The sequence below is a fragment of the Hornefia butyriciproducens genome, from assembly GCF_009695915.1.
In the GTDB taxonomy this organism is placed as follows: domain Bacteria; phylum Bacillota; class Clostridia; order Peptostreptococcales; family Anaerovoracaceae; genus Aminicella; species Aminicella butyriciproducens.
Window position 1 is genome coordinate 1 of record NZ_VUMZ01000007.1, and the last position, 54,368, is coordinate 54,368.

The 54,368-nt window shown below is 52.0% G+C and carries 69 protein-coding genes and 1 riboswitch (1 of these 70 running past the window's edge); of the genes, 3 read left to right on the top strand and 66 right to left on the bottom strand.

The annotated features are described in order from the left end of the window. Positions 1-38: 38 nt before the first annotated feature. The 29 genes from FYJ64_RS11800 to FYJ64_RS07935 form a co-directional block, all read right to left on the bottom strand. The gene (locus FYJ64_RS11800) at positions 39-284 is read right to left on the bottom strand and encodes a hypothetical protein (protein ID WP_407928784.1); all 246 of its coding nucleotides are present in this window, start codon (positions 282-284) and stop codon (positions 39-41) included. 557 nt (positions 285-841) lie between these two features. Further along, on the bottom strand, positions 842-1,684 hold the full coding sequence (locus FYJ64_RS07805) for a nucleotidyl transferase AbiEii/AbiGii toxin family protein (RefSeq protein ID WP_154574619.1): 843 nt from the start codon (positions 1,682-1,684) through the stop codon (positions 842-844). Then, positions 1,681-2,268 (bottom strand): type IV toxin-antitoxin system AbiEi family antitoxin domain-containing protein, encoded by a 588-nt coding sequence (locus tag FYJ64_RS07810; protein ID WP_154574620.1) that lies wholly within the window; start codon positions 2,266-2,268, stop codon positions 1,681-1,683. Before FYJ64_RS07810 ends, FYJ64_RS07805 begins: the two co-directional genes overlap by 4 nt. Before the next feature lie 151 nt (positions 2,269-2,419). Next, positions 2,420-3,325, bottom strand: coding sequence for an ArdC-like ssDNA-binding domain-containing protein (locus FYJ64_RS07815; RefSeq protein WP_154574621.1), 906 nt, complete (start codon positions 3,323-3,325; stop codon positions 2,420-2,422). Further along, on the bottom strand, positions 3,318-4,256 hold the full coding sequence (locus FYJ64_RS07820; protein ID WP_154574622.1) for a DUF3991 and TOPRIM domain-containing protein: 939 nt from the start codon (positions 4,254-4,256) through the stop codon (positions 3,318-3,320). The genes FYJ64_RS07815 and FYJ64_RS07820 overlap by 8 nt, the downstream gene beginning before the upstream one ends. Positions 4,257-4,295: 39 nt before the next feature. Further along, positions 4,296-4,796, bottom strand: a complete 501-nt coding sequence (locus tag FYJ64_RS07825; RefSeq protein WP_075712647.1) for a JAB domain-containing protein — start codon at positions 4,794-4,796, stop codon at positions 4,296-4,298. An 80-nt stretch (positions 4,797-4,876) separates the two neighbouring features. Continuing rightward, positions 4,877-5,188, bottom strand: a complete 312-nt coding sequence (locus FYJ64_RS07835) for a hypothetical protein (RefSeq protein WP_154574624.1) — start codon at positions 5,186-5,188, stop codon at positions 4,877-4,879. Continuing rightward, positions 5,139-5,309, bottom strand: coding sequence for a hypothetical protein (locus FYJ64_RS11360; RefSeq protein ID WP_154574779.1), 171 nt, complete (start codon positions 5,307-5,309; stop codon positions 5,139-5,141). Before FYJ64_RS11360 ends, FYJ64_RS07835 begins: the two co-directional genes overlap by 50 nt. Further along, positions 5,306-5,659, bottom strand: a complete 354-nt coding sequence (locus FYJ64_RS07840; protein ID WP_143404546.1) for a hypothetical protein — start codon at positions 5,657-5,659, stop codon at positions 5,306-5,308. The genes FYJ64_RS11360 and FYJ64_RS07840 overlap by 4 nt, the downstream gene beginning before the upstream one ends. 76 nt (positions 5,660-5,735) lie before the next feature. After that, complete coding sequence (locus FYJ64_RS07845) at positions 5,736-7,016, bottom strand: VaFE repeat-containing surface-anchored protein (RefSeq protein ID WP_206045594.1); 1,281 nt, start codon at positions 7,014-7,016, stop codon at positions 5,736-5,738. An 84-nt stretch (positions 7,017-7,100) separates the two neighbouring features. After that, positions 7,101-8,606 carry a prealbumin-like fold domain-containing protein gene (locus tag FYJ64_RS07850; RefSeq protein WP_154574626.1) on the bottom strand — a complete coding sequence of 502 codons (1,506 nt, stop codon included), beginning with the start codon at positions 8,604-8,606 and terminating at the stop codon, positions 7,101-7,103. A 251-nt stretch (positions 8,607-8,857) separates the two neighbouring features. Further along, the gene (locus tag FYJ64_RS07855) at positions 8,858-9,796 is read right to left on the bottom strand and encodes a ParB/RepB/Spo0J family partition protein (protein WP_328596998.1); all 939 of its coding nucleotides are present in this window, start codon (positions 9,794-9,796) and stop codon (positions 8,858-8,860) included. Then, positions 9,750-10,574 carry a ParA family protein gene (locus tag FYJ64_RS07860; RefSeq protein WP_154574627.1) on the bottom strand — a complete coding sequence of 275 codons (825 nt, stop codon included), beginning with the start codon at positions 10,572-10,574 and terminating at the stop codon, positions 9,750-9,752. The genes FYJ64_RS07855 and FYJ64_RS07860 overlap by 47 nt, the downstream gene beginning before the upstream one ends. Positions 10,575-10,584: 10 nt before the next feature. Further along, complete coding sequence (locus FYJ64_RS07865) at positions 10,585-11,016, bottom strand: hypothetical protein (protein WP_154574628.1); 432 nt, start codon at positions 11,014-11,016, stop codon at positions 10,585-10,587. A gap of 92 nt (positions 11,017-11,108) precedes the next feature. Continuing rightward, entirely contained in the window at positions 11,109-11,252 is a 144-nt protein-coding gene (locus FYJ64_RS11365; RefSeq protein WP_168851741.1) for a hypothetical protein, read from the bottom strand. Positions 11,253-11,572: 320 nt separating this feature from the next. After that, positions 11,573-13,114, bottom strand: a complete 1,542-nt coding sequence (gene guaA / locus FYJ64_RS07870) for a glutamine-hydrolyzing GMP synthase (RefSeq protein ID WP_154574629.1) — start codon at positions 13,112-13,114, stop codon at positions 11,573-11,575. A 117-nt stretch (positions 13,115-13,231) separates the two neighbouring features. Continuing rightward, positions 13,232-14,740 (bottom strand): IMP dehydrogenase, encoded by a 1,509-nt coding sequence (locus FYJ64_RS07875; RefSeq protein WP_154574630.1) that lies wholly within the window; start codon positions 14,738-14,740, stop codon positions 13,232-13,234. A 108-nt stretch (positions 14,741-14,848) separates the two neighbouring features. Continuing rightward, on the bottom strand, positions 14,849-16,195 hold the full coding sequence (locus tag FYJ64_RS07880) for a D-alanyl-D-alanine carboxypeptidase family protein (RefSeq protein ID WP_206045595.1): 1,347 nt from the start codon (positions 16,193-16,195) through the stop codon (positions 14,849-14,851). Positions 16,196-16,525: 330 nt separating this feature from the next. Further along, positions 16,526-18,166 (bottom strand): chaperonin GroEL, encoded by a 1,641-nt coding sequence (groL, locus tag FYJ64_RS07885; protein ID WP_154574632.1) that lies wholly within the window; start codon positions 18,164-18,166, stop codon positions 16,526-16,528. A gap of 19 nt (positions 18,167-18,185) precedes the next feature. Next, positions 18,186-18,464, bottom strand: a complete 279-nt coding sequence (locus tag FYJ64_RS07890) for a co-chaperone GroES (protein ID WP_075712658.1) — start codon at positions 18,462-18,464, stop codon at positions 18,186-18,188. A gap of 137 nt (positions 18,465-18,601) precedes the next feature. After that, positions 18,602-19,525 carry a DNA-3-methyladenine glycosylase family protein gene (locus tag FYJ64_RS07895; protein WP_154574633.1) on the bottom strand — a complete coding sequence of 308 codons (924 nt, stop codon included), beginning with the start codon at positions 19,523-19,525 and terminating at the stop codon, positions 18,602-18,604. 180 nt (positions 19,526-19,705) lie between these two features. Further along, positions 19,706-20,719, bottom strand: a complete 1,014-nt coding sequence (locus FYJ64_RS07900) for an AIR synthase family protein (RefSeq protein WP_154574634.1) — start codon at positions 20,717-20,719, stop codon at positions 19,706-19,708. Continuing rightward, positions 20,712-22,685, bottom strand: coding sequence for an NAD-dependent DNA ligase LigA (gene ligA / locus FYJ64_RS07905; RefSeq protein WP_154574635.1), 1,974 nt, complete (start codon positions 22,683-22,685; stop codon positions 20,712-20,714). Before ligA ends, FYJ64_RS07900 begins: the two co-directional genes overlap by 8 nt. A 15-nt stretch (positions 22,686-22,700) precedes the next feature. Beyond that, positions 22,701-24,908 carry an ATP-dependent helicase gene (locus tag FYJ64_RS07910; RefSeq protein WP_154574636.1) on the bottom strand — a complete coding sequence of 736 codons (2,208 nt, stop codon included), beginning with the start codon at positions 24,906-24,908 and terminating at the stop codon, positions 22,701-22,703. Positions 24,909-25,186: 278 nt separating this feature from the next. Further along, the gene (locus tag FYJ64_RS07915) at positions 25,187-26,056 is read right to left on the bottom strand and encodes a DUF4430 domain-containing protein (RefSeq protein WP_206045596.1); all 870 of its coding nucleotides are present in this window, start codon (positions 26,054-26,056) and stop codon (positions 25,187-25,189) included. Between the two features lie 214 nt (positions 26,057-26,270). Beyond that, positions 26,271-26,449, bottom strand: a riboswitch (cobalamin riboswitch). A gap of 49 nt (positions 26,450-26,498) precedes the next feature. Further along, complete coding sequence (locus FYJ64_RS07920; protein ID WP_206045597.1) at positions 26,499-27,266, bottom strand: sugar phosphate isomerase/epimerase family protein; 768 nt, start codon at positions 27,264-27,266, stop codon at positions 26,499-26,501. A 4-nt stretch (positions 27,267-27,270) separates the two neighbouring features. Further along, positions 27,271-28,236, bottom strand: coding sequence for an ECF transporter S component (locus FYJ64_RS07925; protein WP_154574639.1), 966 nt, complete (start codon positions 28,234-28,236; stop codon positions 27,271-27,273). Then, the gene (locus FYJ64_RS07930) at positions 28,215-29,882 is read right to left on the bottom strand and encodes an ATP-binding cassette domain-containing protein (protein ID WP_154574640.1); all 1,668 of its coding nucleotides are present in this window, start codon (positions 29,880-29,882) and stop codon (positions 28,215-28,217) included. The genes FYJ64_RS07925 and FYJ64_RS07930 overlap by 22 nt, the downstream gene beginning before the upstream one ends. Continuing rightward, entirely contained in the window at positions 29,855-30,760 is a 906-nt protein-coding gene (locus FYJ64_RS07935; RefSeq protein WP_154574641.1) for an energy-coupling factor transporter transmembrane component T, read from the bottom strand. The genes FYJ64_RS07930 and FYJ64_RS07935 overlap by 28 nt, the downstream gene beginning before the upstream one ends. Before the next feature lie 218 nt (positions 30,761-30,978). Between FYJ64_RS07935 and FYJ64_RS07940 the strand changes: the two genes are divergently transcribed. Then, on the top strand, positions 30,979-31,308 hold the full coding sequence (locus FYJ64_RS07940) for a cysteine-rich small domain-containing protein (RefSeq protein WP_154574642.1): 330 nt from the start codon (positions 30,979-30,981) through the stop codon (positions 31,306-31,308). A 139-nt stretch (positions 31,309-31,447) separates the two neighbouring features. Here the strand turns inward: FYJ64_RS07940 and rplQ are convergent, their stop codons facing one another. The 34 genes from rplQ to FYJ64_RS08110 all read right to left on the bottom strand — a co-directional run bounded on the left by rplQ (position 31,448) and on the right by FYJ64_RS08110 (position 49,568). Continuing rightward, positions 31,448-31,789 carry a 50S ribosomal protein L17 gene (gene rplQ, locus FYJ64_RS07945; protein ID WP_075712668.1) on the bottom strand — a complete coding sequence of 114 codons (342 nt, stop codon included), beginning with the start codon at positions 31,787-31,789 and terminating at the stop codon, positions 31,448-31,450. Between the two features lie 21 nt (positions 31,790-31,810). Then, positions 31,811-32,755: a DNA-directed RNA polymerase subunit alpha gene (locus FYJ64_RS07950; protein WP_154574643.1), complete on the bottom strand. Its 945-nt coding sequence runs from the start codon at positions 32,753-32,755 to the stop codon at positions 31,811-31,813. Between the two features lie 49 nt (positions 32,756-32,804). Continuing rightward, entirely contained in the window at positions 32,805-33,425 is a 621-nt protein-coding gene (gene rpsD, locus FYJ64_RS07955; RefSeq protein ID WP_075712670.1) for a 30S ribosomal protein S4, read from the bottom strand. A gap of 23 nt (positions 33,426-33,448) precedes the next feature. Then, positions 33,449-33,847, bottom strand: coding sequence for a 30S ribosomal protein S11 (gene rpsK, locus FYJ64_RS07960; protein ID WP_075712671.1), 399 nt, complete (start codon positions 33,845-33,847; stop codon positions 33,449-33,451). Between the two features lies 1 nt (position 33,848). Continuing rightward, positions 33,849-34,229, bottom strand: coding sequence for a 30S ribosomal protein S13 (gene rpsM, locus FYJ64_RS07965; RefSeq protein WP_075712672.1), 381 nt, complete (start codon positions 34,227-34,229; stop codon positions 33,849-33,851). A 157-nt stretch (positions 34,230-34,386) separates the two neighbouring features. Then, complete coding sequence (gene rpmJ, locus FYJ64_RS07970; RefSeq protein ID WP_075712673.1) at positions 34,387-34,500, bottom strand: 50S ribosomal protein L36; 114 nt, start codon at positions 34,498-34,500, stop codon at positions 34,387-34,389. Positions 34,501-34,557: 57 nt separating this feature from the next. Next, positions 34,558-34,782: a translation initiation factor IF-1 gene (gene infA / locus FYJ64_RS07975; RefSeq protein WP_075712674.1), complete on the bottom strand. Its 225-nt coding sequence runs from the start codon at positions 34,780-34,782 to the stop codon at positions 34,558-34,560. Between the two features lie 15 nt (positions 34,783-34,797). Next, the gene (gene map, locus FYJ64_RS07980) at positions 34,798-35,544 is read right to left on the bottom strand and encodes a type I methionyl aminopeptidase (protein WP_154574644.1); all 747 of its coding nucleotides are present in this window, start codon (positions 35,542-35,544) and stop codon (positions 34,798-34,800) included. Between the two features lie 7 nt (positions 35,545-35,551). Further along, positions 35,552-36,199 (bottom strand): adenylate kinase, encoded by a 648-nt coding sequence (locus tag FYJ64_RS07985; RefSeq protein WP_206045607.1) that lies wholly within the window; start codon positions 36,197-36,199, stop codon positions 35,552-35,554. 81 nt (positions 36,200-36,280) lie between these two features. After that, positions 36,281-37,558 carry a preprotein translocase subunit SecY gene (gene secY / locus FYJ64_RS07990; RefSeq protein WP_154574742.1) on the bottom strand — a complete coding sequence of 426 codons (1,278 nt, stop codon included), beginning with the start codon at positions 37,556-37,558 and terminating at the stop codon, positions 36,281-36,283. A gap of 7 nt (positions 37,559-37,565) precedes the next feature. After that, positions 37,566-38,006, bottom strand: coding sequence for a 50S ribosomal protein L15 (gene rplO / locus FYJ64_RS07995; protein WP_154574646.1), 441 nt, complete (start codon positions 38,004-38,006; stop codon positions 37,566-37,568). Positions 38,007-38,023: 17 nt separating this feature from the next. After that, positions 38,024-38,206 carry a 50S ribosomal protein L30 gene (rpmD, locus tag FYJ64_RS08000; protein ID WP_154574647.1) on the bottom strand — a complete coding sequence of 61 codons (183 nt, stop codon included), beginning with the start codon at positions 38,204-38,206 and terminating at the stop codon, positions 38,024-38,026. Between the two features lie 13 nt (positions 38,207-38,219). Next, entirely contained in the window at positions 38,220-38,723 is a 504-nt protein-coding gene (gene rpsE / locus FYJ64_RS08005) for a 30S ribosomal protein S5 (RefSeq protein WP_154574648.1), read from the bottom strand. Positions 38,724-38,736: 13 nt separating this feature from the next. Then, complete coding sequence (gene rplR, locus FYJ64_RS08010) at positions 38,737-39,102, bottom strand: 50S ribosomal protein L18 (protein ID WP_154574649.1); 366 nt, start codon at positions 39,100-39,102, stop codon at positions 38,737-38,739. Positions 39,103-39,118: 16 nt separating this feature from the next. Beyond that, positions 39,119-39,664 (bottom strand): 50S ribosomal protein L6, encoded by a 546-nt coding sequence (gene rplF / locus FYJ64_RS08015; RefSeq protein WP_154574650.1) that lies wholly within the window; start codon positions 39,662-39,664, stop codon positions 39,119-39,121. Positions 39,665-39,676: 12 nt separating this feature from the next. Next, positions 39,677-40,075, bottom strand: a complete 399-nt coding sequence (gene rpsH / locus FYJ64_RS08020) for a 30S ribosomal protein S8 (RefSeq protein ID WP_154574651.1) — start codon at positions 40,073-40,075, stop codon at positions 39,677-39,679. Positions 40,076-40,145: 70 nt separating this feature from the next. Next, positions 40,146-40,331 (bottom strand): type Z 30S ribosomal protein S14, encoded by a 186-nt coding sequence (locus FYJ64_RS08025; RefSeq protein ID WP_075712682.1) that lies wholly within the window; start codon positions 40,329-40,331, stop codon positions 40,146-40,148. 9 nt (positions 40,332-40,340) lie between these two features. Continuing rightward, positions 40,341-40,889 carry a 50S ribosomal protein L5 gene (gene rplE / locus FYJ64_RS08030; protein WP_154574652.1) on the bottom strand — a complete coding sequence of 183 codons (549 nt, stop codon included), beginning with the start codon at positions 40,887-40,889 and terminating at the stop codon, positions 40,341-40,343. 17 nt (positions 40,890-40,906) lie between these two features. Continuing rightward, the gene (gene rplX, locus FYJ64_RS08035) at positions 40,907-41,212 is read right to left on the bottom strand and encodes a 50S ribosomal protein L24 (RefSeq protein WP_075712684.1); all 306 of its coding nucleotides are present in this window, start codon (positions 41,210-41,212) and stop codon (positions 40,907-40,909) included. Between the two features lie 12 nt (positions 41,213-41,224). Next, positions 41,225-41,599 (bottom strand): 50S ribosomal protein L14, encoded by a 375-nt coding sequence (gene rplN / locus FYJ64_RS08040; RefSeq protein WP_075712685.1) that lies wholly within the window; start codon positions 41,597-41,599, stop codon positions 41,225-41,227. A 14-nt stretch (positions 41,600-41,613) separates the two neighbouring features. Beyond that, positions 41,614-41,874 carry a 30S ribosomal protein S17 gene (gene rpsQ / locus FYJ64_RS08045; protein WP_075712686.1) on the bottom strand — a complete coding sequence of 87 codons (261 nt, stop codon included), beginning with the start codon at positions 41,872-41,874 and terminating at the stop codon, positions 41,614-41,616. An 18-nt stretch (positions 41,875-41,892) separates the two neighbouring features. Beyond that, complete coding sequence (gene rpmC, locus FYJ64_RS08050) at positions 41,893-42,096, bottom strand: 50S ribosomal protein L29 (RefSeq protein ID WP_154574653.1); 204 nt, start codon at positions 42,094-42,096, stop codon at positions 41,893-41,895. Beyond that, the gene (gene rplP / locus FYJ64_RS08055; protein ID WP_075712688.1) at positions 42,096-42,524 is read right to left on the bottom strand and encodes a 50S ribosomal protein L16; all 429 of its coding nucleotides are present in this window, start codon (positions 42,522-42,524) and stop codon (positions 42,096-42,098) included. The genes rpmC and rplP overlap by 1 nt, the downstream gene beginning before the upstream one ends. A 26-nt stretch (positions 42,525-42,550) precedes the next feature. After that, positions 42,551-43,414, bottom strand: coding sequence for a 30S ribosomal protein S3 (gene rpsC, locus FYJ64_RS08060; protein ID WP_154574654.1), 864 nt, complete (start codon positions 43,412-43,414; stop codon positions 42,551-42,553). Between the two features lie 13 nt (positions 43,415-43,427). Beyond that, a complete protein-coding gene (gene rplV / locus FYJ64_RS08065; protein WP_154574655.1) occupies positions 43,428-43,766 on the bottom strand; it encodes a 50S ribosomal protein L22 in 339 nt (112 codons plus the stop codon). 16 nt (positions 43,767-43,782) lie between these two features. Further along, positions 43,783-44,058: a 30S ribosomal protein S19 gene (gene rpsS / locus FYJ64_RS08070; protein ID WP_154574656.1), complete on the bottom strand. Its 276-nt coding sequence runs from the start codon at positions 44,056-44,058 to the stop codon at positions 43,783-43,785. A 15-nt stretch (positions 44,059-44,073) separates the two neighbouring features. After that, on the bottom strand, positions 44,074-44,907 hold the full coding sequence (gene rplB / locus FYJ64_RS08075; protein ID WP_154574657.1) for a 50S ribosomal protein L2: 834 nt from the start codon (positions 44,905-44,907) through the stop codon (positions 44,074-44,076). An 18-nt stretch (positions 44,908-44,925) separates the two neighbouring features. Then, positions 44,926-45,216, bottom strand: coding sequence for a 50S ribosomal protein L23 (gene rplW / locus FYJ64_RS08080; protein WP_154574658.1), 291 nt, complete (start codon positions 45,214-45,216; stop codon positions 44,926-44,928). After that, positions 45,216-45,839, bottom strand: a complete 624-nt coding sequence (gene rplD, locus FYJ64_RS08085) for a 50S ribosomal protein L4 (protein ID WP_154574659.1) — start codon at positions 45,837-45,839, stop codon at positions 45,216-45,218. The genes rplW and rplD overlap by 1 nt, the downstream gene beginning before the upstream one ends. A gap of 29 nt (positions 45,840-45,868) precedes the next feature. Beyond that, positions 45,869-46,504 carry a 50S ribosomal protein L3 gene (gene rplC, locus FYJ64_RS08090; RefSeq protein ID WP_154574660.1) on the bottom strand — a complete coding sequence of 212 codons (636 nt, stop codon included), beginning with the start codon at positions 46,502-46,504 and terminating at the stop codon, positions 45,869-45,871. 60 nt (positions 46,505-46,564) lie between these two features. Beyond that, positions 46,565-46,876, bottom strand: a complete 312-nt coding sequence (gene rpsJ / locus FYJ64_RS08095; RefSeq protein ID WP_067532850.1) for a 30S ribosomal protein S10 — start codon at positions 46,874-46,876, stop codon at positions 46,565-46,567. A gap of 601 nt (positions 46,877-47,477) precedes the next feature. Beyond that, entirely contained in the window at positions 47,478-47,939 is a 462-nt protein-coding gene (smpB, locus tag FYJ64_RS08100) for an SsrA-binding protein SmpB (RefSeq protein ID WP_154574661.1), read from the bottom strand. 67 nt (positions 47,940-48,006) lie between these two features. Beyond that, on the bottom strand, positions 48,007-48,567 hold the full coding sequence (gene lepB, locus FYJ64_RS08105) for a signal peptidase I (RefSeq protein ID WP_328596999.1): 561 nt from the start codon (positions 48,565-48,567) through the stop codon (positions 48,007-48,009). 35 nt (positions 48,568-48,602) lie between these two features. Beyond that, positions 48,603-49,568, bottom strand: a complete 966-nt coding sequence (locus FYJ64_RS08110; RefSeq protein WP_154574662.1) for an RluA family pseudouridine synthase — start codon at positions 49,566-49,568, stop codon at positions 48,603-48,605. Positions 49,569-49,708: 140 nt separating this feature from the next. On the opposite strand from FYJ64_RS08110, the gene FYJ64_RS08115 reads away from it, so the two are divergent. Further along, positions 49,709-50,173: a hypothetical protein gene (locus FYJ64_RS08115; protein WP_154574663.1), complete on the top strand. Its 465-nt coding sequence runs from the start codon at positions 49,709-49,711 to the stop codon at positions 50,171-50,173. 18 nt (positions 50,174-50,191) lie between these two features. Beyond that, the gene (gene fba / locus FYJ64_RS08120) at positions 50,192-51,121 is read left to right on the top strand and encodes a class II fructose-1,6-bisphosphate aldolase (RefSeq protein WP_075712700.1); all 930 of its coding nucleotides are present in this window, start codon (positions 50,192-50,194) and stop codon (positions 51,119-51,121) included. Positions 51,122-51,261: 140 nt separating this feature from the next. Here the strand turns inward: fba and FYJ64_RS08125 are convergent, their stop codons facing one another. From FYJ64_RS08125 to FYJ64_RS08135, 3 genes are all read right to left on the bottom strand, one after another. After that, positions 51,262-52,740 carry a 4-hydroxyphenylacetate 3-hydroxylase family protein gene (locus FYJ64_RS08125; RefSeq protein WP_154574664.1) on the bottom strand — a complete coding sequence of 493 codons (1,479 nt, stop codon included), beginning with the start codon at positions 52,738-52,740 and terminating at the stop codon, positions 51,262-51,264. Positions 52,741-52,872: 132 nt separating this feature from the next. Continuing rightward, positions 52,873-53,694, bottom strand: a complete 822-nt coding sequence (locus FYJ64_RS08130; RefSeq protein WP_075712702.1) for a cyclase family protein — start codon at positions 53,692-53,694, stop codon at positions 52,873-52,875. A 224-nt stretch (positions 53,695-53,918) separates the two neighbouring features. Beyond that, positions 53,919-54,368: the 3' portion of a beta-keto acid cleavage family enzyme gene (locus tag FYJ64_RS08135; RefSeq protein WP_154574665.1), read on the bottom strand. The gene runs 396 nt beyond the window's last position; the window shows 450 of its 846 coding nt (coding positions 397-846); its start codon lies beyond the right edge, outside the window; its stop codon occupies positions 53,919-53,921.

Sequence of the window (54,368 nt, forward strand, 5' to 3'; positions counted from 1 at the left end):
CAATGAACCCGTATTGGCTAATTGAATTTTACAGCATTTCAGGCCTGATTCCTATACCTGATTTTATGAAACCAGCCTCTGCCGGTCGTTTTTCTCTTAAATGTGGAAGTTACCTTTTCATTCAAGCACCTCGTCCGCAACTGTTCCCTAATGTTTTCGCCGTTTTCCGAAAGGTAGTCGCCAAGTTCCTCTACGGCCATACCGTCCACGCCTGCCGCACCTTTGTTTCTTACGACTTGCAGATATGCCGCATTGAGATTATCTCTGCTTAGTATCTGCTCCATGAGACTACTTGTGTCCATGCGTTGTTTCCTTTCTGCCCCTTTTGCCTTTGCCGCCTTTGAAGTTATCGACAGGCGTATGCTCCGGCTACGAAGTGGAACGTACTTCAACTGATTGATTGTTCAGCCCTTCGCTCCATTCCCATTACAGGAACTTCTCCACTACTATGGCTTCTGCTGAGGGTCTGCCCCCCAGGGTACTTCTCACAGTTCGTTGTTACTACGGCTAATGAGACCGCCTGTAAGACCTCCCCAGTTAAGGTGCGCACTCTTTCCCTCCATGTACCTGCCGCATTTACCCGTACTTCCAGCAACTTTTGGACCTCAGTGCCTTTTGCCACCTTATCCGTATTTCCGAGCCTTGTATGCGGTTCCTGTCCGTCAGGTCAGAGGTTTGCTTACAGCTTCTTTCAGATTCCGTCTCACGGCGGACACCCTTGCTGTTCGGCTATGTGCTTCGTCGTTGCCTACGCCCACTCGGGACTTTCACCCGTTAGAGAACGCCCATGCTGGGCATACAAAACGGAGACATTCAAGTCTCCGTTGCAGACATCTGCGCATCAATGATCTACAGATAAATTGATATATCCTCTCAAACTTTCGATCATTTGATCAAAAGAAAGTTCACCGACATAAGCATTTCGCTTGCAATACAGCTCCCAGCGTTTACGAAATCCGGCATTCGATTGAATATCGTTCAAATCGCTGAGTATACTATTTGCATCAAGTTCTGTATTCCGATACGCAAAAGTTGTATTCACTGCTTCCCGCAGTTTGTTTTTATCAAGGTTCTCAGATTTCAAGTTAAACAGAAGGTAAAGATCGTAAAAATCCTTGCTGCGGCTATTATCCGTCTTTCTTGAAACAACCGTCTCGAGTTTCTCTGCAATAATAGTCTCAAGGTTATATGACATTACTTTTACAGTTTTGTCATCTTCAAATACAGAACAGTATGGATATTCGATCGCATCTGGCGTTATCGGATCTCCAGTCGCAACATCTATGCTGAAGGGCTGACGTATATTCTCAATTTGACCCTCCATCAAAATCTTATATCCGGGATATTGATCTTCAATTTTAATGTTGTCAATCGATTTTAAAATATATCGCAGTCCATCCACACTATCGGAAGCGGCCAGTTCTGAAAAAATCTTTTTAATTTCACTTTCACTCAATGGATGATTTCTCAAAGACATATCCATATCCATCGTTGTTCGTGTTTGTATCCCAAGTACCGATGAAAGAAGGAATCCCCCTTTCAAAATCAAATCTGTCCTGTATTTGCTTGCTGCAATGCGTTCTAAAAAATGTTCGAAGAAATACAGCAGTAATAACGTGTTGATTGATACACCTGATTCTTTTGACCTCTTCCTGATCAGAGCCATCATTTTATCTTTGTTCATATTACCTCCAGGATGTCATCCACTTTCTTTTCAATCTTCATCACGCCGGCATAAACACGGAGTTTCTTATAGTCTCTGTCAGGATCGCTGGCATAGGCCTTCATGGCATGAGAGAATATCTCCACATCAACGTTTTTCCTTCCTGCAATCAGGTCGCAGATGGTCCGTTCCTTGTCATAAACCCTGACCGCATTCCCGAAGACAGTTGGTTTCTCCACAATACCCATCGAATAAATTTCTTTTTTTACAAAATGAAATACGGTTCCGTCGGAAATATGCGAGCTGTTATACCCTTTATAGACGGTAACCTCTTTCTGATAGGGCACACGATCTGTCATGCCATGAAGATACAGTGCGCTTTGAAACGAATAGATACATCTGCTGTTTGTAATTTGAAAGAAATAGTACTCATCATAATCACCGGAAGCATCACAATAAATTCCTCTTGCAACTCTCTGAATGCGTCCTTTTTTGACCATTTCCGAGAGATACCAGGAGGGGATCCCCTGATCCCTTACCATAGAGGATGTGACAATTCCGTTATTCGCCTTTGCTATTGAATTAATCTTATCGTAAGCCGTCATAGTTTCTTCCTTTCATGCTTACATTATTGCATATTGTTAGCACAAAAGCAAGAATCATATCCATTTGACAACGATTCATCTGGGTCCCGTCACTATATGGAATTGAATACTACTGTTAATAACCTGTGCCTTCACAATACAGGAAGAACTGTCATCGCTCGTTCTCGATCTCCTTTTCGCTCTTCTCACGCTGTTTTTCCATTGCCTGATCGATGGATGTGATCATCTCATCAGCAGTCTTTCTGATCCGTTCCAGCGAATTTTTCAGTTCCTTTGTGTCTTTTCCGGAGGACCATCCGGCCACATATCCGAAGGTGTAGTCTGCGGTATCCAGACCGAAGTGGTTGCAGACAGTGTAGGCGATACTCTCCGCCTCAACTTCCTTAGTACTGCGGTCCGGCAGCTTTTCCTCATCCATATTCTCTTTGGAATGAAGTCTCTGGTGACTGATTTCATGGATCATGGTTTTGATAGTCTGGACCTGACTCATGCCGGAGCGTATAGCAATTCGCTTTGCCCCATCATCGTAATAACCGTTGGCGCCTCCCTGGATGTTCTCGGAACAGATGGGAACCGGACAGATATCCTTCAGCGCATTGAACAGCTTGTGATAGTTTTTCACATCTCCGGTCAGTTCATTGACGCCGATCATTGGAAGTTCTCTGCCTTCTGTCTGCTCATAGGCGAACACGCTGACCACCCGGAAACCGGTGATCTCGATGATCTCTTTATCCCCATCGTCTGCAGTATCTTTTTCCACCTTGTACCTGCAGGGAGCCAGAATGCGGATTCCTTTTTCTCCTTTGCGGACCTGCCGGTCGAACTCCTTCTGCCATGTCCGGTAGCCTGCAACCAGAGAGGCGGAAGGGTACTGCATGGCAATCAGAAGACAGTTATTCAGAGAATAGTGATGAAATTTGCTCATGCATTTCAGCATTTCCCGGTACTTGTCGCTTTCAAATACTTCCTTCACGCCTTCCTCCAGCCGGTCGGTGATCTCCCGGATCTGCTCCTGCCGGCTCTTGCGGTCAGGTCCCCGTTTCTTCTTTTCATCCAAATCTCGTTTCTCCTTTCTGCTGAAGGGTTCTCAGAAACATCAGCTCCTCGTTGTAATCCTTTCCGTGAACAGGAGGCTCATCCCGGATGTGGTACCGTCCGTTCAGCCTGCCGATGATTGAAGCAGCCGCACTTCCTCCGGCGGGATCATCATCCAGGCGGAGAATGATTTCTTCGGTTCCCGAATGGTGATCCAGATAATTTTCAAGTGCTGCCGGAAGCTTCACGGTCTTTGCTCCTCCATATACGCCGCCCAGAGAGAGCAGTGAGTCACTGTTCCATCTTTCTCCGTTCAGCTTTCGGATCGTGGCATAGGACAGAAGATCAATGGCGCCTTCAAAGACATGAACGCGCTCTCCCGTGCCTTCGATCCTGAAGGAAAAGTGCTTGTCGGAGCCTGCAGCCTCGCCCATGATCCGGTCTTTTCCGGTTCCCCGGAAGAAGGCGTATCTCGCTATTTTGTTCTCATCCAAACCAAGAAAGACTGCACTGTGTGAAGGTAACGACTCATAAAGCAGCCCTCCGGCGATGCACTCTTCGACAATTTCCCGGTCGATGCCCCGGCCGGTAAGATAGCGAAGAACCACATGATCTTCCGGCGCCTTCTCCGGCAGCAGCAACCGCTTTGCTTTTCCGTTCTTCGGGACAAAAGAAAAAGGAGGCTGTTTCGCCTCCGTGCCCAGTATCATTCCTACCGCTTCTGTGAAGGGTACATCCTTTACTTTGATCAGATAGTCCAGCGCCGATACACCACCGAAACCTCTGGACCACCACATCCATTTACCGTTGGATATCTTCAAACTGTCATGCTCTCTGGTGCAGTATTCGCCGCCCGAAATATGGATCAGATTCCCCGGATCATTCTGTCTGAGATAGGTCAGAAGATCCATCTCCCGGGCGAGTTCGATCTCTTTTGCCGTGAAGCCGGCCATGTTCATCACCTCCCGAAACTGAAAAACGCAGGTTTTGTTCTATCGTTCCCACTCGCTTGTATAGTCGTCTCTTGACCGCATTCCATCGAGAAGTCCCTTCCGGAGAAAACTGGCCTGTTCTCCGGTTTCCGCGGCGATGATGATATGATCCAGCATCTTGATGCCCATGAGTTCGCCGCATCTGACCATCCGCTCGGTAACGGCAATATCCGCCGGACTCGGTTCACAGTTTCCGGATGGGTGATTGTGAATACAGATGAAGGATGCCGCATTGGACAAAATGATGGCCTTGAACGCCTCTCTCGGATTGATCATGGCTGCATCCAGGGTGCCTACGCTGCAGATATGAAGGTTGATGGGCTTGCCGTTCGTCTTCAGATTCAGGATCGCAAATACCTCCCGGTCATAGTTTTTCAGCTCGCCTGCCACCACTTCCATTACAGCTTCCGGGGACGTGACTTCTTTGGTGGAATAGAGAGAAGGCTCTTTCACCAGCCGGACATTCACGACTTTGATCTCATTTTCATTCTTCTTCGGCAAGGATCATCACCTCCTCTATCCGGATGCTGATTAAGGTTCCGTCTTCCAGATCATTCACCAGCTTTCTGAGTTCTTCCATCTTACTGATTACTGCGGTATCCGCCGTATTCGTATCTTTCATTGTTTTCACTGCGGTCATCCTCCTTTTCTTCAAGGTTACTGCTATTGGTCTTTGGGGGTTTCGGTTTCGCATCGTCCATTGCGTTGCAAAGGTAGGCGATGACCTTCCGGTCCCGAATCGCCTCCTGCAGCTCCAGGATCACGCCGATCTCTCCGCTCAGTCCGTGATCATAGGCGATTTTCATATCGATGGATGTGATCTTCTTTTCCGTGTCAAATCCCTCATCCGTCAGTTTGTTCAGTGTCTTCAGCTTGCTTTTGTCTGCTGTCATTTTCGTCCTCCTTCCGTTTCCCATAGATGATCTCCATCATGCAGTATCCGCAGAAGGGTGCTTCCTTTCTGCGGTATCGGCAGTTCTCCGGGCACTGCCTGCGCCCCTTCAGCCCGTTCATGCGTAACTCCCCGGGCTCATCAGCTCCATGCCGTATTCGGTAAACTGATACCATCTGGTCCGGTCGAACCGGCTCTCGTTTCTTTCCGAAGCACGAAGAATCCGGCATTCGGTCAGTTCTTTCATGGCATCCCGGATCATGTGCCGGCTCAGAAACGGGTAGACCGTCTGGATCATCTTCTGGGGCATCTTTCTCCAGTAATCGTCGGCCGTGCCGTTCTCGTACTCCATGATCTCCCAGAGATACTGAGCGATCAGCGCTGGCCGGATCCCGCATATCATGGCGATGTTTCGGTTAAACCGGCATTCGTTTTCCTTTCGGATCTCACCATTGATCCCGTTTGTAATCATTTTCTTTTCCTCCTGACCGAACCAGAAAAAGAGCGGCATCTCTGCCGCCCTTTTGGCTCATTGGCTATTTCATGCTCTATTTCTTCAGATCGTCCTGGTCCTCCGGAAACTTATGCATTTGTCTTTTCTTATACGCGATTCCTGCTGCGGTGGTACCCGCTGCCAGCATCAGAGCGATATATCCCAGAAGTTTTGTCCTGTCTCCGGTCTTCGGCGGAGCAGGAGTCTCCGGCGGAGTATCCGGCTTCTTCGGGAAATGAACGGTCTGGTCCTTGTCGGAAAGATCTGCATGAGAGGCAACCTTGACTCCTTCATAGAAGAGATCCTCGAATACGACGGTGGTCTTTCCTTTCAGAGAAGATGCATCGAAAGTGAAGCTCATTTCCACCGTTCCGTCGGCCTTGTGTGCCGTAAACTTTTTCTCGGAAGTGACCTTCTTTCCCTTCACCATCACCGGTTTTCCGGTCTCCTTGTCCATCAAAACGCCCTTTACCGTGTATTCTTTTCCCGGAATCAGATTGCGGTAGTTTACCTTGTCCACAATGGTGGTTTCCTTGTGCGTTTCCCCGACTTCGTCCTTTGTCTTCCGGTCCTCCGCATGGGTCTTTACCTCCGGGAAGTGGATGGTCTGGCCTTCATCATGAATGTCTGCGTGAGATGCAATGTTCACATCGTTCTCATAGAGATCCTCGAACACCACCGTTGAGGTTCCGGCAAGGCCCGCACCGCTGAAGACAAACTCCACATCCACGGTTCCGTCCTTCTTCTCCGGCACGAATTTCTGCTGGGAAATCACCGGCTTTCCGTTCACCAGAAGCTCCTTTCCGGTCTTCTGGTCCATGAGCTTTCCTTTCAGAACATATTCCTTTCCGGGAACCAGATTGGTGTAGGAGACGGTGTCCATGAGTTTCACGTCCTTCTCTGCAGCAGAAAGATTCATGCCGGTATTCTCTGCTTTCGCCTTGGTTCCGATGGTGATCAGATCATCTGTGATGGTCTCCAGGTCCACGGTTCCTGTGCGGGTTTTCTCATCCACGGTGAAGCTGAACTTCTGCAGAACATATCCTTTGTTGTTCTCGCAGCGCATCTCTTCGATGGTGTAGGTGTCATAAGGCAGAGCTCCTGCGCCGGCGATCATGGAAGCTTTGCTCCCGAACTGTCCTGTGCCGAAGAACACGCCGCATCGGATCTGCTCCGCTCTCTTTTTCAGAGCCTCGGTAGAGATCTGTTTCTCGTTCAGAAGATCATCGAACGGATTCTGTCTGCGGGCATTGTCTTTCCCTTCTTCCTCGTCCAGATCACCAGCGGCTCTTCGGTCCTTCGTGGAGAAGAATCCGTTTTTGTCCGTGACCACCACATGGGTCTCGCCGTTTGATGCGGCGGTGATTTTGAACGGGACAAAGGCAAATCTTCTGGAATCGCCGTCACCGATCTTGGTTCCCTAGGCGTCGCTGCGGTAGACATAGTTGTCAAAGGTCAGTGCCATTTCGTTCTGTCCGTCGTCGCAGGAAACGGTTTTTCCGTCTTCCCGGATCTTGAACAGATGCTCGCTCTTGTCCGTCCTCTGATAGGTCTTGTTGGTCTTCGTCTCGCGGATGGTGTAGGTTCCGTATGGAAGATCATCCGGAAGGGTCTCTGCCGTGTAGGCCTTTTTTGCTTCATTCCAGTGAACGGTGATCTTCCCCATATCCTCACCGGACTTTACACGCTTGACTTTTCCGGAATCAATCAGATCCTTCTTTGAGGAAATGGCCTTCCAGTCCACTTTGTTTTCTGGACTTCCGATATCACTGCGGACCAGCACATCGTGACCGGATACGTTTTTGATGGTCATCTCGATCCCGTTCAGATCAGCACCGCCGAGTGCCTCTGATTTCTTCAGCTCCTTGTCCCGCTTTACGATCTGAACGCCGCCACGCTGAATTTCTTCCTTCACCGGATCCGAAGTGATGTCGATGATTTCTCCGTCTTTTCGGATGCTGATGGCTCTGGACCATTTCTCATTCAGAAGATATCCGGAAGGCGCTTTGGTCTCTTTCACCAGATAATCGCCGTAGGGCAGGGCGTCGGCAGAAGACTTCGCAAGGCCGTTCTTGTCCGTCCTGATTGTAACGGCCGCTTCTCCCTGGTTGATTTTCTTCTCTCCGAGGAAAACGGCATGACCGCTTTTGTTAAATGCGGTGAATTCCGCGCCTTCCAGCGATGCATCTCCCTGTGCGTACGGTTCATCCAGATCATTATCGATCTTCTGCAGGCGGAATCCGCCCCGGATATCCTCCAGATATCCCGCCACCATGTCCTGCACGCCGCTCATGGTGCTGATGAACACCTTGAAATTTCCCGGGATGGCCCCATCTTTTTCCGAATCCGCATTCCAGAGTCCGTCACCCAGCCTCTTCGCCTTTATCCAGATATCCCCAAGGCCGGAAGCCTTCGTTCCTCCCCAGGTCGCCATATCGGAGGGTCTTCCTTCGTAAACATATGCCATGGCCAGATGAGCGATGGCCCAGTCTTTGGTGAAATTTCCGGTGTAGTATGCGCCTTTGATGTTGCTGATATTCTTCTCGTATCCTGGGTAGGACGGGGAGTAGAACACGATGTTTCTGAGGGCATTCCATTTTCCTTTGTCGTCGGAATCGGTGATCACTTTGTCTACCGTGACCTTTCCGGTGGGCGGCGATGCCTTGGCCGGCTGGACGCAGTAGGTATATCTGCTTCCCAGCCCGTCTCCCAGGTCGCATTTTCTGGAATTGCTGTAGCCTCCGTCACCGGAGCCGTAGGTGATCCTGCCACCGTCAGTGACCGTATAGCTGCTTCCCACCTTGCCGGTGAATGCGCTGGCCGTTTCCGTCATCGCAGGAAGGGCGGATCCCAGTACCATCATGGATGCAAAGGCGATGGTGAGCAGCTGCTTGAATTTCTGCTTGAGCTCTGTTTTTCTGTTCAAAGCATTTCTCCTTTCCGTTTCATGGCAATCGCAGAAAAATTCACCAAATCGCAGATTCGGGAATTTCTTGCGGCTAACCTTCATCGGCGCTGAAGCGCCGTGATAGGGCAAGCAAAAACGCCTGTGCTTTCACACAGACGTCTCAGCTTGCCTCTCTTCTTTTGAGTAATTTTTCTTCTTCGGGTAGTAACTGGTAGTAAATAAAGGGAGGGTTACAGGGAGGGAAAATTGGGAGTGCGTACTCCCGCATTTTACCGCTCCTGATCCCTTGCTTTTCGCTGGAGGAAGCGGTTGTAGTGCTCCATAGCTGCCGCAACAAAATCCTCCCGTTTGGACAGCGGCAGGTCCCTTGGAAAAAGTTTTGCGATCCGGTCTCCCCGGAAGACGATGCGCTCCTTCTGGTTGGGCTTTTCCTCCAGCATTATTGCCTCGATGGATTCCGGTGTCAGTTTGCTTTCCGTAGCCATTTTTCTCATCCTGATCGCTTGAGAATGGGTAGGAGTGCACTGCTCCATATCGATGCAGTTGAAGATATCTTCCTGAATATCTTTCGGGATATATGACAGTTCAACTGCCGGGCGGAGGGCTATGTTCCCTTCATCCACCATTTCCAGAAGCTCCGGAATCAGTTCGGTGAGGCGGATATATCGATAAATCTGTGCCTGGCTGTCACCAACGTCTTTGGACAACTTCAGACCGGATCTTAACTTTTTATCCAGTGGAGAAAAAGTTAAGTCACTACGTTTTCCCTGCCTATTCATCGCCTCCAGCCTCATCTTGTAAGCGAATGCTTTCTCACTTGGAAGAATCGTTGTTCTCTGAAAGTTGGATTCCACCATGAATACTGTGGCTTCATCCCGGTCCATTTCTACGACGTCGCATCGGAGAGTAGGGAGTCCGGCCAGCTCGCAGGCTCTTTTTCTCCGGTGTCCTGACAGCAGCTCATACCGCCCGTCTTCCTTTTTCCGTACCGTAGCGGGAGTAATGATCCCGTTGATTCGAACGCTTTCCACAAGATTCATCATATCTTCATCATCCCGGACCTTGAAGGGATGATCCGGGAAGGGATCGATCTCTGTCAGCGGAATTTCGTAGATCCGCTTGAGTTTAGCGTCCTCCCGTTCTTCTTGAGAGGAAAACAGTTCATCGAGTGAGGGAAACTGTATCTCTTCTCTTTTCTCTTTCGCCACAGCGGATCACCTCCTTCGTCAATGCTTCATAAGCTTTCGCCACCTTTCCGTTTCCGTCATAGTCAAAGATACTCTGCCCGGATTTTGCCGCTTCTGCTGCCTTCACCGCCACCGGGATCTGGGTATCGAAGATCCGGATTGCCATTCCGTAATGGGTCCGGATGCTGCTGATCACATCTCTTGCCAGGTTGGTCCGGTTGTCCACCAGCGTCATGACAATGCCGCCGATCTTCAGGTCCGGATTGGTGTGTGTCTTGACCCGGTCGATGCTCTTCATCAGCTGCGTCATTCCTTTGGCAGGAAGATACTGGGCCTGCACCGGGATGATCACTTTATCCGCAGCGGTCAGCGCATTGATGGTGATCATGCCTAATGACGGCATGCAATCGATCAGAATATATTCGTAGTTTTTCTTTACCGATTGGAGAAGGTTATCCAGCACCTTTTCTCTGCTCATGGCGTTGACCAGACTGACTTCCATAGAAGAAAGATCCAGATTGGACGGGATCAGATCCACGCCTTCCTCGTGATGAAGGATCGTATCTTCCACGATGGGTTTGCAGTCTTTTGTGACCAGATACATGAGCCTGCCCAGGGATTTCTCCAGTTCATCCCCGTTCCATCCCAGAGACTGGGTAAGGTCACCCTGTGGATCCGAGTCGACGAGCAGCACCTTCTTTCCGGCTCTGGCAAGACCCACCCCCAGATTCAGCGCCGTGGTGGTTTTTCCTACGCCGCCTTTCTGATTGCAGATCGCAATGGTTTCGCATTTTGCCATTCCTAACCTCCTAACTCAGCAGCTTCTGGTCCTTGCTGGGAAACATGTCACGAAGCCAGCCTTCCACGCAGTACCAGTCAACATATCCGTCATCAAAGAATGAATCTGCAAATGCTTCGCAGGCATCAGGAACTTCACTGATGCAGTAATCCAGTGCCTCCATTTCCGCTGCAGCGGATTCCATCCCATTCTGGCGGAAGATCCTGCCGAGAAGTGCGATCATAGCGTCCGGTTCATCCGAACAGGCCTCTGTTTCCAGTTTGCGTACGATCTCCAGGATCACTTCCTCATCCATTTCTTCGGTCATCTCAGCAAAATGCTCTGCAGCTCTCCTGGCCAGTGCATCCACTAACGGACAGCCTGCACAGCTTTCTGTTTCACGGGCTCCGGTTTCTCCCAGCCCCATCGCAATAATTTTCATTGTTTCCTTTGTTGTAGTCATCTCTTATCCTTTCTCCGAAAGTCGGATAGAAAAATAACCCCGCACCGGATTGTGCAGGGTCATGTATTCAGCTTTCGGCTGAAAGGATAAACTTAATCGTCAAGAAATTTTACAAGAAGATCGTCGATGGCATCGGTGTAGCGGTTCTCCTGTATCAGCTTGTTTTTCATTTCGATCAGGCAAAGGACGATGATCCTGCGCTCATCGTAGCTCAGCTTATATTTGTTTCCGAACATCTTTCTGCCCTCCTTTTTCATTATCATAGGGGAGAATCGTTCATTCGGCAATTATGCGAATGAGGCAGTAATGTGAAATGATACCGCCGGTCAGACTGTCGTGAGGCCCTGCGAGCAGCAGGATTTTTTCTGCATGTACGTTTGCCGCAGCAGGCGCTCCGTGATATAAAAAAAGTGATGAACACATTGGTTTTTCAATGTATCCACCACTTTGGCCAATCTATGAAATTATAGTATCAAATCAGTATCACGCGTTTTTTTCCAGTCGCTGTCCCGGTTGAAATTTCAATGGAAGCAGGAATATGGCAAACCGCTTGCGCCTACTCCATCTCGATCGTCCCCGGGGGCTTGCTCGTCAGGTCGTAGAATACGCGGTTGACGTGATCGACTTCATTGACGATGCGGTTCATGCATTTCTGGAGGACTTCCCAGGGAATCTGTGCGGCCTCGGCGGTCATGAAATCGGAGGTGGTGACGCCGCGGAGGGCGATGGCGTAATCATAGGTCCGGAAATCGCCCATGACTCCGACGGACCGCATGTTGGTCAGAGCGGCGAAGTACTGGCTGACCTGCCGGTCCAGCCCGGCCGCCGCGATTTCTTCCCGGTAGATCGCATCCGCGTCCTGCACGATCTTAACCTTTTCGGCTGTAACCTCGCCGATGATGCGGATTCCCAGTCCGGGTCCCGGGAAAGGCTGACGGAACACCAGCTCCTCCGGAATCCCCAGCTCCAGCCCGGCCTGCCGCACCTCGTCCTTGAAGAGCATCCGCAGGGGCTCAATGATTTCTTTGAAATCCACGTGGTCCGGAAGTCCGCCGACATTGTGGTGAGACTTGATGACTGCGGATTTTCCGAGTCCGCTCTCGATCACATCCGGATAGATCGTGCCCTGTACCAGGTAATCCACAGCGCCGATTTTGCGCGCTTCCTCTTCAAAGACCCGGATGAACTCTTCGCCGATGATCTTCCGTTTCTGCTCCGGCTCCGTCACGCCGGCCAGGGCTTTGTAGAAGCGTTCACGGGCGTCGACATGCACAAAATTAAGGTCGTAGGGTCCCTCCGGGCCGAACACGCGGTCGACGGAAGCGCCCTCGTCCTTGCGGAGCAGTCCGTGATCCACAAAGACACAGGTCAGCTGTTTTCCGATAGCCTTAGACATCATGACCGCCGCCACAGAGGAATCCACGCCGCCTGACAGCGCGCACAGAGCCCGTCCGCTGCCGACCTTTTCGCGAATCTCATTGATCGTCCGTTCCACGAAATCGTCCATGCGCCAGTCGCCGCTGCAGCCGCAGGCGTCCAGAACAAATGCGGAAAGGACCTTCATGCCCTCTGCAGAATGCGTGACCTCAGGATGAAACTGCGTCGCATACAGCTTGCGTGAATCATCCTCCATCGCCGCCACAGGACAGACCGGCGTAGACGCCGTTATACGGAAGCCTTCCGGCGGTTCCGCGATATAATCCGTGTGGCTCATCCAGGCTACTGTCCGCGATGATACATCACCGAACAAACGGCCGCTCTGATCGATGTCCACATCAGTCTTTCCGTATTCACTTACCGGTGCAGTGGCCACCTTTCCGCCCAAGCTCCAGGCCATGAGCTGCGCTCCGTAACAGATTCCCAGAATCGGCACACCCGCCTCAAACAGGGCTTTGTCGTAGTGCGGCGAACTCATGTCGTAAACACTGTTCGGACCGCCCGTCAGAATGATTCCGCGGGGATTCTTTGCCAGCAGCTCCGAAAGCGGCGTCGTGTAGGAATGCACCTCGCAGTATACATTACATTCACGCACGCGTCTTGCGATCAGCTGATTGTACTGTCCGCCGAAATCCAGTACGATAACCAGTTCCTTTTCCATAAATAAGATACTCCTTCTATACTTGTGCTGTTTGCCGCGCGGGCTTATGAACAAGTGAACTCCGCGGCCGTATCGGCTGCGAAGTTCAGTTATGCGGGCGATGCCCGTCCGTTTACTTTATCGGTTTCCGCCCTGTGAGGTGTCTCTCAGAATCACATCGTGCGCGCCGCCTTCGACAATCGAGGTTGCGGACACCAGTGTGATCTTGGCGTTCTCCTGCAGGTCTCGTATGCTGGTGGCCCCCACGTTGCACATGGTGGACTTCACTTTTGTCATAGAGAGATTGACATTATCATGCAGGGAGCCGGCGTAGGGAACATAGGAATCCACGCCCTCCTCGAACTTCATGCGGGGATCGCCTCCCAGATCGTAGCGCTGCCAGTTGCGGGCACGGTTGGAGCCTTCGCCCCAGTACTCTTTGACGTAGCTTCCGTTGACGTTCAGCTTGCTGGTGGGTGACTCGTCGAAACGGGCGAAATACCGGCCCATCATCAGGAAGTCTGCACCCATGGCCAGAGCCAGCGTCATATGGTAGTCATAGACGATGCCCCCGTCCGAGCAGAGGGGGATATAGACGCCGGTCCTCTGGAAGTATTCGTCCCGGGCCGCGGCAACCTCAATGACCGCGGTCGCCTGTCCGCGGCCGATACCCTTCTGCTCCCGTGTGATACAGATGCTGCCGCCACCGATGCCGATTTTAACAAAGTCAGCACCCGCCTCGGCAAGATAGTAGAATCCTTCTTTATCCACCACGTTGCCTGCGCCGATCTTGACATCGTCGCCGTATTTCTTGCGTACCCAAGCAAGGCATTCGCTCTGCCACTCACTGTATCCCTCTGAGGAATCGATGCAGAGAACATCCGCGCCCGCGTCCACAACCGCGGGAATCCGTTCTTCATAGTCCCGGGTATTGACGCCCGCGCCGACGATGTAGCTCTTATGAGCGTCCAGAAGCTCATTCTTGTTTGCTTTGTGAGCGTCGTAGTCCTTGCGGAATACAAAATATGTCAGTCTCTGGTTATCGTCCACCACAGGCACAGCGTTCAGCTTGTTGTCCCAGAGGATGTCGTTCGCCTCGCTGAGGGTGCATCCGTCCGGCGCCGTAATGAGCTTGTCGAAGGGTGTCATGAACTCGCTGATCGGCGTAGAGGGATCCATCCGGCTGACTCTGTAGTCACGGCTGGTAACCATGCCGACCATTTTCCCTTCCGCCGTTCCGTCCTCGGTGATGGCGATGGTGGAATGCCCGCTTCTCTTCTTGAGATCGACCACATCCTGCATCGTCTGATCCGGCCTGAGATTGCTGTCACTTCTGACGAATCCGGATTTATATGTCTTGGCCCTCTTAACCATCGCGGCTTCCTCTTCCACCGGCTGAGAGTTGTAGATAAACGAGATCCCTCCCTCCTTCGCCAGCGCGACTGCCATATTGTCGTCGGATACTGCCTGCATAACGGCCGAAACCAGCGGAATGTTCGCTGAGAGCGGTGGTTCCTCGCCTTTTCTGAATTTCACAATAGGTGTTTTCAGTGAAACATTTTCGACGGTCATTTCCTTTGTTGTCAGACCAGGGACCAGAAGATACTCGTTGAACGTTCTGGATGGTTCCTTGTAGAACTGGGCCATTTTTTTCCTCCTTTTTTTGTTGTCACGACCGACAAATCGTCGTGTTCAGATACTCCTGCTGTTTTTTATTTTAGCAAACATTCTATACCATTTCTATACTATTTTCAACTATTTCGCCAGGAAAAATTCCAGCATGTTTCCACGCTTTGCCTGAATGTAATAGCGGTAAATACGGTTCTTCTTCACTCCGGCGTCGGTATAGGTTTCCTCATCGTCTGCTCCGGTGGACGCTATCTTCTTAAAAGTCCCTCCGTCTGAGCGATAGATGTCATAACCCCTCGCGCCGCTGACCCCGTCCCATTCCAGACGGACGCCGTCTTCCGATGTATAGCCGGCAGTGCTGATCCGGGCGGTATTTACCGCGGAAATCCGATTGATTCTGCTGAGCGCCTGCCGGAACAACGCCGTTTTTCCGAGTACGGAATAAACCGCTCCCTTCGCACCCGTGACCTTAGCGGAAGTGGTCTGCTGCTTCTCCGCCTGCTCGAGTGCTTCCTGCTCATCAATGACATTTCTGGCGTATTCAATCAGTTTGACAGTATCCGGATAACGCTTATTCAGTTTGTCGTTCATGACGATCGTGTAGATGTAGCGGCCTTTGTATTCAGCCATCTCGATCAGCGAGGCGTTGTCCGCGTCCCAGGTGCCGGTCTTGCCGGCGATGATATTGTACTTCTCGTAAGGGCGGCGGACCTTCTTGTGTTTTTCGTAGAAGGGATTCGTCGTCGTCACGGTAATCTTGTCGTCATACAGATTGGTGGGCGGGATCTTGCAGGTTTTCGTCTGGCACACCTTCTGAACAAAGGAATAGCTGAAGCAGGCTCTCGCGATCAGAAGCATGTCGCGAGGCGTGGAATGACATCCTTTCTCGATAAGTCCGTTAGCGTTGGTAAATCTCGTGCCGGTACAGCCCAGAGCCTTTGCTGTCTTGTTCATCAGAGACGCAAACTTCGTTTTACTGCCGGCGAGATTGCTTCCGAGGGTCGCCGCTGCGTCGTTGGCGGAATGAAGCAGCGTGGCGTAAATAAGATACCGGACCTTCATCTTCTCACCTTTTTTCAAGTAGAGTTTGCTCTCCATCACCTTTGTGTCTGCCCTTGAGGCGGTGAATACAGTGTCAAGCGTGATTTTTCCGTCGTCGACGGCCTTCATAGTGAGGTAGACAGTCATCAGTTTGGTGGTGCTCAGGGGATCTAGACGTTCATTGATGTTTTTTTCGTACAAAATCTGATTCGTCCCGCTGCAGAGGACCATCGCGCCTTCTGCGGACACCTCCGGCTTTTCGGCAGCGGATTCGTAGGTGGAAACCGCAGAACTGGTTCCGTCTGCGGTTTTCGCACGATTCGCAGTACCTGCACCGCTCTGTGCTGCAAAAATACCGCCCGGCGTCAGCATGACCGTCAGCGCCAGTGCGGCCGCAAGAAGTTTCTGTTTTCTTTTTTTCGTGATATTCATGTTACCATTATATCGCAGCCGGCGTCTCGTGTCCATATTCAGCTTGATGCGAGTCCTGCGGGCGCATCCAGTCGGCGAAGATGCTGAAGGACACATTCAATCGGCGAGGGTGTCGCCGGATGAAATCAGTCGGCGAAATGTCGAAGGCGAGGCCGTCGCGCACGTTCTATCGGCGAAAAGGCATCGGAGATCCTACATAGAACTGCCGCAAGCAAAAAGGCCACGCTTCGGGAGTCCGGAATGGCTCCCCTTACGGGAGCCTTCCGGATTCCTGAATCCGCAGCCTCTTTATCTGTCCGTATCTCGTTTTCAGCGCAGAGCGGAGCGACTTTACATCATGCCGCCCATTCCGCCCATTCCGCCGCCGGCCGGCATTGCCGGAGCCGCCGGAACGTCTTCCTTGATGTCCACAATTCCTGCCTCTGTCGTCAGCAGCATTGCAGACGCGGACGCAGCGTTCTGAATTGCAGATCTCGTTACCTTAGCTGGATCGACGATGCCTGCCGCGATCATGTCTACATATTCCTCTGTCGCAGCGTTGAAGCCATATCCTGCTTTCTGCTTCTTGACCTCGGCCACGACGACACTTCCCTCGAAGCCGGCGTTCTCGGCAATCTGTCTGACCGGCTCCTCCAGAGCTCTGACAATAATCTGTCCGCCGGTCTTCTCGTCGCCTTCCAGACCTTCTACATACTCCGCGACTGCCGGAATCGTGCTGCACAGAGCTACGCCGCCGCCGGAGACGATGCCCTCTTCAACTGCGGCCTTTGTCGCATTCAGAGCATCTTCAATTCTCAGTTTTCTCTCCTTCAGTTCGGTTTCTGTGGCTGCGCCGACCTTGATGACAGCTACGCCGCCGCTGAGCTTCGCCAGTCTCTCCTGCAGCTTCTCTCTGTCAAAGTCAGAATCTGATTCCTCAACCTGTGCCTTGATGGAGTTCACTCTCGCATCGATCGCAGATTTCTCGCCAGCACCGTTCACAATCGTGGTATTGTCTTTATCAACCTTGACGGTTCCTGCCTGTCCCAGCATATCCACTGTGGCTTCCTTCAGATCGTAGCCGACCTCCTCGCTGATTACCGTACCGCCGGTGAGAACAGCGATGTCTTCCAGCATGGCCTTTCTTCTGTCACCGAAGCCCGGAGCCTTGACTGCCACAACATCGATCGTTCCGCGCAGCTTGTTGACCACCAGAGTCGCCAGAGCTTCACCCTCGACATCCTCTGCAATGACCAGCAGTTTTCTGCCCATCTTGACGATCTGTTCCAGCAGCGGCAGCAGTTCCTGAATGTTGGAAATCTTCTTGTCTGTAATCAGAATATACGGATTCTCGAGGACAGCTTCCATCTTCTCGGTATCGCTTACCATATACGGAGACAGATATCCTCTGTCAAACTGCATACCTTCCACGACGTCCAGTGTTGTTCCCAGCGATTTGGATTCTTCAACTGTGATGACACCGTCCTTACCGACCTTTTCCATCGCCTCGGCAATCAGTCTGCCAATCTCGCTATCGCCTGCGGAAACAGAAGCAACCTGCGCGATGCTCTCCTTGGTTTCTACCGGCTTGGACACCTTCTTGATTTCCTCCACGGCCTTATCTACCGCTCCCTGAATTCCTCTCTTCAGAACCATCGGGTTTGCGCCGGCAGCAAGATTCTTGAAACCTTCCCTGATAATCGCCTGCGCCAGCAGAGTTGCTGTGGTCGTTCCGTCACCTGCGACATCGTTCGTCTTGGTGGCGACTTCCTTCACCAACTGCGCTCCCATGTTCTCTACGGAATCCTCCAGCTCGATTTCTCTTGCGATGGTAACGCCGTCGTTGGTGATCAGCGGCGATCCGTAGGATTTGTTAATCAGAACGTTTCTGCCCTTGGGGCCCAGTGTGATCTTAACTGTATCCGCAAGCTTGTCAACGCCGGCCTGCAGTTTTCTTCTCGCGTCTTCTCCGTAAAATACTTCTTTAGCCATTTTTTCGTACCCCCTGTAATTACTCTACGACCGCCAGAATGTCTCCCTGGCTCATAATCGTGTACTCTTCGCCTTCATACTTAACGTCAGTTCCCGCATATTTGGAAAAGACGACCTTGTCTCCGGCCTTCAGTTCCATCTCCTCGTCCTTGGTTCCGGGGCCCACCGCGACGACTTCAGCCATCTGCGGCTTTTCCTGTGCGGAACTCGTCAGGATGATACCGCCCTCGGTCTTTTCCTCAGCCTCGAGCTTCTTGATTACGACTCTGCTTCCCAGCGGTTTGATGCCAAAACTCATTTTCCTTACCTCCATTTATATTATTTCTATTGTTTACGATTCTGTTAGCACTCACTTTATACGAGTGCTAACCAACAGTTATATTGTATGACCTGGCGCACTTAATGTCAATCTTTTTTTGAAAAAAAATGAAAAAATCACAGGCTCCTCATATAGTAGAACAGATACTGTTGAGCAAACCCTCCGAATTCCCCGAATTCTGCGGCCGCAAACGCTTTCATTCCCTTCACATCCTCTTCACGGAAACCGTAGAGTTCGTGCATGACCCGGCGCACCCAAACGTCGATAGGAAAACTATCGTATTTTTTCATTCCGAACAGCAAAATACAATTCGCCACCTTCGGTCCTACGCCGCTGAGGGACAAAACCTGATCCGCCGTCTGAGGCAGACCATGCTCCGCCACCTGCCTTGCTGTTTCGATAACATACCGTGCGCGGTAGCCCAGCCGCGCCGGCGCGAGATCCTCCGGCTCCAGCGCCGCCAGCGTCTGGGCACTCGGAAAGTCCGGATACTGATCCCCGTCCAGCCCGACATTCGCTCCGAATGCCCGCAGTCCTTCCTGCCCGGGCGTTTGCCGTACCGCCTGCCCGGGTTCCTGCCGGCTTTCCTGGACGGGTGCCCGCCGGTCCTCCTCACCCTCCGGCGCTGCCCCGACCAGCCGGCAGAGACGCTCAATACAGCCCTTGATTCTCGGAATATTGTTGTTCTGTGAGATGATAAATGAGACAATAACCTCCCAGAGATCCTGCTGAAGGATCCGGATGCCGGTTCCCCATTCACAGGCCCTGGCCATCACCGGATCTTTTTCGGCCAGAATTTCTTTAATCCGGCCGTAGTCCCGGTCCAGATCCAGATACGGCCGCCAGATTGTGTCAAACTCTTCCTTTGTACAGGGAGTAACGGTGAGGGAATCCCCCCGCTGCTCCATCGTCACGCGGCGGCCCATAGCCATGCCCGAATAAACGCCGGGCCCCGTTTTGTTCCATCGAAAACACTGACCACAGTCGAAGATGTGGTCAAGCTGAAAGTCTTTCAGATTCCTGATTGTATAACTGTTCATCGTTTCCTCTTGCTCTGCATAAGCTCCGGCAGATACCGGCTGTTCGTGAGTCTTGGCTGTCCGACCGCTCGTGAGTCCCGAGTGCGGTCGCCGGTCCTGATGTCAATTGCTCGTGAGTCATGGATACTGACCCCTCGTAAATCTCGGGCGTCGATCGTATCTCTCAGGCTATCTGCCGATTCAACGGGTTATGACCTTGTAAAGTTCGTCGGCATAAGGAGGGGCAATCTCCGATTCCTGTCCCTGCGGATCAATCTGGGTGATGCCGTGCTCCGCGGCGCAGATTTTCCCGATGATGGCGGACTTGATATTCACATCGATTTTATGATATTCCGTCACAATTTTATACGCCTTCGACGGAGGTGCGACGATCAGCATGCACCCGCTGGAAATCAGCCTCAGCGGATCGATTCCGTAATGAGCAGCGATTTTTTCTGTCACCGGATCCACATGGATAGCCTCCAGCTCTACCTCAGCACCCAGTCCGGAAATATGGCACATCTCCCAGACAGCTCCCAGGATCCCGCCTTCCGTCACATCATGCATGCCCGACGTGCCGATGCGGCCGGCCGTAACGCCGTCCTTCACCACGCTGACGTTCCGGATCATGCCCTGTGCTCTCCGCAGCTCCTGCGGTGTCAGAACGCCGGTCAGTTCTTCCGCTTTTTCCGTGGCAATGATTCCGGTTCCCTCCAGTCCCGCGCTCTTTGTCATCAGAATCATATCACCCGGCCGCATATTCCTGGCACTGGCCGATTCTCCCGCAATTCCGCGGCCGAAAGCGGTAGAGACGATTACGGGCTGATTCACTGCGGGGGTGACCTCCGTGTGACCGCCGATGATTTCAACGCCGGCTTCTTCTGCTGCAGTTCCGGCCTGCGTCATGATGGTCTGCACATCGCTTTCCGTCGTTCCCACCGGCAGCATAACCGCCAGAGTGATTCCGAGAGGCTCAATCCCGTTGCTGGCCACATCATTACAGGAGATGTGAATCGCCAGGCGCCCGATGTTCTTTACGTCTGCGGTAATGGGATCGGTGGACACCACGCATTCATATTCTCCGTAATCGATCACGGCGCAGTCCTCGCCGATTCCGGCTCTGGTTTTCACCTCCGGCCTCCGGTATCTGATTTTATCGATTACGATACGCTGCAAAACGTCGCTGTCCAGCTTGCCGATTTTCAGTTCAGCCATTGGTGATCTCTCCTTCCGCGATCCATTTCCGGACCGTCTCTTCATTGATAATCGGAACACCTAGTTCATGAGCCTTCCTGTTTTTCCCTGATGTGGAATTCACATTGTTGTTGATCAGCCAGGACGTTTTGCCGCTGACAGAGCCGGCTACCTTCCCGCCGGCTTTTTCGATTTCTGCCTTCAGTGCGTCCCGGTTCTCATAATGCTCCAGCGAACCGGTGATAACAAAGGTCATTCCCTGAAAAACCTCACCCCGCGTTTCCTCTGTTTCATCCAGAATAAGAACCTCCAGAAGATCCTCGAGAATCTTCTTTTTCTCCGGATTCTGAAAAAAAGAAACATATGACTGAGCCATAATTTCACCGATGCCGTCGATGGCCGTCAGTTCCTCTATTGTCATGGACTGGATCCTTTCCCAGTTTCTGTGGGCTGCACGGACGATCAGTCTGGCGTTCGCAGCGCCGATTCCCGGAATTCCGAGGGCGTAAAGAAGCCGCTCCGGCGTGGTTCTTCGAGCCCGCTCCGCGGAGGTCGTCAGATTCTCGAAAGATTTCTCTCCGAATCCCTCCATCTCTGTTATCTCAGCGCGATACCGATCCAGCCGGAAAAGGTCTGAGAATTCTCGAACAAGTCCCCGGGAAATCAGTTTTTCCAGTGTGGCCTCGCTGAGTCCCTCAATGTTCATCGCGTTCCTGGACACAAAGTGACTGAAACTTTTAAGCTGTTTAGCGGGACATAGAGGATTCGTACAGTACAGAGTACTGACGCCGCTGTCGCTGCGGACCTCAGTTTTTCCACTACACACGGGACATACCTCCGGAACTTCGATGGTGTCACTCCCCGTCAGGTTTTCAGAGATCTGGGGGATGATCATATTTGCCTTATACACCCTGATCCGATCCCCGATGCCCAGCTTGAGTTCCCGCATGATGCTGATATTGTGAACAGAAGCTCGGGAAACTGTAGTTCCCTCCAGTTCGACCGGATCAAATACCGCCACCGGATTGATGAGCCCTGTGCGCGAGGCGCTCCACTCGATTTTCCGGAGAACTGTCTCTTCCTGCTGATCCTCCCATTTGAAAGCGATGGAATCCCGCGGGAACTTTGCGGTGGTTCCCAGCGACCGCCCGTATTCGATGTCATCGTAAATCAGCACCAGACCGTCGGACGGAAAATCGTTGGTCTTAACCTGTTCTTCGAACCGGTCGATAGTTTCCGGAAGGTTCGTCTTATCCACATGGCGGTACTCCACCACGTCGAAGCCCTGTGAGGCGAGCCACTCCAGCTGTCCGGACCTGGTCCCGCCAAAATCCACATTTTCCGCCTCCACCAGTGAGAACGCAATGAAGCGCACGTTCCGGCTCCGAGTGACCGCAGGATCAAGCTGCCGCACAGATCCGCTGCAGAGATTACGCGGATTCTTGTATTTCGCATCCGCATCGCCTATCTGCGAATTGATTCTGCGGAACTCTGAATAGGTGATGATTGCCTCTCCCCGCAGAACCAGTCTTCCCCGATACGGTACATTCACCGGAACGTTGGCGAAGACACGAGCGTTTCCTGTGATCACCTCGCCGATTTCCCCATTGCCTCGGGTCAGTGCCTTGATCAGTTCACCGTTCTCGTAGGTCAACACGATGGTCAGTCCGTCCAGCTTCCAGGACAGAAGGCCCTGCTGATCTCCCAGCCATTCCACCAGCTCCTGCCGACTCTTTGTTTTATCCAGGGAAAGCATCCTGGACGGATGACGTTCCCGAGGAAGCTCCGACAAAACCTCGTATCCGACGTTCCGAGTCGGACTGTTTGCGAAGACAATCCCAGTCTCATGCTCCAGCTCCCTCAGCTCATCGTAAAGCCGGTCGTATTCGATGTTCGGCATGATTTCAATCCCGTCCTGATAATACGCCTTTGCCGCCCGGTTCAAAATATCGATTTTTTCTCTGATTTCCTGTTTTCTGTCTTTCATTGCTCTGTGTGTTCTTCAGATCTTCTTCAGCGGAGCCACGCCCAGCGCAAGCTTCTTGACACCGGCTCCGTCAAACGCCACCGTAACGATTGTATCTGTAGCCTCCAGCACCATGCCTTCTCCGAATTTCCCATGGCTCACCCGGTCTCCCGGCGCGAAGCTCTCTGTGTTCTTCATCGCATTCTGCCGCGTACTGTACCGGGCATATTTCAGTGCATCAAAGGGTTTATACGGCTTTGCAGCGTATCCGTCCCGGCTTCCCGTGGAAACTCCCAGGCTGGAGTCGCCGGTTTTTCTCTGATAAACAGCATCCCCCTCGACGAGACGCCGGTCCAGTTCCCGAAGGAACTGCGACTCCCTCGTATATTCCGTTCTTCCGTAGCGGGTGCGCTCCTCAGCGCTGGACAGGAACAGAAGCTCCTTTGCCCTCGTCATGCCCACATAACAGAGACGCCGCTCCTCCTCCATTCCCGATGGATCATCAAAGGCTTTGTTACCCGGAAACAGGCCGTCCTCAAGTCCCGGCAGAAAGACCACCGGAAATTCCAGTCCCTTGGCGCTGTGCATTGTCATCAGCGTCACCGTGTCCTGATGCTCATCATAGTTATCCACCTCAGCCGCCAGCGTCAGCTGCTCCATGAACTCCTCGATGGTGGGATTTTCAGTTCCCTTTTCATAATCGTAAATTACCGATTTGAACTCCATCAGGTTTTCTATCCGTCCTTCTGACTCGACGGTGCCGGTCTCCTCCAGTGCGGGAAGATATCCGGTTTTCGTAAGCAGCCGGTCATAGATGTCGGAAACCTTCAGGTTCGTCCGTTCCTGCCGGCAGAGGTTCAGGCAATCCGTCAGCTCCCGTACCCGGTCATACGCCTTGCCCGGCAGCGTGTCCTGCACCTCAGGATCGCTGAGCGTCTCCAGCAGACTTTTGTTCTTCACAGCAGCGAAGCCCATGACCTTCTCCACGGTTTTGTCGCCCATGCCGCGCTTCGGCTCATTCACGATGCGCCGCATTGACAGGTCATCCTTCGGATTGACCACAAGCCGCATATAGCACATGATGTCCTTGATTTCCTTCCGGTCATAGTAACGCATGCCGGACAAAACGCGGTACGGGATTCCATCCCGGGAAAGAGCGCTCTCAAAAAGCCGTGACTGGGCGTTGGTCCGGTACAGAATCGCGAAATCCGTCAGCGGCCGGCCGGCGCGGTTCATATACCCGATCTGCCGGGCCACATACGCCGCCTCCTCATGGTCATTATTCGCCCTGTAATAGCGAAGTTTCTCGCCGCTGTCACGGTCCGTCCACAGTTTCTTGCTCTTTCGGCCGCGGTTGTTGCGGATTACCGAATACGCTGCGTCCAGAATGTTCCCCTTGCTCCGGTAGTTCTGCTCCAGCTTGATGACCTTCGCCTCCGGAAAATCCGACTCAAAGTCCAGGATGTTCCGGATATCCGCCCCGCGCCACTGGTAAATGCACTGGTCGTCGTCCCCGACCACGCACAGATTGCGATGCCGGTCCGCCAACTGGCGGATCAGCCGGTACTGAATATGGTTCGTATCCTGATACTCATCCACCATGATATACTGAAAACGCTCCTGGTAGCGCAGCAGAATCTCCTCATTCCGCTCAAAGAGTTTCACAGTGTTCAGCAGGATATCATCAAAGTCCATCGCATTGTTCTGCCGCAGCCGCTTCTGGTACTCTCTGTACACCAGGTAAATCGCCTTTGTTTTATAATTATTCTCCATTGTCTCCAGGTACTGCTCCGGATCCACGCCCTTCTCCTTCTGGTCGCTGATCACTGCCAGCAGATACTGCGGCGCGAATTCCCGGTCGCTGATCCCGTTTTCCTTCAGGATGTTTTTCACCAGAGTCTTCTGATCAGTGCCGTCGTAGATGACAAAGTTCGGCTCGTACCCCGCTTCCTCCGGATAGACTCTCAGAATGCGAAGGCACATGGCGTGAAAGGTCATGATCCACATGGATCCCGCCCGGTCTCCCGCCAGCTCCTCCACTCGCTCCCGCATTTCCCTGGCGGCCTTGTTGGTAAAGGTCACCGCCAAAATACTGTACGGAGAAATTCCCTCTTCAAGCATATGGGCGATGCGGTGGGTCATGGTACTCGTCTTGCCGGAACCTGCGCCCGCCAGAATCAGAAGCGGTCCCTCCAGCTGACACACCGCCTCCTGCTGCCTGGAATTCAGATTTTCAAAACTCATTCGTTACTCTCCATTCATTTGTCTGCCTGATGCGTGCTCATCCGTTCATTGGATTGTGCACCGCGGCGCTGCTGACAGACTGCCGTCAGCGCCCATTAAATCCGACGGGGACTTAACGAGCAGAAACTATCTATTATTCTATCACATTTGTTCTGTCTTTGCTCTGCCTTTAGCACAAAAAAAGAGCCGGAGCGCCTCCGCCATGTTCCGGCGGCGCTCCTCGCCTCTCTCTTGTTCTGTCGTTAGATTCTGCCGCACTGCACCTGCAGCGCACTTGTCTACTCCTTTGTGTAATTGACGGTATAGTGCCACTTGATCACATCGCCATTCTTCAGCTTGTATTTGGAGCAGGTGTAATTCGGCGTGACTCCGTTCACGTAGTACAGCCAGCCGCTGTTTTTGCCTCCGTCAAATTCCGCGAGATGCCCGATGGAGCTGATATACACGCCGTCATAAGCGCCCGCGTCCTTCTTGATGTATGCGATGCCGTGGGATCTACAAACGGATTTCAGCGCGTCGTAAACGGTTTCACCGCTCTTGAACTGATACTTTGTAACCGGCAGAATGATGCCGTTTGACGGAATATACTTTTTCTTGGCGGGCTCCTTCAGCCTTGACATGTCATTCGCAAGATCCTTGCATTCGATGCTGATGGTCACGGATTTCGCAGCCGCCGTACTTGCCGACGAGGAGCTGCTGTTTTTCTCTGCCGCTTCAGCCTTCTTTTCCTTGACCAGTTTCCGATAGTTCTCCAGAGCCGCAGTCAGAACCTCTTTGTTCTCCACGATCTCCTTCTGGTCTTTGCTGAGCTTGTCATACGCTTTTTTCGCCTTCTGAATGGCGTCCTTGCTGTCCAGTGTCACCTTGTCAGGATCGCCGATCGCAGCGATCAACTTGTCCACCTTTTTCACAGCGGCCTTGTCCTTCTTTTCCTTCGAAGATGTTGATTTTTTCTCCGCCGCACCGGAATCAGCCGCGGCCTGAGTCTCAGTGGATTCCTGTGCCGCTGCAGCCTTCGCCTTTTCCGCCCGTGCGCTTTTAATACTCAGACCGAAAACCGCCGAAGTTGCCGCAAGAGCGACAATCACGAGAACAGCGATCGTCCTTATTTTCCTTCTCTTTGCCTTCTTCAACAATTCATCTTCCATAACTCTTCCCCTTTCTGACATTCCTGCGCTCTCCGCTTCTTCCCTGCTACAGCAAACGAGGCAGGGTGACGGGGCCTGCCTCAAAATGAAAAAAGAATGAAAAGCAATTGGGGCTCCCCGTAATCCGTACTATCCTCAGATAGTATAAAGGACTGTGGGTCTGCCCACAGCCCGTATTCGCTGATGCATATGTTTCTGCCATCGGTTCACCGCCGACCAGAAACGCTTTCGCGCAGGTCTCCTGGCTTATGGATCATCGCCGGCCGCGCCTTCCCGGTTTCCCAGTGGCATCCTGCGACCTGGCTCTCCAACTACAGTGGCGGGACCGCTCAGGCGTTCAACCTGATTCCCTCTTAGCTTCCGTGTGGAAGAACGCGAAACGCATTTTCAATTGCACTTTAATTGTATCGGATATCTCCCCTTTCGTCAAGAGGAAATTCCCTCACTGCTTCAGCAACCAGACAACGCTCTCGTCGCACTCCCTGCTCTCTATGGTCAGAGTTGCTGAGGGATCACAGTAATCGTCGATTGCCGCCAGAATTTCCTTCATGTTCAGGCTTCCCGAGGTAAGCGGTCCGTGCTGGTCGCTGCTTCCGTCGTTGTTATGAAGATGAAAGTGTCCCAGCCGGGGTCCCATTATCCGTATCCAGTCCGTGACACTGTACTCAGGCTCCGTCACAACGTTGGCATGACCCACATCAAGGCAGAGCTTCACACGCGGATCGTCTATCTGCGATACAATTTCCGTCAGTGACTCCGGCTCCGAATCCAGCACATTTTCAATGTAGATTGTGAAATCCTCCGGCTTGTCCTCCATAAATCTGCTCCAGAATTTCACCGACTGCTTCACATGCCAGACCGGAAAATAAATCAGCGGAATGAATCCGGAATGTACTACCAGACGTTTCAGTCCCAGCCGCCGGCAGCCTTCGTAGGCCTGCTCGAAGCGTTTCATGGCGAGATCCACAAAGAGCGGGTCGATGGACTGCGGACAGAGTTCGGTGAAGGGTCCGTGAACAATCGCGCCGCGCTCGTCCGAAATCCCGCATTCCTTCATTTCCTTCTGCATCGCGCCTATCGTCCGGTCGATCTTGTCCTCATCCAGAGTCTGAGAAATGCAGAACTGGTTGAATTCAATGCCGATACCGTATTTTTTTATCACCTTCAGCGCGTCGTCTGAAAACGTCGCAAGAAAAATTTTCCTCTCCATGTCGTCACCTGTAAATCCCGTATTTGATCTTGATTCTTTCCAGTTTTTTGATAAACATATCCCCGAAAAAGAAGATGAACACCGCGGCACCGCCGGCGTGAACCGCATCGTAGGGTGCTCCGGAGATATAGAGAATCCGCAGCGTGTTCAGGCTCACCGGCCGTCCGCCCGGCATGGCGGCTGAGGTCACCATCGCGCAGATATTCATGATCCCGCCGTACACGATGAAGGTCACAAAGAATGTGAACAGAGCCATGGTCAGTCCGTCCACGGAGAGCCGTTTTCTCTGCACCAGCAGACCGCCCAGAAGGCCGGCCACCCCGAACACATAAAGCCGCCAGCCAAAAAAGGTCTGGTCTTTTCCCGGCCAGATCAGATAACAGATGTACGCTGCCGCCAGCGCAAAGGCGATGCAGAGCACCGGCCCCATCACCATCCGCAGGCTCCGCGAGGCAAGCTCGTCACGGAACCCCCGATCCCGGATCTCCTCGTAGTTTACTTTGTTGAAGGCAAGCCCCGCCAGAAATCCCAGCAGACCCCAGCAGAACATCTGCCACGGCGTCCACGGACCCTGTCCCATGTAGAAGTTGCAGACGAACCGCGCCAGTGCACCGATCATGAAGCCCGCCTCCGGGCCCAGCGAAATTCCGGAAATGATGATCATGGCTGTCCCCGCCTGAATCGGAACGGTCAGATGAAAGAAGAGATGGATCACCACCGTCAGGGCAGCCATCATCGCAATCAGGACGATCTCCCGGGCCTTGGGCTTTCTCCGTTCGAACACCATGAAAAAAGGAATCATCGTATAGATCACAATCAGGATGCTGCCAATCATATACAGGTCCGAGCCCAGCAGGAAACTTCCTCCCAGCACGGTAACAGGAATTACGCCGAGAATCAGAAATGCGGAAACGGCGGTACGTTTTCTGGCCGCGGCCTCATACTGAGTCAGATCGAATCCCCGACGCATTTCGCCACCTCCTCCCATGTGACAGCTTCAGGGAAGTAATCCCGCGCCATACGGTTTGCCGTCGTTGTATAGAAATTGTTTCCCGGGAAGAACTCCTTCGGCGGGCCGGCAGACACGATTCCTCCGTCGAAAAACATGGCGCAGCAGTCGCCGTACTCCGCGCAGAACTCGATATCATGGGACACCATGAACAAAGTCCTGCCCGCATCGGTCAGTTTCTTCAGAACCTTCGCAAGGGTGATTTTAAAGAAGGGATCCAGACCCTTGGTGGCCTCGTCCAGAAGAATCACCTCCGGATCCGCCAGCAGAACCTTCCCGAGCGCCAGTCGCTGCTGCTCCCCTCCTGACAGGTCGTAGGGATGTGCCTTCCGGAGATGTTCGATCTCCATGAGACGAAGCATATCCACAACCTTTTCCACTTTTTCTCTGTCTGTACCTTTTTCGCCATGCAGGACCTCCAGCAGCTCGTCCTCCACACAGACCTCTGTGAACAGCGCCTGCGGATTCTGAGGCAGCATGGCCAGACGTCCGTTCACCTCAATTTTTCCTCGCTGGGGCTTCACGATCCCGGCGATCGCCTTCAGCGTCGTGCTCTTTCCTACGCCGTTTCCGCCGAGGATACAAAAGAGCTGTCCCTTCTCCACATCCATCGTCAGTCCCCGAAGGACATCCTGGGAGTTCCGGTCGTAACGATACCAGATATTTTCCATATGGATTGCCGGATCCTTGATTTTCCTCGGTTTCTCTTCTTTTCCGGTTCCCTTCTGCCACAGAGGGATTCCCTTTCCCGGTTCCTTCCCAGTCCGGCGCATCTCCTCGTCGATCCAGAGTCTTCCTTCACGGATGGTCAGCGGACTCTCGCCCTCTCCTCCCGCGGAATAGAAGATCCGGGTCACTGAAGGAAGCCCGTAGAACATGGGATGGCGGCTGTTGTCTCCGTTACCGGACATCAGCCGGCCGATGCGCCGGGGATCGTCATAAGCGATGATTCTTCCCCGATCCATGACCAGGACTTTGTCAGCCATGGTAAACGCCTCCTCCAGACGATGCTCCGAAAGGATAACGGTAGTTCCGAGATCCCGGTTGATTTTGTAAATCGTCTGCAGAAATTCTGACGCAGCGATGGGATCCAGCTGCGAGGTCGGCTCGTCCAGGACCAGAAGCTTTGGCTGCATGGCCATGATCGACGCGAGGTTCAGCAGCTGTTTCTGCCCGCCGGACAGCTGGCTCACGTCTCTGCGGAACCAGGCCTGAATCCCGAAATAGCTGGCCATCTCAGCCACGCGTCGTTTGATGGTCCGATTGTCCAGCCCCAGACTTTCCAGTCCGAACGCCAGTTCATGCCAGACTTTATCTGTGACGATCTGATTGTCCGGGTTCTGCTGTACAAAGCCGATTTCGGATGCGTTTCTGCGATCGTCCAGTGCGGAAACCTCAGTACTCCCGTAGGTGACAGACCCCTCCATTCTCCCATAGGGAATAAGATTTTTCTTCATGTGCCGCAGCAGCGTCGTCTTGCCGCAGCCTGATTTTCCGCATACTACAATAAACTCCGACGGATGCACCTCAAAGGTCACGCGATCCAGCGCAGGACTGTCAGAGAGCGGATATGAAAATGTTACATTGCCAAACCGGATCGTTTCCATCGGACCTCCCCACTGATATCAATAAGAATCGGCAGCGCCAGAAGCAGCACATAGGCGCCCAGCGTCAGCCCCGTCATCAGGTCGAATCGGCGAAGCACGTACTCCGGATAGAACCAGACGGTCGTTTTTCCCATCACTGCGCCCGTAATGACGACCGCGCCGAGACCGCACATCACAAGCAGAAGCAGCAGATCTCTCTTTGTGAACCGATAAAGATGAAAGCTGGTGCGCCCCCGCAGGCCGTAGCCTCTGGCCTCCATAGAATCCGCACTCTCAATGGAGGACTCCAGCGACCATGAGACGAGAATGGAAAGTTCCTTCCCGAACTGCCGGATCCGCGCGATCCTGCTCTTCTTCTGATTTCCGGTCAGACAGGCCTGTCCCATGCGGATCTCCGCAAAACGCTCCTTCAGGAGCGGCACATAGCGGAATATCATGGACAAAGTCAGACCCAGCACGGGCGCGGCCCGCCCGAAGATGAAAATGAGTTTATCCGCGCTCATGACCACATTGAAGCTGACGAACCAGATGATCACTGACACCAGCATTACCGCAGCACTGAGGCCGAAGATGAACGCCTCCATCGTGATCGCGTTGTCGTTGAGATAAAAAAGTACGGTGACGCCCTCATGAGTAAAAAACACATTGATCACCGCCATCAGCACCAGCGTCCAGAAACTGAAAATCAGGTTCAGTTTCACGGTTCCGCGCCCCTTCAGCAGGACAGAGTACGTCCATGACAGCACAAAGGTCGCCGCCAGAAACCACGGCGACAGCGAAAACATTGTTATTCCAATGGCCAATATGTAATAGATAAGATTAACCCAGGGATGAAACCCTGAAAACTCGGAACTTTCACCGATTCCGTCTTTAAACATGGATTTCCTTTCTTCCGTCACCCGCCGGCGCCGCTGAATATCTGTAATATTCGGCGCTCATTAAGTCCGATGGAGCTCAATGAACCGGCACTGTTTATCTTACTACATATCTCCGTGTTCTGTCAATTTTCTCACGCAGACTATGTACCCTTCCGTTTTTCCTCCGCTTGACGATTCCAGCCGGAATTGATATAGTAGAAATCACATGGAGGTTTATTATGACAGACAAAGAAATCAAAGAACTACTGGAGAAAAAGTTTACCTTTTTCCAGCACAAAGAATGTGAATTTTTCCCCTGCCACAATACCAGCAAACCGGAGAAGTTCAACTGCCTCTTCTGCTACTGTCCGCTTTACGCCCTGGGCTCGGAATGCGGAGGAAATTTCAAGTACACGGAAAACGGGTTCAAGGACTGCAGCGGATGCATGTTCCCCCACGTTCATGAGAACTATCCGAAGATCCTGGACAAATATGATCAGATCGTCCGGATTGCATCCGAACACCGGGAACCGCAGGCTGAACCGAAAGAAACCGAATCGCAGGAATGATGCCGGCGTAAATAGGTCCGGTGCACCTGTCAATCCTGAAAAAAGGGAGACGCTCAAAAAAGGACCGCCGCAACCGCAGCAGTCCTTTTCTTCGTCTTCTTATTCAGCTCTCTCCGCCGCCATAGCGTGTTATAACGCGCTATACCAGCTCGAGGAATACCATCTCGGCCGCATCGCCTCTGCGGGGACCCAGCTTCAGGATTCTGGTATATCCGCCGTTTCTGTCTGCATACCTGGGTCCGATTTCCTCGAACAGCTTGGTCACAACAGACTCATCGTAAATGTAGCTCAGCACCTGTCTCCTTGCGTGGAGATCGCCGCGCTTCGCCAGAGTGATGAGTTTTTCGGCTTCTCTTCTGGCTTCCTTGGCTCTGGTGTCAGTCGTGGAGATCCTCTCTTCTCTGAACAGGTCAGTCACGAGATTTCTCAGCATCGCCTTCCTATGAGCCGAATTTCTGCCCAGTTTTCTATATCCCGGCATCTCTATGCTCCTTTCTTCTAACTACTCGTCGCTGGGTTTCAGGCTGAGACCCAGTTCTTCCAGCTTATTCTTAACCTCATCCAGAGATTTCTTGCCGAGGTTTCTGACCTTCATCATATCTTCCTCGGTACGCTCCGTCAATTCCTCCACGGTATTGATGGAAGCTCTCTTCAGACAGTTGAAGGAACGAACGGAAAGTTCCAGTTCCTCGATTGTCATCTCCAGAGCCTTCTCCTTCTGATCCTCCTCCTTCTCGATCATGATCTCCAGGCTGTCTGCCGTATCATCCAGCTGGATGAAGAGATTCAGATGCTCCTGCATGATCTTGGCGCCGATGGACACGCCTTCCTCCGGCGTGATGGAACCGTCCGTCCAGATTTCCAGAACCAGCCGGTCATAGTCTGTAACCTGTCCGACTCTGGTGTTCTCCACGGTGTAGTTCACCCTGCGCACCGGAGTGTAAATGGAGTCTACCGGAATGACTGAAATCGGAGTGTTCTCCGTTTTGTTCATCTCCGCCGGAACATATCCGCGTCCTCGGGCCAGGTTGATCTCCATGACCAGTGCCGCGTCCTCCTCCAGTGTCGCGATATGAAGATCGGGATTGAAGATCTCCATCTCGGTGTCGCCGATGATATCGGCCGCCGTCACTTCCTTCGGACCCACCGCATTGATGATCACTCTCTTTGTCTCATCACCGGTAAGCTTGACCGCCAGTTTCTTCAGATTCAGAATAATCTCCGTAACGTCTTCCTTGACGCCGGGAATCGTTGAGAATTCATGAAGGATACCGTCAATCTTCACGGAAGTGACCGCCGCGCCCGGCAGCGAGCTGAGAAGAATTCTTCTCATGCAGTTGCCCAGCGTCGTGCCGTAGCCTCTTTCCAGCGGCTCAACCACAAATTTGCCGTAGGTGCCGTCTTCGCTGATTTCCTTTGATATCGTTGGTTTTTCGATTTCTATCATGAATCAAAACCTCCTATTAATTCCAGTTGCAGTAACATCAGGTTATGCTTTATTTGGAATACAACTCGACGATCAGATGTTCAGCGATCGGCGTATCAATGTCGGCTCTCGTCGGCAGTGCAACCACCTTTCCCTCCAGCTTTTCGGTATCGACCGTCAGCCAGGAAGGTACAGTAATCTGCATGTCCTTGATTTCCTTGAATTTCGGTGAGCTCTGGCTCTTTTCCTTCACCTTGATCACGTCTCCGGCCTTGACTTCCAGACCCGGCGAATTGACCTTCTTGCCATTCAGTGTGAAGTGGCTGTGTACGATCAGCTGTCTCGCTTCCTTTCTGGAGGAAGCCAGTCCCAGTCTGTAAACCACATTATCAAGTCTGCTCTCCAGCAGGATCAGCAGGTTGTCACCGGTAACTCCCTTTCTGGAGGCAGCTTTCTCAAACAGGTTTCTGAACTGCGTCTCCTGCAGTCCGTAAAATCTCTTGGCCTTCTGCTTTTCTCTCAGCTGCAGTCCGTATTCTGACGTTTTCTTTCTGCCCTGACCGTGCTGTCCGGGAGCGTAATTCTTTCTCTCAAGTGCGCACTTTGCTCCGTAGCATCTGTCGCCCTTCAGGAAAAGCTTCTGACCTTCTCTTCTGCAAAGCCTGCAGTTAGCGGCTGTATATCTTGCCATATGTTCTTACTCCTCCCTTCTAATCAGACTCTTCTTCTCTTCGGCGGACGGCATCCGTTATGCGGAATCGGCGTGATGTCCTTGATCATCGTGATCTGAAGACCTGCCGCCTGCAGCGCACGAATCGCCGCTTCTCTTCCGGATCCCGGTCCCTTTACGTAAACTTCAACGGTTTTGAGACCGTGCTCCATCGCGGCTTTCGTCGCTTCCTCCGCAGCCATCTGCGCTGCAAACGGAGTGGATTTCTTGGAACCTTTGAAGCCCAGTGAGCCCGCGCTGGACCAGGACAGTGCGTTTCCGTCCATATCGGTCAGCGTAACCAGTGTATTGTTAAAGGTGGACTGGATATGAGCCTGGCCTTTTTCTACATTCTTACGCTGGATTTTCTTTCTTCTGACGTTTTTCTTTCCTGCCTTAGCCATATTAGCGTCCTCCTTCCTTCTTCTTTCTTCCTACTGTTTTCTTCGGACCCTTGCGGGTTCTCGCATTGGTCTTGGTCTTCTGTCCTCTGACAGGCAGACCTCTTCTATGTCTGATACCTCTGTAACTTCCGATCTCCATCAGACGCTTGATGTTCATGGAAGTCTCTCTTCTGAGATCACCCTCGACCATGTAATCGTTATCGATGATCCTTCTGATCTTTCCTGCTTCCTCCTCGGTCAGATCCTTCACTCTCGTGTCAGGATTCACTCCCGCCTTCTCAAGGATGTTCTTCGCTGATGTTCTGCCAATTCCGTAGATGTAGGTCAATCCGATCTCTACTCTTTTGTCTCTTGGTAAATCGACACCGGCTATACGTGCCATACGTTTCCTCCTTCTCCTATCTTCCGTCACAAATCCAGGGTGATATAGACAGGCATTCTGAAAAAAATTTATATATTCCCGCGATCCTGGCACCGCGGGCTTTTGTACAAAACCCGGTTTTCAGGGGTTCGATCCGGCCTGAACGGCCGTGACAATCCTAACCCTGTCTCTGCTTGTGCTTCGGATTCTCACAGATTACCATGAGTTTGCCGTGTCTTTTAATGACCTTGCACTTTTCACAGATCGGTTTTACTGAAGCTCTTACTTTCATTTTAAAACCTCCGTTCGCTTATGTTCCTCGGTATTTCCGGTATGAAACATATCAGAATTAATTTCCTTTATCTCTCCAGATGATTCTTCCACGAGTCAGATCATACGGTGAAAGCTCCACCTTTACTTTGTCACCCGGCAGAATTCGGATATAGTTCATCCGGATTTTTCCGGAGATATGCGCGAGTACCTCGAAACCGTTTTCCAGCTTAACGCGGAACATTGCGTTTGGCTGGGCTTCCACAACGGTTCCGATCGCTTCTATGACGTCCTTTTTCGCCATGATTTACACCTCTCTTTAAATCGTGAGTATATCCGGTTCACCATCGGTGATTGCCACGGTATTCTCATAGTGTGCGGCCCATCCGCCGTCTTCTGTAACGACAGTCCAGTTGTTCAGCAGCGTCTCCGTTTCATAGGAGCCCTGCACGATCATCGGCTCGATGGCCAGCGTCATGCCCTTCTGCAGTCGGGGGCCCTTTCCGTCTTTCCCGTAATTGGGAATCGGCGGATCCTCGTGCATTTCGCTTCCGATACCGTGTCCGGTGTAGTCACGAATCACGCCGAACCCTTCGCCTTCAACGATTTCCTGAATTCTGTGAGAGATATCATGGAGCCGGCAGCCTTCCTTCGCAAACCGGATTCCTTCAAAGAAGGATCGTTCTGCGGTATCGATCAGGTGCTGCGCCTCGTCGCTGATTTTCCCGACGCCGAAGGTTCTGCAGGAATCTGCCATATAATGCTCGTATTCCACGACCAGATCCACGCTGACGATGTCGCCCTCGTTCAGCACTCTGTCCTTGCTGGGGATTCCGTGAACGACCTCCTCGTTCACCGAGGTGCATACATTGGCGGGAAATCCGCAGTATCCTTTTTCTGATGCGATCATGCCGTGACTCTTCACAGCCTCTTCCACATAACGGTCGATGTCCATCGTTGTGGTTCCCGGCCGGATGAACTGTTTCAGACCTTCAAAGATCTCCAGATTCACTTTTCCGGCCGTCCGCATCAGTTCGATTTCTTCTGGTGATTTCAAGACGATCATGCTATTACTACTCCTCCAGAGCAGCTGTAATGCTCCCGAATGTCTCTTCCAGCGGTGCGGCGCCGTCGATTCTTGCCAGAACCCCGGCCTTTTCATAATAATCCACCAGCGGAGCCGTCTCTCTGTTGTATACATCGATACGGTTCTTCGCGGTTTCTTCATTATCATCCGCTCTCTGGATCAGCTCGCCTCCGCATTTGTCGCAAACTCCCTCCTTAGCAGGAGGAATGTTAACAATGTGGTAGCTTGCTCCGCAGACTTTACAGACTCTGCGGCCAGTCAGTCTCTTCATCAGTTCAGCTTCACCGACCTCGAGATCGATGACCTTGTCCAGCCTGTGTCCATGGGCAGCGAGGAATTCATCCAGCTTCTCTGCCTGATAAACGGTTCTCGGAAATCCGTCCAGCAGGAATCCCTTTTCACGGCAATCGTCCTTCAGAAGGCGATCCGTGGCGATTTCCACCACCAGATCATCCGGCACGAGTTCGCCCCTGTTCATGTATTCCTGTGCTTTTTTTCCAAGCTCCGTTCCATTCTTGATATTTTCTCTAAAAATGTCTCCGGTGGAAATATGCGGAACGTCATATTTCTCGACGATTCTGTCCGCCTGCGTTCCCTTTCCGGCTCCCGGAGGACCTAACAAAATAGTTCTCAGCATTTTCTCTGTATCTCCCTGCCGGAGTTTCGGGAGCAGCCGCTCCGCGAAACCCCACGTTCTATTTCATCATTTTCCATTTTATTTCAAAAATCCCTGGTAATTCCGCATTACCATCTGATTCTCGAGCTGCCTCATCGTATCCAACGCAACGCCGACCGCAATCAGCAGCGACGTACCGCCGAAGCGGATATCCAGTCCGGTGTACTCCGACAGCACTGTCGGCATCGTCGCAATGACTGCCAGGAACAGTGCGCCGACGATGGAAATTCTCGACATCACCCGATTCAGATATTCCACGGTGGCCTTTCCCGGACGGATGCCCGGAATAAATCCGCCGTTCGCCTTCATATTCTGCGCCACTTCCACCGGATTAAAGGTAACCGCGGTATAGAAGTAGTTGAAGAAGATGATCAGCAGCACGTTCAGTACGGCATACACCCAGACGCCCGGATTGCCTCCCGGCGACAGGTACTTCTCGCAGAAACTGTAAAATGCAGTATTCGGGAAGAAGTACATAATCGTCAGCGGGAACTGAAGGATGGACAGGGCGAAGATAATCGGAATTACTCCGGCCTGATTGACCTTCAGAGGAATGTGTGTGGACTGTCCGCCATACATCTTCCGTCCCACGACTCTCTTGGCGTACTGCACCGGAATTCTTCTGGTGCCCTGCTGAATCTCAATGACGCCCATGATGACCAGCAGTCCAAACACGATGAACAGAATAACCGTGATGATGGACATGGATCCATCGGAGTATTTATTCCATATGCTCGCGACACCGCTGGGAATTCTGGCTACGATTCCGCCGAAGATCAGCAGCGAAATACCGTTTCCTATGCCGTATTCATTGATCTGTTCACCGAGCCACATCAGGAATGTGGTTCCGGCGGTCAGGATCAGGGTAATCACCACGAACGTGAACCAGTTCTGATCGATGATGGTCTTCCGGAAAAGACCGACTGTCAGACCCAGGCCCTGAACCAGTGCCAGCGCCACCGTCAGATAGCGGGTGATCTGCGCCATCTTTTTCCGGCCTTCCATTCCCTCTTTCGCGAGACGCTCAAAGTATGGAAAAGCGATCGTCAACAGCTGTATAATGATCGATGCGGTAATGTATGGCGTGATGCTCAGCGCGAAGATGGTGAAGTTATTGAACGATCCGCCTGAAAACAGGTTGAACAGTTCAAACAGACCCATGTTATCTCCGCTGAACATCTGCGCAAGGTATGTTCTGTTGATTCCCGGCACCGGGATATTGGACCCGATCCGGAAAACAACCAGCATCAGTAATGTGAAGATCAGCTTGCCACGAATTTCCTTGACTTTAAGGGCCTGGGAAATCGTTTTGAACATCTCCATATCAGATCACCTCTGCCTTTCCTCCCGCAGCTTCGATTTTTTCAACAGCGCCCTTGCTGAATTTATGCGCCTTGACTGTAAGGCTGTTCTTCAGTTCGCCGTCACCAAGAATTTTGATTCCGTCCTTTACCTGCTTCACCATTCCCAATTCCGCAAGCAGTTCCGGCGTTACTTCTGTGCCGGCCTCAAACCGCGCGAGGTCACTGACGTTCAGTACGGTATATTCCGTTCCGAAAATATTCGTGAAGCCTCTCTTCGGCAGACGTCTGTAAAGAGGCATCTGTCCGCCTTCAAATCCGAGTCTGACTCCGCCGCCGCTTCTGGATTTCTGGCCGTTCATTCCTCTGCCGCCGGTTTTTCCCTGTCCGGTAGCTGTTCCGCGGCCTCTTCTCTTACGGTTTTTCCCTGATCCGGCAGGCGCATTCAGTTCATGAAGTTTCATATTCTCGCACCTCCAATCTATACTTCTTCTACAGTTACAAGATGCGAAACTTTCCTGACCGCACCGCGCGTCGCCGGTGTATCCTCAAGCTCAACGGAATGATGCATCTTTCTGAGTCCTAACGCTTCGACTACTTTCTTCTGCTTGGGGGAAGCGCCAATTGTGCTCTTTGTTAAAGTGATTTTCAACTTACCAGCCATTCTGCGTCTCCTCCTATCTCAAAATTTCCTCCGGCGACTTGCCTCTCAGCTTCGCCACCTTCTCGACTGTCATCATGTTCTTCAGACCCTCCAGGGTTGCATACGCGATATTCCCCGCATTGTCGGATCCGACGGATTTCGCTCTGACGTCCTTGATTCCGGCCGCTTCCAGAACTGTACGGGCAGACGATCCGGCAATTACTCCGGTACCCTGTGCAGCAGGCATCAGGATAACTCTTCCCGCACCGAAAACGCCTACGTTCCTGTGTGGAATTGTGGTTCCGACAGTCGGAACATAAATCAGATTTTTCTTTGCATCTTCCGTCGCTTTTCTGACTGCCTCAGGAATCTCCTGCGCCTTTCCGAGACCAACGCCGACATAGCCGTTTTTGTCGCCGACAACCACGGTAACGGAGAATCTCATGTTCTTTCCACCCTTAACCGTCTTGGCAACGCGTCTGATGTTTACGATGGTTTCGTTCAGATCCAGCTTGGAAGCATCAATAATATTACGCATTATTTTCCTCCTGTTAGAATTTCAATCCGCCCTCGCGAGCGCCCTCAGCCAGTTCCTTCACTCTTCCGTGATACAGGAAACCGCCTCTGTCAAAGGCAACCTCTTCGATGCCTTTGGCAAGCGCCCTCTTTGCAATAGCTTCTCCAACTTTTCTGGCTGCTTCCCTGTTTCCGCCGCAGCCGATTTCGGCCTTCAGCTCCTTGTCCACAGTAGACGCCGCTGCCAGAGTCTTGTGGTTTTCATCATCGATGATCTGGCAGGAGATATTCTTGTTGGATCTGAATACACAAAGTCTTGGCTTTTCAGGAGTTCCGATTAAGTTTTTTCTGACTCTGGCATGTCTTTTCAGACGCCTGTCATTTCTGCTTTCTTTTGCCATCTTGCTTCACTCCTTTCTATGCCTTAGCTCCGGTCTTGCCTTCTTTTCTGCGTACACGCTCGCCCTCATAGCGAATGCCCTTGCCCTTATACGGCTCCGGCTTTCTCCAGGAGCGGATGTTCGCCGCGTAGTTTCCTACCAGAGCTTTGTCGATGCCCTTAACGACGACCGTGTTTGCATCCGGCGTTTCTGTTGTGATGCCCTCCGGATCCTCCATCTCTACCGGATGAGAAAATCCCAGATTCATGACAAGCTTATTTCCTTTTTTCTCTGCTCTGTATCCGACGCCGATGATCTGCAGCTTCTTCTCATAACCGCTTGTAACACCGGTGACCATATTCTGGATCAGAGCTCTGCTCAGGCCGTGCTGAGCCCTGTCGTTTCTGTTGTCCGTCGGTCTGGAAAGTCTGATTTCACCTTCACCGACCTCAACCTTGATTCTTTCGTTTACCTGCTGCTCCAGTTCTCCCTTGGGGCCTTTCACGGTAACGACATTTTTGTCATCTACCTTGACCTCTACTCCGGCAGGAAGCGTTACAGGTTTTCTGCCTATTCTTGACATATTCGCTACCTCCTACCAAACATAACAGATTACTTCGCCGCCGACACCCAGTTCTCTGGCCTTCTTGTCGCTGATGATTCCACTGGATGTGGAAATAACCGCGATACCGAGTCCGCCCAGAACTCTTGGAACGTCGCTTGCCTTCGCATAGACCTTGAGGCCCGGCTTGGAAATCTTCTTGATTCCGCTGATTACTCTTTCTTTGTTGGCGCCATACTTAAGTGTGACCTTGATGGTGCCCTGAACGCCGTCGTCGATCACCTCGAAGTTCTCGATGTAGCCCTCGTCCAGAAGAATCTGCGCGATTGCCTTCTTCATCTTGGACGCCGGGATTTCAACGGACTCATGACCAACGGAGTTTGCGTTTCTGATTCTTGTAAGCATATCCGCAATCGGATCTGTCATTGTCATTGTATTGTACTCCCTTCTTGTGTGGTTCGAGTTTCCCCGCCTTCACAAAAATCGTGATAACTGTTCCGGTTTACCAGGACGCTTTCTTGACGCCCGGGATCTCACCCTTATATGCCAGCTCTCTGAAGCAGATACGGCAGATTCCGTACTTCTTCAGAACGGAATGCGGTCTTCCGCAGATGCTGCATCTCGTATAGGCGCGAGTTGCATATTTGGGTTTTCTCTGCTGTTTAACTTTAAGAGATGTCTTCGCCATTTCTACCTCCTACTGCTGCTTCTCGAACGGCATTCCCAGAAGCTCAAGCAGAGCCTGCGCCTCTTCGTCGGTTTTCGCCGTTGTCGTGAATACGATATTCATTCCCTTGATCGTATCTACGTCGTCGTAGTTGATTTCCGGGAAGATCAGCTGTTCCTTCAGACCCATGGAATAGTTTCCTCTGCCGTCGAAGGAATTTCTGCTGACGCCCTTGAAGTCTCTTACACGAGGAAGAGAAATATTGAAGAGCTTGTCGACAAAGACATACATGTTGTCACCACGAAGCGTCACCTTGGCGCCTACCGGCATTCCCTGTCTCACCTTGAAGTTAGCGATTGATTTCTTGGCCTTGGTAACAACCGGTCTCTGTCCGGAGATCAGTCCGATTTCCTCTACCGCGGATTCCAGAACCTTGGCGTTTTCCTTCGCTTCGCCCAGTCCCATGTTGATGGTGACCTTGGTCAGTCTGGGAACTTCCATAACGTTCTTGTACTGGAATCTGTCCTTCAGTGCGTTGAACACTTCATTATCGTAGGTTTCTTTCAGTCTCGCTGCCAAAATATTCTCCTCCTTTCTCAGTCAATTACATTTCCGGTTTTTCTGTTGACTCTTACTTTTTTTCCATCCTTGAAGGAATAGCCAATCTTAACCGCTTCTTTGGATTTATCGTCATAGAACATCACGTTGGACACATCGATGGGACCTTCCACATGCTTGATCTCGGCCCTTTCCTTCTGCGTCTGTTTCTGATGCTTCGTCTGAATGTTGACGCCTTCCACAACGACTCTGTTCTCCTTCGGCATGGCCTTCAGGACCTTGCCGGTCTTTCCTTTGTCTTTTCCGGTAATAACGATTACCATATCATCTTTTTTAATACGCATTCGTTACACCTCCTACAGTACTTCCGGAGCCAGGGACACGATCTTCATGAATCCTCTGTCTCTGAGCTCTCTGGCCACAGGTCCGAAAATACGTGTTCCTACCGGAGTCTTATCTTCTTTGTCTTTAATGATTACCGCTGCATTCTGGTCGAACTTGACGTAGCTTCCATCTGCTCTTCTGGCGCCCTTCTTTGTTCTGACGACTACAGCTTTGACCACGTCGCCCTTCTTGACGACGCCGCCCGGGGTCGCATCCTTAACGGCGCAGACGATGACGTCTCCGATGTTCGCATACTGACGGCCTGTACCTCCCAGAATACGGATGCAGAGCAGCTCCTTCGCGCCTGAATTATCGGCAACCCTTAATCTTGTTTCTGTCTGAATCATGATTCGGCGCCTCCTTATTTCGCTTTCTCAACGATACCTACAAGTCTCCATCTCTTGTCCTTGGACAGAGGTCTTGTTTCCATTATTCTAACTTTATCGCCAATGTTGCATTCGTTGTTCTCATCGTGAGCCTTGACCTTCTTGGTCCTCTTTACAGCCTTTCCATAAAGAGAATGTCTTACGAAATCTTCAATAGCAACCGTAACGGTCTTGTCCATCTTGTCGCTGACAACGATGCCGACTTTGGTTTTTCTTCTGTTTCTTGCGTCTGCCATTTCACATCCTCCTTTCGATTAAGCCTGAACCTCTTCCAGCTCTTTTTCTCTGATGATCGTTTTCACTCTGGCGATGTTTCTCTTGACCTCCCGCATTTTCACGGGGTTCTCAAGCTGTCCGGTAACATGCTGGAACCTGAGATTGAACAGTTCCTTTTTCATCTTGTCCAGTTCAGCGTTGAGTTCAACATCTGTCATTTCTCTCATCTTATTCAAATCCATTACGCTTCACCTTCCTTTGCCTGTTCCCTGACGACAAACTCGGATTTGACAGGCAGCTTATGGCTGGCCAGTCTCATCGCTTCTCTTGCCGTTTCCTCCGAAACGCCGGCGATCTCGAACATGACTCTGCCCGGTTTCACGACTGCCACCCAGTATTCAGGAGCACCTTTTCCGGAACCCATACGTACTTCGGCAGGTTTTTTCGTGACCGACTTATGTGGGAAAATCTTAATGTATACCTTGCCGCCTCTCTTGGTATATCTGGTCATCGCGATTCTGGCCGCCTCGATCTGGTTCGAGGTGATCCAGCCGCACTCTGTGGCGGCAAGTCCGAAGTCACCGTAGGTCACTGTGTTTCCTTTGGTGGCAACGCCTTTCATTCTGCCTCTATGAACTCTTCTATGTTTCACGCGCTTTGGCATCAACATGGTTCAGTTCCTCCTTTCACTCATGCTTATTCCTGTGATTCTGCTGCAGGTGCCTGTGCTTCAGTAGCCTCAACCTGCGGTGCTGCCTTCGGCTCTTCCTTCGGTGCTTTTCTCACTCTCGGATTGACCGCCTTGGGCATGTCACGGCGACCGCCTCTGTCGTTTCTTCTGTCGTTCCGTCTTCTTCTGTCGCCGTCTCTTCTCGGTCTTCTGTCTCTCTTGTCGCGTTTTTCCTCGCGAACAGGGCTCTGCAGACCTTTGTCGAGGATCTCGCCGTGATTGATCCATACCTTGACGCCGATTTTGCCGTAGGTTGTGATCGCCTCAGCGAAACCATAATCGATATCCGCTCTCAGTGTGTGAAGGGGAACATTACCCTCGCTGTATTTTTCGCTCCTCGCGATTTCAGCACCGTTCAGTCTTCCGGAGCAGAGAACCTTGACTCCCTTCGCACCGGCCTTCATCGTTCTGCCGATCGCCTGCTTCATTGCTCTTCTGAAGGAGACTCTGTGCTCCAGCGCATCGGCGATGCTCTCTGCAGTAAGCTGAGCGTCCAGTTCGCTTCTTCTGACCTCTTCGATGGAGATCGTGATATTCTTGTCTGTCAGTTTCTCAAGATTTTTCTTCAGTTCATCGATTCCCGCGCCGGAACGTCCGATGACCATACCAGGTCTGGCTGTCAGAACAGTAATCTTCATTTTGTTCTCGGCAGCTCTCTCGATCAGGATTCTAGCGACTCCTGCTCCATACAGCGACTTCTTGATGAACTTTCTGATCTTATTATCTTCAGCGAGAAATTCCGCGAAGTTGTCCTTGCCGGCGTACCATTTAGAATCCCAGTCCTTGATTACGCCTACTCTTAACCCGTGCGGGCTTACCTTCTGACCCATTCAACGAACCTCCTTAGTCTTCTTTCTCTTTAAGAGTTACGCCAACATGGCTGGATCTCTTAAGAATCATCGATGCTCTACCCTGGGCTCCCGCTCTCCATCTCTTCATGGTCGGTCCCTGGTTCGCATATACCTCAGCAACGTATAAATCTTCCGGGTTCAGGTCAAAATTGTTTTCCGCATTCGCAGCGGCTGACATGACAACTTTTTCGACGATTTCCGAACCTTTTCCAGGTGTGAACTTCAAGATGTTCAGTGCCTCGTTCAAGTCCTTGCCTCTCACCAGGTCGGCAATTGGCTTCAGTTTGGAAGGAGACATTCTGACATATTTTGCAACTGCTTTTGCTTCCATTTCCTATCTCCCTTTCTTATCCTTTTACCTTCTTGTCAGCGGCATGTCCTCTGTACGTTCTCGTCGGAGCAAATTCTCCGAGCTTATGGCCTACCATGTCCTCCGTAATGTAGACAGGAACATGCTTTCTTCCATCGTGAACGGCGATCGTATGTCCCACAAACTGCGGGAAGATGGTGGACGATCTCGACCATGTCATAACGACCTTTTTCTCGTTCGCCGCGTTCATCTCTTCGATCTTTTTCAGCAGCTTAGCTTCTACGAAAGGGCCTTTTTTAACCGATCTACTCATTTATTTGCTCCTTCCTTACTTGTCATTTCTTCTCTTTACAATGTATTTATCCGAAGCCTTGTTCTTCTTCCTGGTCTTATAACCCAGAGCAGGCTTGCCCCACGGGGTAACCGGGCTCTTGCGTCCGACAGGCGCTCTGCCCTCGCCGCCTCCGTGCGGATGGTCGTTCGGGTTCATGACGGAACCTCTGACGGTCGGTCTCCATCCCATGTGACGTTTTCTTCCGGCTTTACCGATCTGGATGTTAGAATGCTCGGAATTGCCTACTTCGCCGATGGTCGCTCTGCAGACCATCAGGATCTTTCTGACCTCTCCGGAAGGAAGTCTGACCTGTGCGTATTTATCTTCTTTCGCCATCAGCTGTGCACCGTTTCCGGCGGACCGGACCAGCTGAGCGCCTTTTCCCGGCTTCATCTCGATGTTGTGAATGATTGTACCGACCGGAATGTTCGCGATAGGCAGGGCGTTTCCGACCTGGATATCCACATCCGGACCGGACTCGACGACCGCGCCGACCTGAAGGCCTTCCGGTGCGAGGATGTATCTCTTTTCGCCATCCTTATATACGATCAGTGCAATGTTTGCGCTTCTGTTCGGATCGTACTCAATGCTTCTGACAGTGCCCGGGATTCCATCTTTGTTTCTCTTGAAGTCGATGATTCTGTATTTTCTTCTGGCGCCGCCGCCTCTGTGTCTGACGGTGATCTTTCCTCTCGAATTTCTTCCCGCATTCTTTTTCAGAGCCGTCGTCAGCGACTTCTCCGGAGTACTGGTCGTGATCTCCTCGTAAGTCGAAACCGTCATGCCCCTCAGACCAGGAGAAGTCGGATTATATTTTCTGATTCCCATTTGTGACAACCTCCTATATTACAGACTCGAGAAGAACTCGATTTCCTTGCTGCCTTCAGTCAGCGTAACGATCGCCTTCTTATACGCAGAGGTGGTTCCGACGTTTCTTCCCATTCTCTTTTTCTTTCCATTGACGTTCATGATGTTGACTTTTGCTACTTCGACATCAAAGATTTCTTCGACCGCGTTTCTGATCTCTGTCTTGTTTGCATCGACCGCAACCTTGAACGTGTACTTTTTCTCAGCGGCCTGGTCCATACTTCTTTCACTGATGACCGGCTTGATGATTACGTCGTAAGCGGATCTCATTATAAGTACACCTCCTGGATCTTTTCTACGGCTTCCTTTGTTACGATGAAGCTCGTGTGATTGATGATATCATATACATTCATGGTGCTGACCAGAGCGGTTCTCACGCCCGGAATGTTCGCAGCGGATCTGACGACGTTGTCATCCTTCGCGGCGGTGACGATCAGCGCCTTTTTCTCCGCACCGATATTCGCCAGTGTCTTCACCATTTCCTTTGTCCTGGGAGCGTCCATCTTCAGTTCGTCGAGAACGATGATCTCTCCATCCTGCACCTTGGCGGACAGCACTGACTTCAGTGCCAGTCTCTTTACCTTCTTGGGAACTGCGTAGTTGTAGCTTCTCGGCTTAGGTGCAAATACGATGCCGCCTCCGATCTGTGAAGGATCGGTGCTGCTTCCCTGTCTGTGACGGCCGGTTCCCTTCTGTCTGAACGGTTTTCTGCCGCCTCCTCTGACTTCGCCTCTTGTTTTGGCTGACTGAGTACCCTGTCTCTGGTTCGCCAGATAGTTTTTCACCACAGCGTGAACCGCGTTTGCGTTGGGCTCAATTCCAAATATTTCATCCTTAAGCTCAATGGTTCCGGCTTCTTTGCCTTCCATGTTGAGCATTGTTACTTTAGCCATTATGCGCTTCCTCCTTTCCTCAGTCTGACTTATTTGCCCTGACCCTTGACAGCGTATCTGACCTTCACCAGGCTTCCTCTTCCGCCCGGAACCGCTCCTTTTACGAGCATCAGATTTCTGTCCGTGTCGATCTTTACCAGTTCTACGTTCTGCACGGTGACGGTGTCGCGTCCCATGCGTCCCGGACCCGCGTTACCCGGGAAGACTCTGGACGGATAGGTCGCACCTGCAAGCGCGCCGGCCAGTCTTTTGTGCTTGGAACCGTGAGTCATCGGTCCTCTGTGATGTCCGTGTCTCTTGATATTTCCCTGGGTTCCTTTTCCTTTGGAAACGCCGGTGATGTCAAGCTTCTTGCCTTCCTCGAAATCCGCAACAGTGATTTCCTGTCCCAGCTCATAAGTCTCGCCTTCATCGTTTCTGAACTCCGCCAGGTACTTCTTGGGAGCCACACCGCTCTTCTCAAAGTGTCCGGTCATCGGTCTGTTCACTCTCTGCGGTTTCTGATCCTCGAATCCGATCTGGACCGCGTCATATCCGTCGGTCTCCGCTGTTTTGATCTGTGTGACCACAGCCGGTCCGGCCTGGATCACAGTTACCGGAATAACCTCTCCTGATTCTGCGAAAATCTGCGTCATGCCGACTTTCTTACCTAAGATTGCTTTCATTATTGTTTTTCCTCCGTTCTTACATTGGTCCGCTTTCGCGTACATCTAAGGGAGAGTCCCTTACAGTTTAATCTCAATGTCAACGCCTGCCGGCAGATCCAACTTCGTGAGCGCGTCGGTTGTCTGCAGTGTCGCATTGGTGATATCGATAAGTCTCTTGTGGGTTCTCTGTTCGAACTGCTCTCTGCTGTCCTTGTACTTGTGAACCGCACGCAGGATCGTTACGACCTCCTTCTCGGTGGGAAGAGGAATCGGTCCGGAAACATCCGCGCCGGTCTTCTTCGCCGTCTCTACGATCTTCGCGGCAGACTGGTCCAGCAGCGCGTGATCATAAGCCTTGAGTTTGATTCTGATTTTCTGTAATTCACTCATCATTTGCCTCCTGTTACTGTTTTGTACTGTTTTCGCTATTCTCGTACAAGGAGCTCTTTCCCCTGATTTTCAACGTGTGCTTCGATTTCGCCTGCTTCGCACACGCGTCCGTGCGTTTCCTTTTTAAAACGCACAAAACAAAATCCGGCGAGTTCCTTCGCTCCCGTCCGGCGGGAACAATTCTCCACGGAAATTACCTGATAGCTCAGCAACTTCCCGCTTCATCGCCTAATGCAAGCCTTTTAAGTATAAATGAATTCAATTGGAAATGCAAGACTTTTTTAGAAAAAACAAAGACTTTTTCAAGCCCTTTTCAAAGTAGAAATCCAGTAATATCAATCGGTTTTCACCGTCAGTCTATAACACGCATCCGCGCGTACACATATGCGGCAGTTCACGGGTGCGGCAGTTCACGGGTGCGGCAGTTCACGGGTGCGGCAGTTCACGGGCGATTGACAGTTCGCAGACGTCCGGTGCATCCTAAGCCGCGGAGCCGTGATGCAGATCAGCGGTCCGACCCGTGCTTTGCGGTCATGTTTCGGGATGCGGCAGACGCAGGGCAAACCCGCCGTCTCCGGTTCCGCCTGAATGCTGAACCTGCTCAGCGCCGCTTCATCGCCTGCTCCATTTTCCGCTGAGCGTCCTTCTTCGCCAGCGTTTCCCGTTTATCATAGTTTTTCTTTCCCCGGGCCACCGCAAGCTCCATCTTGGCTCGTCCCTCTTCATTAATATACATCTGCAGCGGCACCAGAGTCAGTCCCTGCTGCGTGGTCAGCCCCAGCAGTTTTCCGATCTCTTTTTTGTGCAGGAGAAGTTTCCGCGGGCGGAGAGGATCCGCGTTAAAACGATTCCCCTGCTCGTAGGGGCTGATGTTCATCCCCAGGAGAATGACCTCGCCGTCCTGGATCTTCGCATAGCTTTCCTTGATACTGACCTTGCCGGCGCGTACCGATTTGATTTCCGTGCCCGTCAGTACAATCCCCGCTTCATATGTATCTTCAATAAAATAATCATGCCGGGCCTTTTTGTTGTTGGCCACGACCTTTCTCTGTCTTTTCCCCATTATTTCTTTCCTCTGATAGTTCTTCCCCGGCTGAGCGGAAAGAGCCGGAGCGCAGCAGCTGCTTACACTACTTATATGGATTCGTGATCCGCCCCATCCTGTCAAAAGGATATAATCGGAACACCACCTTGCCGAATACCCTTCCGGTGCTGACCATCCCGACCTGATCGGACCGGCTGTCGATGCTGACATCGCGGTTGTCTCCCATGCAGAACAGACTTCCATTCGGCACTGTCTCGTCCAGATCGCCGACCGTCTCTCCGCTCATCGTGTAACTCTGATCGTCCTTTTCCCCGTTGACATAAACCTCACCGTTGTGGATGGAAATTTCGTCGCCGGCTACGCCGATGACCCGCTTGATCAGAAGTTTTTTCTTGCCGGAATCCGTCTCGAGATCAGAGCGGAAGACGATGACGTCACCCCGCTGTATTTTGTGATCTCCCTTGTACGCCAGCCGATAGACGAACAGATAATCGTTCTGGTAGAAGTTCGGCTCCATGGATCTCTCCTTGACGATAGTCGGCTTCACAACCTGAACGATCACCGCCGCGATGATCACCGCGATTACGATATCCTTGATCCATTCCAGCGCAAGGGATTTTTCCCTGATTTCCTTTTTCTTTCCCACTTTCCGTATTTCCTCTCGTTTCTCTTTGTTTCCGCTTATTTCAACAGTTCCTTCTCGATTTTCCGGAACCGCTCCGGCGGTTCTCCCCGGATTTCCATTCCGTCCAGATACTCATATCCCTCTCCGCAATGATTAAAGACAAGCCTCCATGCGTGGAGCAGCTGAGTCGTCTGACCGAATCGTTCCCGAATGACTCTGTTCACGCCGGGATCTCCGTATTTGGCGTCCCCGATGACCGGATATCCCGCAGACGCCAGATGCGCGCGAATCTGATGCGTCCTTCCCGTAAGGATCTCCACCTCCGCCAGAGTAAATCCTCCGGCCCGGCGCAGTGGAACAGCGACAGTTTCCATCGTTTTTCCGCCCGGCAGTTCCTCTCCGACCCTGATCATATTCTTGTCCTCCCGCTTCACCATCTCGCCCCGCAGATGAAGCTCCTCTCTCAGATCGCCGCAGACGATGGTCAGATAAAATTTCCGGATGCTCCCCCGCTCCCGGATCAGCTCATTGAAATGCTGCAGCGCACGATAATTCCTTCCGAAGATCACCAGTCCCGAAGTATTGCGATCCAGCCGGTTCACAGGCGCGGGAACAAAGGTCTTCTCCCGGGACGGATCGTATCCTCCCGTCGCCGTCAGATAGGAAATCACCTGATTGGTCAGGTGATTCTTTTTTTCCTTCCCGTCGCCGTGGGTCAGCAACCCCGCCGGCTTCTCCACAACCAGAATATTTTCATCCTCATAGGCGACGCGGAACTGCCGCCGGACGTTTTCCGTTTTTTTACTGCGGCGGAACAAAGCCAGATCCTCATCCCCGATATACAGGCTCACCACGTCCCCGCTCCGGAGGATCTGATCCCGTCCGGCTCTGCGACCGTTGACCTTCACGTCCTTCCGGATTGCCTTATAGATAAAACCGAGGGGGGCACCGTTCAGATACTTCCGCATAAATCTGTCCAGGCGTTGGTTCTGTTCATTCTCACCGATGTCGATATTTTTCATGTCTTATATTATACAACAGCGTTCTGCGTAAATCAAAATTAATTGTTCTTTCGACGGAAGTATGTTATGATGTTTTTGTAGAAAACGGTGCCGAAGTCCCAAACCGCTCCGGCACGAAACCAGATAAAGGGGGTCTGTTAATGAGTAAATCCAGATCGTTTCGTGACTACCACTACGATCACAGTGATATCCTGCTTGCTGTTATCATCCTGATCATCGCCGCAGCACTGATTGTGTGGCGAATCAACATCATCATGGCTTATCCGTCGACGCTGGGGCAGAAAGCGGGCACTGCCGTGACCGCAGAACAGAATGCCACGACGTCAGACAATAGCGCTGCCAAGGAGAGCGCAAAGAGTTCCGGGACTAACAAGGCGACCTGGACCGACGACAAGCTCGCCGAAGACTTCACACTCACTGTGGAGGGCTCCAGCGCAGACAAGAAGATCCAGTGTCTGATCGATGCGGGTCTGTTCACCAGTTCTGTCGATTTCAAGTCGGTATGCAAGAGTTTCGGTCTGAACGCGTCATCCATCAAAAGCGGAACTTACACATTCAGCCAGGGTATGACAAAGAAAGATATAGCGAAAGATGTTATTAAATAATACTCGGGAGGTATTAAAATGGCATTAGTTACAACAACAGAGATGTTCAGAAAGGCACTGAACAGCGATTATGCGGTCGGCGCATTCAATGTGAACAACATGGAGATCATTCAGGGAATTGTTGACGCAGCTCAGCAGGAGAATGCTCCGCTGATTCTACAGGTATCTGCCGGCGCGAGAAAATACGCGAAACCGGTCTATCTGGTCAAGCTTGTTGAAGCTGCCATCGAGGACACCGGCGTGGACGTGGCTCTGCATCTGGATCACGGCGCCGATTTCGACATCTGCAAAAGCTGTGTTGATGGTGGATTCACCTCCGTTATGTACGACGGCTCCAAGCATCCGTTTGAGGAAAACATTCGAATCACCCGTCAGGTCGTGGAATACGCCCACGCCCACGGTGTCGTTGTGGAAGCTGAGCTCGGAAAGCTTGCCGGCGTAGAGGACGCTGTCCATGTGAACGAAAGGGAGGCGACCTTCACTGTGCCTGAAGAGGCCGCGGAATTTGTCGAGAAGACCGGCGTGGATTCTCTGGCGGTCGCCATCGGAACAAGCCACGGCGCATATAAGTTCAAAGGGACTCCGTATCTCGATTTCGAGAGACTTAAGAAGATCCATGCGCTGATTCCGGACACTCCGCTTGTTCTCCACGGATCGTCCTCTGTTCCGCAGGAATTCGTCGAACTCTGTAACAAATACGGAGGAGAAGTTCCGGGTGCCCAGGGTGTTCCGGAGGATATGATTACTGAAGCTGTAAAACACGGCGTCTGCAAGGTCAACATCGATACCGACCTGCGTCTGGCCATGACAGCGGAAATCCGGAGAGTCTTCCACGAGAATCCGGCGGAATTCGATCCGCGCAAATACCTCGGGCCGGGCAGAGATGCCATCCAGAAGATGGTGGCTCACAAGATGAGAGACGTGCTGAAGTGCTCCAACCAGCGCTAAAAGCCGACGATGGCGTTAAGTTCCTAAAGGTTTCAGAAACTGTACCGGAACAGGCGTCACAGATGATTCAAGTTATACAAAGAGGACCGGTGATCCGGTCCTCTTTTCATGCATTCCGACGCTTCCGCGCCGCGCTTTCATCATTTTTCTATTCCGGCAATCGCCCTGGCAAGGTCTTTCTTGCCCTGAATATTCCCCTGTCTGGAAATCATGATGCGCTGCGCCTGAGGCGACCCTGCACCGTGCATGGATTCTGTGCGGTACCCCACCGCGGCGGTCCCCAGACACAGATTCTCCAGCAGCCGGAGCACCTTCTGACGATCCTCCACATCCACATCTTCCCGGGTCGCAAAGTACTTCCGGCAGATCTCTCCAACGGATTCTCCTCCTCTTCCCGCAGGCAGTTCCGACTCAAAGTCCTTCTGAGACGGCATCGTCACCATCAGCCCGCCGGCAATGTCCTCTGCCAGCCGGACGATTTCATACGGAAAACGTGTCACATTCTGTTTGCAGACATTCGCCAGCAGCAGATCGATCTGATAGTTCCCCGCTTTGGTGGGATGTCCTTCAGCCGAGCAGGCGATTCCGCAGCAGAACAGTGTCTCATTCAGATGTGTCATTTCGATAAGCTTGTCTTTGATATGAGAAGCCTTCTCCGCTCCGTTGTATTCCGCTGCCAGCGCCGCCGCACCGATGACCACATCTCCGACGCCCACCTTGCAGCCGCCGTAGCTCTGCCGGTGATATCCGGCAAACCGCTCCACCATCATGCCCGCAAACTCATATTCTCCGGCCATGAACACATATTCATTGGGAATGAACACATCGTCGAAGACAACCAGCGCCTCCTGCCCGCCAAACCTGTTGTTTCCCACATCGACGGAGCAGGGATCCTCCAGTTTCCGGGTATCGCAGGACTGACGGCCGTATACCATGAACAGTCCCTCCGCATCGCTGGGGCAGGCAAAGGAAACCGCGTAATCCGCATCCGCCTCCCGCATGGCGATGGTCGGCATGATCAGGTGCCAGTGGGAATTGACCGCACCGGTCTGATGTGCCTTGGCTCCGCGCACCACGATTCCGTCCGGCCGCCGCTCCACGATCCGCAGGAACAGATCTTTGTCCGGCTGCGCGTGGGGCGCTTTTCCCCGGTCACCCTTGGGATCCGTCATCGCGCCGTCCACCACCAGATCCTCGTCCTGGATCATCTCCAGGAACTTCACAAAGTTCTCGTGATATTTTGTTCCCTTCGCCTCGTCCAGTTCATAGGTCGTGGAGAACACCGCGTTAAACGCGTCCATCCCCACACAGCGCTGAAAACATGCGCCCGTCTTTTGTCCCAGAAGCCTCTGCATCTTCACCTTGCGGATCAGATCTTCCGTGCTCTGGTGCAGATGGGTGAACCGGTTGATCGTCTTGCCGGTCAGGGAGGATTTCGCGGTCATCAGATCCGCATACTCCGGGTCCTGCGCCAGATCGTAGGTCATCGCAACGCTGTTGATGGACGGGCGGATAATCGGATGATCCACCCAGTTCTCCACCTGCTCGCCGAACATGTACACTCTGGTCTTCAGCCTGCGCAGACTTTCAATATATTGTTCTCCTGTCATTAAAGCCATCTCTCTCCTCCTGAAAAATCGCCCCGTACCCGCAAGTCACTCCGTCTGGATTTCTCCCAGCACTCCGGTGTCGGGATTCTCTCTTTCTCTGTAGAAAAGCAGGGTCTGAACTCGTCAGACCCCGCGGAATTTTTAATATACGCCGTACTTGTAAACTCTGTCCGGTACGTCTTTGTTAATCTTATCTTCATCAATGAACGCCACCGCGCGAACGATGGTGCCGTCGCCCATGTACCATCTGAGAGGAAAAGCGCAGAACATGAATCTCTGCCCCTTGACCTTCTCCACATCTCCGCCGATGTTCTCAATGCCCATGACATTGTTGCCAAGCAGAATGTTGTGTACCGGCTCCCACTCTGGATAATCCTCCAGAGGCTCATGGCCGAACTCTTTCTTATATTCTTCAACAATTCTCGGAACATACGGGCCGGGGCCGTGCTGAGCCGCGTAAGTATAGAGAATATGATCCAGTGCCTGAAGGTCGAAGCCAACGCCCTTCACCTTCAGATCGAAGACCAGATGATTCGCTGCCTCGATAGAGCATCCCGGGCTGTATGCGAAATAGTCGTCATTTTCTCCCCAGCGCTTGTTCATACCGGTGCAGATGATTACCCAGTCACCCTCCTGAATACCGCCTTCCACTTTCTTTGCAGCTTCATCGATTTCCTCTGCAGTAATCAGTTCCCAGTGCTTCTTCGGAATGTCCAGACATACCGCCGGTCCGTAATAATTCTCCAACGGAAGCTCGTGGGTATAGGCTCCCTCCGGAATCACGTGAGACGGGGAATCCGCGTGAGTCGAATTATGCATATGGAAATCATTGAAGGTCTGCAGCAGTCTGTAGTGCATCGGCATATGCTGCACTCTGTCGATATGGAAATCGCCGTTGGACGGCCAGAGCGGATTACCTCTGCCGAACGGATGTGATAAGTCGACTAATACTTGTTTACCCATTTTTCTTCTCCTTTTATTTTCGCATATTGAATCACAACTGTAATACGTATCTGCCTATACTAATTAGCAAAGGGTATGCCATTCCGTCGGGTTTACTGCAATCCGCATATTTTCAACGTTTTAGCAAATGCCGGATTCCATCACCTGCGGCGGTTTCTGTTGCATTCCGCGCATGTCGTTGCAGTCAGGCAACGGATTTTCCGGCCACCGGGGCGGCAGCTGTTTTACACGCCCAGTATCTGACGGGCCTCATCAGGCGTCGCAACGGTTTTTCCCAGCTCCTCCACAATTCGTTTCACTCGTGCTACGAACTGTTGATTCGACCCCGCCAGCTGCCCTTTGTTGTAGTAAACATTGTCCTCCAGTCCCACGCGCACGTTGCCGCCTAAGGCGAGAGCCGCCATCATGATCTCGTTGGCGCCCTTCCCGATACCGAAGGCGCTCCATGTGCATTTCTCCGGAAGGTGATTGACGAGGTACAGCAGATTCTCCGTCGTCGCTTCCATTCCGCCGGCCGCGCCGAGGCAGAGCTGGAAGTGCGCCGGCTCCTGAATAATCCCTTTCCTGATATAATACTTCGCCGTGTTCAGCATCCCGATATCGAAGATCTCGATCTCCGGCTTGACGCCCGCTGCGATCATTTCCTTTCCGCACAGCTCAAGAAATTCCGGTTC

Bases quoted from the DNA above. Each gene is read 5' to 3' on its own strand.
- FYJ64_RS11800 (WP_407928784.1), bottom strand. From the start codon at position 284: ATGGAGCAGATACTAAGCAGAGATAATCTCAATGCGGCATATCTGCAA.
- FYJ64_RS07805 (WP_154574619.1), bottom strand. From the start codon at position 1,684: ATGAACAAAGATAAAATGATGGCTCTGATCAGGAAGAGGTCAAAAGAA.
- FYJ64_RS07810 (WP_154574620.1), bottom strand. From the start codon at position 2,268: ATGACGGCTTACGATAAGATTAATTCAATAGCAAAGGCGAATAACGGA.
- FYJ64_RS07820 (WP_154574622.1), bottom strand. From the start codon at position 4,256: ATGGCCGGCTTCACGGCAAAAGAGATCGAACTCGCCCGGGAGATGGAT.
- FYJ64_RS07835 (WP_154574624.1), bottom strand. From the start codon at position 5,188: ATGACAGCAGACAAAAGCAAGCTGAAGACACTGAACAAACTGACGGAT.
- FYJ64_RS11360 (WP_154574779.1), bottom strand. From the start codon at position 5,309: ATGAACGGGCTGAAGGGGCGCAGGCAGTGCCCGGAGAACTGCCGATAC.
- FYJ64_RS07840 (WP_143404546.1), bottom strand. From the start codon at position 5,659: ATGATTACAAACGGGATCAATGGTGAGATCCGAAAGGAAAACGAATGC.
- FYJ64_RS07860 (WP_154574627.1), bottom strand. From the start codon at position 10,574: ATGGCAAAATGCGAAACCATTGCGATCTGCAATCAGAAAGGCGGCGTA.
- FYJ64_RS07865 (WP_154574628.1), bottom strand. From the start codon at position 11,016: ATGACTACAACAAAGGAAACAATGAAAATTATTGCGATGGGGCTGGGA.
- FYJ64_RS11365 (WP_168851741.1), bottom strand. From the start codon at position 11,252: ATGTTCGGAAACAAATATAAGCTGAGCTACGATGAGCGCAGGATCATC.
- guaA (WP_154574629.1), bottom strand. From the start codon at position 13,114: ATGGAAAAGGAACTGGTTATCGTACTGGATTTCGGCGGACAGTACAAT.
- FYJ64_RS07875 (WP_154574630.1), bottom strand. From the start codon at position 14,740: ATGGCCCAGTTCTACAAGGAACCATCCAGAACGTTCAACGAGTATCTT.
- FYJ64_RS07880 (WP_206045595.1), bottom strand. From the start codon at position 16,195: ATGAATATCACGAAAAAAAGAAAACAGAAACTTCTTGCGGCCGCACTG.
- groL (WP_154574632.1), bottom strand. From the start codon at position 18,166: ATGGCTAAAGAAGTATTTTACGGAGAAGACGCGAGAAGAAAACTGCAG.
- FYJ64_RS07890 (WP_075712658.1), bottom strand. From the start codon at position 18,464: ATGAGTTTTGGCATCAAACCGCTGGGAAGCAGAGTCGTAATCAAGAAG.
- FYJ64_RS07895 (WP_154574633.1), bottom strand. From the start codon at position 19,525: ATGAACAGTTATACAATCAGGAATCTGAAAGACTTTCAGCTTGACCAC.
- FYJ64_RS07900 (WP_154574634.1), bottom strand. From the start codon at position 20,719: ATGGCTGAACTGAAAATCGGCAAGCTGGACAGCGACGTTTTGCAGCGT.
- ligA (WP_154574635.1), bottom strand. From the start codon at position 22,685: ATGAAAGACAGAAAACAGGAAATCAGAGAAAAAATCGATATTTTGAAC.
- FYJ64_RS07910 (WP_154574636.1), bottom strand. From the start codon at position 24,908: ATGAGTTTTGAAAATCTGAATTCCAGGCAGCAGGAGGCGGTGTGTCAG.
- FYJ64_RS07915 (WP_206045596.1), bottom strand. From the start codon at position 26,056: ATGGAAGATGAATTGTTGAAGAAGGCAAAGAGAAGGAAAATAAGGACG.
- FYJ64_RS07920 (WP_206045597.1), bottom strand. From the start codon at position 27,266: ATGGAGAGGAAAATTTTTCTTGCGACGTTTTCAGACGACGCGCTGAAG.
- FYJ64_RS07925 (WP_154574639.1), bottom strand. From the start codon at position 28,236: ATGCGTCGGGGATTCGATCTGACTCAGTATGAGGCCGCGGCCAGAAAA.
- FYJ64_RS07930 (WP_154574640.1), bottom strand. From the start codon at position 29,882: ATGGAAACGATCCGGTTTGGCAATGTAACATTTTCATATCCGCTCTCT.
- FYJ64_RS07935 (WP_154574641.1), bottom strand. From the start codon at position 30,760: ATGTTTAAAGACGGAATCGGTGAAAGTTCCGAGTTTTCAGGGTTTCAT.
- FYJ64_RS07940 (WP_154574642.1), top strand. From the start codon at position 30,979: ATGACAGACAAAGAAATCAAAGAACTACTGGAGAAAAAGTTTACCTTT.
- rplQ (WP_075712668.1), bottom strand. From the start codon at position 31,789: ATGCCGGGATATAGAAAACTGGGCAGAAATTCGGCTCATAGGAAGGCG.
- FYJ64_RS07950 (WP_154574643.1), bottom strand. From the start codon at position 32,755: ATGATAGAAATCGAAAAACCAACGATATCAAAGGAAATCAGCGAAGAC.
- rpsD (WP_075712670.1), bottom strand. From the start codon at position 33,425: ATGGCAAGATATACAGCCGCTAACTGCAGGCTTTGCAGAAGAGAAGGT.
- rpsK (WP_075712671.1), bottom strand. From the start codon at position 33,847: ATGGCTAAGGCAGGAAAGAAAAACGTCAGAAGAAAGAAAATCCAGCGT.
- rpsM (WP_075712672.1), bottom strand. From the start codon at position 34,229: ATGGCACGTATAGCCGGTGTCGATTTACCAAGAGACAAAAGAGTAGAG.
- rpmJ (WP_075712673.1), bottom strand. From the start codon at position 34,500: ATGAAAGTAAGAGCTTCAGTAAAACCGATCTGTGAAAAGTGCAAGGTC.
- infA (WP_075712674.1), bottom strand. From the start codon at position 34,782: ATGGCGAAAAAGGACGTCATAGAAGCGATCGGAACCGTTGTGGAAGCC.
- map (WP_154574644.1), bottom strand. From the start codon at position 35,544: ATGATCGTCTTGAAATCACCAGAAGAAATCGAACTGATGCGGACGGCC.
- secY (WP_154574742.1), bottom strand. From the start codon at position 37,558: ATGTTCAAAACGATTTCCCAGGCCCTTAAAGTCAAGGAAATTCGTGGC.
- rplO (WP_154574646.1), bottom strand. From the start codon at position 38,006: ATGAAACTTCATGAACTGAATGCGCCTGCCGGATCAGGGAAAAACCGT.
- rpmD (WP_154574647.1), bottom strand. From the start codon at position 38,206: ATGGCTGGTAAGTTGAAAATCACTTTAACAAAGAGCACAATTGGCGCT.
- rpsE (WP_154574648.1), bottom strand. From the start codon at position 38,723: ATGCGTAATATTATTGATGCTTCCAAGCTGGATCTGAACGAAACCATC.
- rplR (WP_154574649.1), bottom strand. From the start codon at position 39,102: ATGGCAAAAGAAAGCAGAAATGACAGGCGTCTGAAAAGACATGCCAGA.
- rplF (WP_154574650.1), bottom strand. From the start codon at position 39,664: ATGTCAAGAATAGGCAGAAAACCTGTAACGCTTCCTGCCGGAGTAGAG.
- rpsH (WP_154574651.1), bottom strand. From the start codon at position 40,075: ATGACAATGACAGATCCGATTGCGGATATGCTTACAAGAATCAGAAAC.
- FYJ64_RS08025 (WP_075712682.1), bottom strand. From the start codon at position 40,331: ATGGCGAAGACATCTCTTAAAGTTAAACAGCAGAGAAAACCCAAATAT.
- rplX (WP_075712684.1), bottom strand. From the start codon at position 41,212: ATGCGTATTAAAAAAGATGATATGGTAATCGTTATTACCGGAAAAGAC.
- rplN (WP_075712685.1), bottom strand. From the start codon at position 41,599: ATGATTCAGACAGAAACAAGATTAAGGGTTGCCGATAATTCAGGCGCG.
- rpsQ (WP_075712686.1), bottom strand. From the start codon at position 41,874: ATGGCAGACGCAAGAAACAGAAGAAAAACCAAAGTCGGCATCGTTGTC.
- rpmC (WP_154574653.1), bottom strand. From the start codon at position 42,096: ATGGATTTGAATAAGATGAGAGAAATGACAGATGTTGAACTCAACGCT.
- rplP (WP_075712688.1), bottom strand. From the start codon at position 42,524: ATGTTGATGCCAAAGCGCGTGAAACATAGAAGAGTTCATAGAGGCAGA.
- rpsC (WP_154574654.1), bottom strand. From the start codon at position 43,414: ATGGGTCAGAAGGTAAGCCCGCACGGGTTAAGAGTAGGCGTAATCAAG.
- rplV (WP_154574655.1), bottom strand. From the start codon at position 43,766: ATGGAAGCAAAAGCAGTTGCAAAATATGTCAGAATGTCTCCTTCCAAA.
- rpsS (WP_154574656.1), bottom strand. From the start codon at position 44,058: ATGAGTAGATCGGTTAAAAAAGGCCCTTTCGTAGAAGCTAAGCTGCTG.
- rplB (WP_154574657.1), bottom strand. From the start codon at position 44,907: ATGGGAATCAGAAAATATAATCCGACTTCTCCTGGTCTGAGGGGCATG.
- rplW (WP_154574658.1), bottom strand. From the start codon at position 45,216: ATGAGATCCGCTTACGACGTAATCATCAAGCCGGTCATCAGTGAAAGA.
- rplD (WP_154574659.1), bottom strand. From the start codon at position 45,839: ATGGCTAAAGTAACAATGCTCAACATGGAAGGCAAAGAAGCCGGAACC.
- rplC (WP_154574660.1), bottom strand. From the start codon at position 46,504: ATGAAAGCAATCTTAGGTAAGAAAGTCGGCATGACGCAGATTTTCGCA.
- rpsJ (WP_067532850.1), bottom strand. From the start codon at position 46,876: ATGAGTGAATTACAGAAAATCAGAATCAAACTCAAGGCTTATGATCAC.
- smpB (WP_154574661.1), bottom strand. From the start codon at position 47,939: ATGGGGAAAAGACAGAGAAAGGTCGTGGCCAACAACAAAAAGGCCCGG.
- FYJ64_RS08110 (WP_154574662.1), bottom strand. From the start codon at position 49,568: ATGAAAAATATCGACATCGGTGAGAATGAACAGAACCAACGCCTGGAC.
- FYJ64_RS08115 (WP_154574663.1), top strand. From the start codon at position 49,709: ATGAGTAAATCCAGATCGTTTCGTGACTACCACTACGATCACAGTGAT.
- fba (WP_075712700.1), top strand. From the start codon at position 50,192: ATGGCATTAGTTACAACAACAGAGATGTTCAGAAAGGCACTGAACAGC.
- FYJ64_RS08125 (WP_154574664.1), bottom strand. From the start codon at position 52,740: ATGGCTTTAATGACAGGAGAACAATATATTGAAAGTCTGCGCAGGCTG.
- FYJ64_RS08130 (WP_075712702.1), bottom strand. From the start codon at position 53,694: ATGGGTAAACAAGTATTAGTCGACTTATCACATCCGTTCGGCAGAGGT.